Raw genomic sequence first — 57,671 nt, forward strand, 5'->3', positions numbered from 1 at the left:
TTTTTGTTGGTTGTAGCTAGTAGCAGGTAGCTCGTTGCACCTAGCACGTTTATGGTAGCACCTAGCACCTAGCACCTAGCACCTAGCACCTAGCACCTTCTATCATTTCCCCAATGCTTTATCTAGTTCTTCTCTAAGGCGTGGGCCTTTTAGGTTTTCAGCCATGATTTCGGCAACTTTTGCGTTGCTACTATTTTCAAGAGCGATAATGCGCTCTGCTAAATCACTGGCATAACTGTTGTTGCCGTCTCTTGTGGCACGGAAAAATTGGCCGATGAGGGCTGTGGCAGAAATATTGCGAACATAATCATTATCGTCAGTCTGTAACAGCTTTTGAAAATGCTCAGCGAGCTTAGGCGAGACGTTATTTTGGCGAGATAAATTCTCTAATGTACTGATACGAATCTTAGGGTCATTCGTGTATTCGCTAATGCTTATCATGGCATCGGTTACAGCATTTGCTTGGCTGTCGTCCAAGTCGCGTCTGAGCATGCTTAGGGTCATTTTTAGTTGTCCGTAAGCTGCTAAGCGCTCATTTTCGGACTTACTCAAATTGAGTAAGATAGCAAGTGCTTCATTTATTGAGCTGTCGGCATATTGTGGGTCTGCTTTGATGCGTTCTCGGTAGTCATCAGGTAAATTACTTAGCCAGCCAAGCGCTGGATTTCTCTTCTCAATTTCGGCACGTCGCTCGTTTTCTTGCTTTTCTATCGCTTGTTCAACCAATGTTGCTAGCAGTTCGGGATCAATGGCAGGCGCTTGATTTTCAAGCTCGTGAATGCGTGTTTCGAGATCTAAAATATAGCCATGTAAGGCGACTAGGTTTTCTCTATCTTGTTCTGGAATGGCCAGCTTTTTTAAGGTGGGTTTTGCCTGCTGAATCGCGACAGGCTTGTCCGTCGAGATTGATTTTGTGTGGCTATAAATAGATAAGCCTAGTGCAATGCTTGCAAATGCCAGCGCAGTATTCCCTTGCCAAGTTGACATATCACATCATCCAAGTTGTTTGTAATATCAGCAGATTAAAACAAGCCATTTGTATTATCAATTACTTATGATGATAAAAACAAAAAGCGCAGCTAGTTAGCTGCGCTTTTAAAGAGAGTTTATGTCGATTAATGGGCTTTTGCGTATGCTTCAGCTTGTTGCCATACACGGAGCATATTGCCACTTAAAATCTTTTTAATGTCTTTATCGCTATACCCACGGTCCATTAGACCTTGCACTAGGTTAGGATAGCTAGATACATCTTTTAAGCCAGTAGGTAGAGAGTCGCCGACACCATCGTAATCTGAGCCAATACCCACATAATCGATGCCAATTAGCTCAATGACATGATCAATGTGATCAAGTACTTGTTCTAAGCTTGCAAATGGAAACGGGTTTTTAGCGCGATAAGCAGCATCAAAATCTTTACTTAGTTTAGTACCGTCTTTCTTCTTTTCAGCCTTTGCTGATTTAAGTTGATCATACCAAGAGCCTGCTTGAGCTGTAACAAAGCTTGAACCGAAGTTAATTTGAATAACGCCACCATTCTTTTTAAGCGCTAACAGCATTTCGTCGTTCATATTACGCTCAAAGCCGGGGGTGTATTTACGCAGTGACGAGTGTGAAGCAATCACAGGTACTTTTGAAATTTCCATCACTTGATAAAACGCATCATCAGAAATATGCGATACATCAACCAGCATACCAATGTTATTCATTTCTTTTACCAGCTCTTTACCAAATGGGCTCAGGCCTTTCCACTTACGACGAATATCATAAGATGAATCAGAAATGTGGTTACTCTGCGAGTGGGCTAAAGTGATGTAACGTACGCCACGCTCATAAAAATGCTTAAGGTTCTTAATGTCGCCTTCGATAGGTGAGCCGTTTTCCATACCCATAGCAATCGACATTTTGCCTTGTTTAAACTGCGCTTTAATATCAGCAGTCGAGTCTGCAATAGCGAACTTATCTGGCGCGCGTTGCACAATCGCTTCCATCGAGTCGATCAGCTGATTTGCTAATTGGTAGCTTTTACCTTTGCCTTCAAATTCTAGGTTTGCAGGAATATAAATTGACATGAAAGGGGCATTCAAACCACCTTGCACAGCACGCGGGTAATCGAAATCACCGTCGCTTGTGGCTTTTGTTACGTCAGCCCACTTGTTATGAATACGATAAGGCACATCGATATGCGTATCGATTAAAATAGTGTCTTTTGCCAGTTTAATGGCTTTATCTGATGCAGTAACCTGATCTGCGCTTGCTTGGCCAATCAAGGCCAAAGACACAGCGGCAACCAATGAGCTTAGTTTTTTCATTTTTAATGGCTCTTTAAGTTAAAAAGCCATTGTGAAGGGATACGGTTTAACTTACAAGTTTAGTCGTTAAACGACGCTTGGTACTCTGGATCTGCCTGCAAGGCAATGAATTCAGCCTTTGAGATAATAGTCACTGATTCATGTAACTCAGAAAAAAACACCATGGCTTCACCACTTTTAAGCTGTTGATGAACCTGCGCTACTTTGCTTTCAATACTAAACTCTTGTTCGCCGTAATCAGTGCCTTCACGTAACACATAACTTTCGATTAAATTATACAGAGTCTCTTTATCGAGGCGGTCGTGAGGAATGATCATAGCTGCTCTTTTTTAACTAATTGTTGAAAATACTCAGGCACAATTCGTTCAAGCCAATACTCGGGTTTAAAAGGGTTTTTACCGCTAATAAAGCCGACATGGCCACCTTGTTCTGAGATGCGCAGCGTAACATGTTCACTGACATCTACGCTATCTGGCACGGCTTTTATTGATAACATTGGGTCATCTTTGGCGTGCACAATCAGTGTAGGTGTTGCAATGCTTTTTAAAAACGGCTTAGCACTCGCTTGTTGATAATAATCTTCAGCGCCCGCAAAGCCATGCAATGGTGCCGTGAGCATATTATCGAATTGCCATAAGTCATCAATCGCCATAAGTTTTTCTGGCGTTAGGCTAATTTGTTGTTCGATTTGTGGCAGCTTTCTTTGCATCGACTTTTTCATCCGGTCGAGCAAATATTTTTGATAAATTTTACCCAAGCTTTTACGAATAACTTCGCAAGATGAAGATAAATCAAACGGTGCAGATACAACGGCAGCACCTGTTAAGTTCGATTTAGCACCTTGCTCACCTAAATACTTTGCCAGCACATTACCACCTAATGAAAAGCCCACTGCAAATAACGGGCGTTTTGGAAACTTGATCTTAAGATGGTTGATGAAAAAACGCAGATCTTCAGTTTCACCGCTGTGATAAGCACGTGCCAAACGGTTAACTTCGCGAGAGCAGTTTCGAAAATGCATTAAGACCACAGCAAAGCCTTGCTGCTTAAGTTTTTTCATCATGCCTTTAGCATAAAAGCTATTTATGTTGCCTTCTAAGCCATGCAATACAATAGCGAGGGGGGCTTGTTCGTTATGAGGTGTTGCCCAAGCCAGTTCTAAAAAGTCACCATCAGGAGTATCGATTGTCGATAAGTCGTAGCGGGTATTATGAAAAGGGCGAAAAAAGCGCGGCATTATGGTTTGTAAATGGCGATTGCGCATCCACCACGCAGGCTTAAACTCAGGTAACATAGCTGACACTTTCGAAACAAAATAAGCGCCTATTGTAGCAAGTTTTTGCTTTTTGAGAACCGCTACAAGATTTTAGCTGAATGTAAATAAAAAGCCCCTAAACAATAAATTGGATAGGGGCTTTGTGCGTCGTGCTTAATTCTTATTTAGGAACTTCTGCGTCGTGAATTTTCTTAATAAAGAAACCAACGTAGAAAAGGCATAAAACGATAACAACTGCCAAAATGCCGAATGACATAAATAAAACTGGGTCGCTAAAAAAATCTCTGAAGAATACGTTCATGGTTGTGCCTCCTAATGTCTATGGGTTAATCATAGGCTGGCTTGAGGACGGCTGATATGATCCAGATCAAGCAATTTTCCTGATGCTAAATAAGCCGATTTAATAGTTGATTTGGATCAAGTTTATTAGGGCAGTTCAAATTTTTAAGCAGAGCGAGAGGGGGGTCTTGGTAAAAGTCAGTATTTAGCCTGCGCTAAGCGCTAACTCTTTTTGCTAAACATGTCATCTGTACTATCTTTTCTAAATCCAACTTGCAGGAGAGTAAGATGTATTTAGTTAGACTGATTTACACAAGTGAAATTAGCGATGGGTTTGGGCCTAATGACATCGAAGATATTCTTGAGAAAGCGAAAAAGAATAATGCTGAATGCAATGTAACAGGGTTGCTGTGTTTTAATAGCACACATTTTCTGCAGTGCTTAGAAGGATCTCGTAAAGCGGTCAATGAGACTTATCATCGTATTCTTAATGACACTCGCCATCGCAATATAATCATGCTTAATTACTGTGAAATTGTTGAGCGTGAATTTGAAAATTGGTCAATGGGCTATATACCTTATTCAAAACTTACAACCCCATTAAACTTAAAGTACTCTGGTAGCAGCGAATTTAATCCATTGGCCATGTCAGCTGGAAGCGCCCATAAACTTATGTTGGCTTTACGGGACTCGTTGCTCACACATACTATGTAATGCTTGCAAGTGTCACTACAGTGACACTTGCTCACCTTCATTCAATATGTAAAGGGGAACTTGGCTGTTCATCTGCTTTTGCATGTGCAGTAATCTCAATAATGCAGAGTGACTTGAATGGTCGCCCATTTGCCAGCTTGAGTTGCCGTAACCCCATGGGATCATCACTTTACAACTTAGCTCCTCAGCAGCGTTTAAAGTGTCTTCTGGCGTTGTGTGAACATAGCGATACCACTTACCATTTTCCTCATGGTAATAAGAAGCGATGGGCATTAAACATATATCAATCTCACCGTATTTTTGCTTAATATCCTGAAAATGTTTTGAATACCCAGTATCGCCAGCAAAATATAATGTTTTCCCATTTTGCTCAAGTAACCAGCCACTCCATAAATCTTTGTTGTGGTCGTCGTAGATGAAAGGCACCATGATGCGACTGCTAAAATGATGAGCTGGCACTGCATGAATCGTTAAATCATTAATCTGTGTACTTGCGTACCAGGCCATTTCTGAAATATCAAAGCCACCTGTTGGGAAGTTATCGGCAAATCCTAACGGCACTAGATAGCGTGGTTTGTTACCAATTTCTTCAATATCGGCTTTGTTAAAATGATCATAGTGAATATGTGAATACAGTACCGCATCTAAGTCATTAATTTCAGCTTGTGAGGGCCAAAAACCTGGCTTGCGATAAATACCCCCAGCGAGCTTAAAGGCCAAGTCTACGGGCGAATCAAATTGTTCTTTGACTGGGTCAAACAAGAGCTTTTCACCATTGGGTGATTGAATATAAAAACCAGCATGGCCTAGCCAGCGAACTGTAAACCCTGAGTTGATTTCTGGCACATGTTGCTCTGCTTGAAACTGGCATTGTGAGTTGCTGTCGTCGCAAATAAGCAGGTCTGATTCTGCATAGCAATTATCAGTGCAGGTTGTTGGGTATTCTTTATCCCCGGGGTAAAGGTTGTGGTAGCGACCTTCGTACTCCCCCTCGGTTTTTAATGGCGTGATGGTGCCTTCACCGGCAATAACATTGACCTTATTAGGGCTGCTACAGGCTGTTAAAAGTGCTGCTGCAATAAGTGTTGAGAGTGTTTTTAAATGCATATCATGCTTACTTTTTATTCTTTGCCGTGAGTTTAGCAAAATAAGATTTAAGATAAATCATTAAAAAGTAACAAGAGATTACACAAAAAAGCCTACGTTTAAGTAGGCTTAGTAAAAAATAGTGCGGGCTAATTAACCTGCTTTATTCATTTGCTCAATGAACTTATTAGAGTCTTCAATAGATTTGTTCATGTCGTCCATTAACACTTTAATATCGCGTTTAAGATTAGTGAACTCACCTTTGATGGCAGAAACTGCTTGCGCGTTTAAGTTGTGTTTTAAATACAGAACGTTGTCATGTAAAGACGATAACACGGGTTCCATCTTGCTTTCAGCGCTGCGCATTGAGCGTAGCAGTTGGTCAAACTGGCGTTTAGTTGCATTGAGCTTTTTGCTGCTTTCACGTTTTAGTGAAGCACTTTTATATTGCTCAAGCTCATCAGCCCACTCTTCAAATAACGCTTCGGCTACATCTTCAACTTTATTGATGTTGCTTGTTACGTCGTTTGCTGCCGCTAGGCTCGACTCGTAATCATCATTAAGTTGATTGTAGGCATCTTGTAGTTCACCACCATCAAAATTGATAAGCGTGGTTAATCTGTCTAATGCTGATTGAAACTCTTCTTGTGACTCTTGTTGTGCTTCTTTTGTTTCTTCTACGCGGTCCACTAAAATGTCGCGTTTATGCACACCGACAGACTCCATGGCTGAGTAATAAGCTGACTGACAGCCTGATAATGCCATTGTTACTGCAAATAGTGGTGCACTTAAAAGTGTCAGTTTTTTCATTGAGAATCCTTTTTAGGTACCTGTCATTTCAAATTATGTGGTGGATTGCTATGATTATCAAAACATTTTAGCAGAAATTAGATTCTATGGATGAGAAGCTCACTCGTTATAAGCTGCAAATAAGCATTTTCTTAAAGCAACAGCCTGCTTGGTGGATGCAGTATCTTAATCGTTGTATTGACGATCAAATCACTGTCAATGCGGGTTATTTGGCTTATGTAACCTTATTGTCAATTGTGCCTTTAGTGGCGGTAGGTGTGGCTATTTTTTCTGCTTTTCCGGGTTTCGAAAGCACCTTGGTAACCATAGAAAACTTTTTGTTTACTAATCTTGTGCCAACTTCGTCAGATGTCATTAAAGAGCATATTAGCGCCTTTGCCGGTAATGCGAATAAAATGACTGCCGTCGGTGTGGGCTTTTTAGCGGCGGTATCTTTGCTGCTTATTCGCAATGTCGATGCCACATTAAACCGGATTTGGCGCATTAAGAAAAAACGCCCAATGATGATTTCGTTTGCCGTTTATTGGATGGTACTAAGCTTAGGCCCTGTGCTATTAGGGGCAAGCATTGGTGTTACCTCATACATCGTGTCTTTAGTGTCATTTGCTGATCAAGGGATACCGGGATTTAGTGGCTTTTTATTGAAATTATTACCTTACATAATTTCAATGGTTGGCTTCATTATGCTCTATACTTTAGTTCCTAACACACGAGTTCCATTTAGAGCGGCAATTCCAGGCGCTTTGTTTGCAGCTATGTTGTTCGAGCTGACAAAGAAAGGCTTTGCTTTGTACATCAGCCACTTCCCATCATACGAAGTAATTTATGGTGCACTGGCAACGATCCCAATTTTGTTTGTATGGGTGTATTTGTCATGGGTTGTCGTGTTACTCGGTGCAGAATTTACTGTTTGTATCAGCCCTGAAAACATTGAAGACACGCCTGATATAGAAGTTTAAATATACTGCACCTAAGGAGAGCGAGGTGCAGTTACATCCACATTATATTGCCAACCGTGACTATCATTTGAGTGTTGGCGATGGTCATCAAATTCATGTGCAAGAGTATGGGGCCACGACAGGTATCGCTGTGGTGCTATGTCATGGCGGGCCCGGTGTGGGTTTGTGTCCTGAAAATTGCCGCTTTTTCGATTTAGAACGTTTTCGGGTGATCATGTTCAGCCAGCGTGGCTGTGGTCACTCAACTCCTCATGATATCTCTCAAAATACCACCTCAGAGTTAGTCGCCGATCTCGAGTTTTTACGCAATCAGTTGGGCATTGAAAAGTGGCTAGTGTGTGGTGAGTCTTGGGGGGCAACCTTAGCGCTCGTATATGCAATTAAGCACCGAGAACACATTTCGGGGCTTATTTTACGTGCCAGTTTTTTAGCTTGTAACAGTGATTTTGAATGGCTTTACACAACAAAAGGAGCCGGCGCGCATTTCTATCCTGAATGCTTTAATGAATTTGCACATGATTACACTGATTGGCATGCCTTACTCGACTTTTATCAGCAACAACTAAACAGTGATGATCAAATTAAAGCCAGTAAATTTGCCAAGCTGTGGTGTCATTGGGAGCAGGTGTTATGTCATGGTGAGCCCCTAACAAACTGGGGGTTACAAGAGCCTCATGTTGGGCTAAATCAAGCAAGGTTAATGGTGCATTATTTTCGTCATCACTGTTTTATTGAAGAGGGCTATATCGCAGAAAATGCGCATGTCTTAACGCATCTACCCATGTGGTTTATTCATGGCCGTGCCGATTTGATCTGTCGCTATAGTGCCGTACAGCAGCTTGCTGAACAGTTAAATGCGCAATTATTGATTTTAGATGGCATTGGGCACAGTAGCGATAATCAGGTATATTTGGCGGCAATGCGACGTGCCGCAGATTTAATGTATATCAAGTTATCGAGGGATCAATGCAAGGCTTAATTCAAAGAGTAAAACAGGCAAAAGTAGAAGTGGCAGGCGCAGTAGTCGGTGAAATTTCACAAGGTATTTTGCTGCTATTAGGTGTTGAAAAACAGGATACCGAGCAAAGCGCTCAAAAGCTTTTACACAAAGTCAGTAATTACCGTATTTTCACCGATGAACAAGGAAAGATGAATTTAAGTTTGAATGATATCAAAGGTGAGCTTTTAGTGGTTTCGCAGTTTACGTTAGCAGCCGACACTAAAAAGGGCATGCGTCCGAGCTTTTCAAGTGCTGGCACGCCAGAACAAGCTAATACGCTCTATGAGTATTTTATCGCAGAAGCTAAAAAAGCAGGCTTAACAGTGGCTACAGGGCAATTTGGTGCTGATATGCAAGTAAGCCTATGTAACGATGGTCCCGTTACTTTTAATTTATCTGTGTAACAGACAGCTACTTTTTTATCATCACGATGTGGTTCACGTAGTCGGGGATTTTTACAATGCTTGGCCGTTTACCGAATTCAGTGATCAGTAGGTGTTCAAGTTGTTTTAGCTGCGATGGGTGATTAGATAAAAAATTAATGAACAACAAGCCATCTTTGGCCATCGCTGCTCTTAGTTTGGTGTAAAACTGGTGTTTGTATAAAAATAATGGCGCATCTACCTCACTGAATAAATCTAGGATAATCCAATTGTATTCGTTGTTTTGCTCTAACACTTGCTGAGCATCAAAACAGTGTAGGTTATTAGCGTGATCGCCCCCAAAATAGCGTTTATAGCAGTGAATTATGTCGGGGTTTTTATCTACTGATGTCAGTTGGCTATCAGGGTAGGTGTGCTGTAAGTAATTACGAATAGCACCACCACCTAGCCCTAGTTCTAAAATCTTTTGAGGTTCGTCTAGGTCTTGCCAAAGTTTTGCAAGGTATTGTAAGTGTGGGAAAAGTAATCTAGCAGGGCGGCGTTTTTCGATAACGGATTGCAGGGTTTCGTTGATCAGTAACCAACGTAATTGGTTCATTTGCCTAACTTGAATACTGTAATTGCCTTGCTTATGCCAATAAATGAGTTGCCCTAATCGGTGACAGTCCTCAATAAAACTATGTTTTACTGCGCCACTGGGTTCAAGAAAATGTTCCATATTTCGGGCCTTTAGCAATATCATTATAAAAATAAGACAATTATTTCAGCATAGACCAGTAGGCATAAAGTGCAATTGTGCATTAGTTTTTACAGCTAAGAATAATAATTTAGGCTGGGTCACCAAAGTATTATTCCAACTTGTTAGAAGATAGCGTATCGTAATTCGCATTCCAAAGGCCATGAGAAAAACAACAGACAGTGGCTGAATTATCACAGGAGTTTTTATGTTTAAAGTGACCACCCCACAAAGCAGCGAAGATTGGCAAGCGTATTATTCATTACGTTGGCAGGTTTTAAGAGCACCTTGGGGCGAGCCGCGCGGTTCTGAGCAAGATGACTTGGAGCAAGACGCAGAGCACCGCTTTATCAAAAATAATAACGGCGACGTATTAGGCGTAGCTCGCCTGCATTTTAATAATCACAAGCAAGCGCAAGTTCGATATATGGCGGTCGCTGAAGGTAATCGCAACCAGCATATTGGTAGCCGTTTATTACATGAATTAGAAAAAATAGCATGGACTCAAGATGCCGACGAGCTGGTATTGTTTGCTCGTGAGCGAGCTCTTGATTTCTATAAGCGCCATGGCTACGAAGTAAAAGAAAAAGCGCACCTTGCTTATGATGATGTTCAGCACTGGAAAATGGTAAAACAAAAGCCGTCTGAGCCGGGGTGGTTCCGTCATCCAAACTGGACACAAGTGCTGCAAAATACGTGGCGTGAGTCGATCCCAATCAGTGATGCGATGGGCATTAAAGTAGAAAGCTATACCGATTGGCAGTTTACTACTCGCGCTGACTTAGATGCGAACTTAAACCTTCATAACACCATGTTTGCTGGCTCGATTTATAGTTTAGCGACTTTAACAGGGTGGGGCGCAACTTACCTTGCACTAAAAGAAGCAGGGCTTGAAGGGAATATCGTGTTAGCTGATGCCAACATTAAATACCTTAAACCACTGAATAACGACCCTCGTGGTAGTGTTGAGCTGGCTGGTTGTAAAGGCAAGTTAGCGGAGTTAGAAGACAGTGGTAAAGCAAGCTACCATGTGCCAGTGAATGTATACGATGGTGATGTGTTAGTGGCAGAATTTGAAGGTCACTTCATCGTTAAAAAATAACGACTATTTAGAGCGAGCTAACTAAAGCTCGCTCTTTATCAGTTAAAGTAAGTCAGTTAATAGAATACCCACACCAAAACGTTCAATATCGGCGTTGTAATCAATTAAGCTTTCGCCATAACCATTAAAGTATTGTGCGTAACCACGTAATCGGCCCCAAAGAGGGAAAGACCAATCTAATTGGATTGCACCGCGGTTATCTGAATTTAAGTTATTACGGGTCATAAAGCTAAATTCATGCTCGTTGTAACGGTATGCACCCGAGAACTCAAAGTAACCCATGTATTTGTAGATATCTGGATTATCATCGCCACGGGCTTCGATCTCATCGTCTTTTTTGTCTTCAGGAATGCGGTACCAAGGCTTAAAGCTAAATACAAAGCCATCTTTTTCCCATAAGAAATCCGCATAAATACGGTTCCATGAACGTGAATTTGGCTGGCTGCGGCCATTCGATTGATGTGAGGCACCAATTGCAATTGCCATTTCATCGCCCCAAAGCACATGCTCAGGGTCGAGGTAGTTCACCCAGAATATCTCAGGTTCATAATTCGTTTCACGAAACGGTGATGAAATATCTTTGTTATAAAACTGCCAAAACGATTGCATGGTAAATGCAAAAAATACGCCTTGGTCTTTATCTGAGAAGCCTTCGAAGATAGGCACTTTGATTGATAGTTGATATTTTACTTCAAGATTATCAAGTGGCTCGCCATCGACTTCTTCAGCGAGGTCTTTTAGGCCATCAAAAGGGCGCTCATTAGGATTGGATACGTAAGACAGCGGCAATATATAGTTACGCTTATGTGGGGTGATCACATTACGGTTTTTCTTACTTACTTCTTCACGGGCTTTACGTTTTTCAAGAGCGGTGAGCTTTTTGCTCTCGTCTAAGTCAGAACATTTTTTACGAAGTTCTTCGAGTGTTTGTTTACCGTCACCGCCAATAGCTTCGTTCAAAATACACTGCTTTACGAGTTCTAGCGCGTCATCTTGTTCGTTAGTTTGTGGTTGTTCAGTTTGAGCAAATACAGGTACAGAAAATAAGCCAGCGGCTGCCAGCCAAATGCGCCATCCCATTGCAGTTCCCTTTCAGTAGACTTGTAAGTAGGTATAATTATAACGATTTTTACATAAGTAACCGTGAACTTGTACTGAATTGTTGAAATTTTAGGTAAATAGAGAGCCCCAAGCTAAGCTTGGAGCCCTGCTGTAACGGCCTAAGGGCATAAGCCGTCGACTCTCACGCAATGAGAAGGAATGAGCTTATAGCTCAAATACGTTGGTAAAAAACTTATAAAGTTCAGTACCTTGATTCACGCTTGCTGAAGCAAAATGCAAAATAGCGATGGCGTCTTTATCAAAACTTAATGTTTGTAGGGGCTGCTCAGAAAGGTAGCGCTCCATTCTTAAAATACGGGCGATAGGCTCACCTGCTTTAATATGGCCACCCAGTGGGGCAAGGTATTCAACCATGCCACCCATAGGGGCGTAGTAAGCTATATAATCTTCAAGCATACAGGCATAGCGTGTCATCGCTTTTGGTTGGTACGCAGCATCAACTAATACCTGTTTGTGATTGAGGTAACTTAAAATGCTATTTGCATCATCAAGTGCTGCACTTAAATCGATTTTTTCTTGGCTACCTAGCTCAACGGTGAATGCTTCGACTTGAACAGCGAATTCACGGCCTTGCTTGCCAAGCTCTTCAGATAGTGACCACCATGGACAGAAACTCGCTTCATCCATCGCGCCATCAAAATCACTTGGGATCAATAGCACATGTTCGATGTTAAAGTAGCTCGCGCTGTCTTTGGCGTATTCAGGACAGTATAAGTGCTGACTTGAGATAGGCCCGGTGTGAAGATCTAAAACAATATCAGCCTGATGAGCAAGCTTTTGCAAGTTAAGGGCAATACGCTTACCCGTTGGTAGGCTGTAATCTGGGCCCGTTAATTGACTGTCGATGTCAGCAACGAGTGCCTGTTTAAACGCCGCTTTAAGGGTCGCATCATCACTGTCTTTATACTGTTCAGCAATCTGTGACGGTAACGCTTTATTAAAGCGGTACATACGGTTCCAGTTGGTGCCAGTAATTGGATCGAAGCGACCTAAAGTAAACTCACCTGATTTTTGGTTGCAGCCAATAGGGTTGGCATAAGGCACTAGGGTAATATCGCCACGCAGCTTGAGTGATTTTAGCTGCTCAAGCAATTGATAAATTACGGCGTTACCTTGTACTTCAGCGCCGTGCATATTGGCTTGTATATACACGTCTGGCCCCGTGCCATCGCCTTTTAAGCGATACACTGGGATTGTTAGAGGTAGGCCGTTTGCAATCTCGCCAACAACAATATTCTCTTGGCTGATTAATTCTTTACTCATGGTGATTACCTTAAATAATAGCTGGCATCTTCAGCGCTACGGATGCACTCAATATTGCCTTGTTCAAGGATGTATTCAGCCGCTAATTCGTGGCATAGAAAGTACGGCATACTTTCGGTAAAGCCATACGCGCCACATTGGCTGAATACCAACCAGTCTTGCTCATTTAAATCGCTCGCTAATTGGTGCTCACCTAAGCAATCAAGGGCGGTGCAAAGTGGCCCGTATAAAGTCATTGCTGCAGGCTCAGCCGTCGATTCGCGTAGTAACGATGCAGGAAAATCTTGGCTTGTCACAGCTGGGCGAAGTAAATGGTTAATACCGCCTGATAAAATGACCTGCTGTTGATTGTAATTTACTTTACGCTCAACAACTGGCGTTGCGTAATGGCCGCATTCGCCCACCGCATAGCGGCCAAGTTCCATCCAAAGCTCATTAACACCGGCATCTGCTTTTATGCTCGCTAGGGTCTCGATAAGTGCAGACCAATCAAGTCGGTTAGCATCTTGAGTATAAGGAATGCCTAAGCCACCCCCTAAGTCGAGAATATTAAGATTAATGTTTAATGAGCGTGCTAGCTGTTGCAGTGGCGCAATCATCGCGCGCCATAGCTCGGCGAGCTTGTCAGTGCTCAGCATATTGCCCCATTGGAAAATATGCAGACCATCAAAGCTAAGAGCAGGGTAATCACTTGCAGTGAGTGCTTGCCACTCATCACAGCCCAAACCAAAAGGGGTAAGGCTATCACCACCAAGTGGGTTCTTTTCGCTGTCTGGCCAACGAAGTTGTACACGCAATAGAACTTGCAGCTGACAATTTGTTTTTGTTGCTTGTTCGTTTAACCAGCGAACTTGGTTAATGCTCTCGGCCACAAAAGTACGTACGCCGCGAGCAATAAAATGTGAAATTTGTGCAGGGCTTTTTGCAGGCCCTGTGTTGAGCACGCGCTTGCTATCGATGCCTTGGGCAAGTACTTGCTCAAGTTCACCTTTACTTGCAACATCAAAGTTAAACCCTGCGCTGTCTAAACATTGAATAATGCGAGACAGTGGGTTGGCCTTAACGGCATACCAAAGTTTTACATCGGTTTGTGCAGTCAGTTGATTTAAATGTGCAGTTAATTTATCTAAATCATAGATAAAAAATGGCGTATCAAGATGCGTTGAAACTTGTTCAACCGCTTGCTTGATAGGCGTGCTCAAAAAGCTCATTAACGTAAAACCTCTTCTAACAGTAATGATGCATCGCTTTGTTCGTCACGGTATTTCACGATCAATGCACACGACATGCTTAGACCTTGTTCACGACCCCATGCATTTGAAGCTGGACGAGAGCCTGGGATCACAATCGCGTTTTCTGGAATTGCTTCACCTTTGTCTAGCTGGCGCTCGTTAACGCAATCGTAGACAGGAATGGTTGCCGATAAGCGAACACCCGGCGCAAGTACAGCACCTTTTTTCACAACCACACCTTCAACAATAACGCAGCCTGCACCGATGAATGCGCCATCTTCAATAACCACAGGGCTGGCACCAATTGGCTCAAGTACGCCACCTAATTGTACTGCCGCACTTAGGTGAACATTTTTACCCACTTGTGCACATGAACCCACTAATGCGTGGCTGTCGACCATTGTGCCTTCGTCGATGAATGCGCCAATATTTACATACGCTGGTGGCATGATAATGGTGCCTTTGGCAACGTGTGCGCCACGACGAACACTGCTACCACCTGGTACCATACGCACGCCTGCATCTGCTGCAAAGCCTTGTGGTGCTAAGTTGTGCTTATCAACAAAACCACCCGGGAACTCGGTATTTGTACCATTCTTAAAGGCTTCTAAAATGCCTTGTTTAACTTCAACATTGGCGTGCCAGTTGCCGTTCTCGTCTTGTGTTGCTGCGCGAACTGCGCCTGATTCTAAGTTGTTTAATAATTCTAACCAGCTCATGATAAAACCTGTTTTTAGTTCCAAGATAAAATTGTGTTGTTTGCGTGGGTGATGCTGTCTGTTTGCTCAAGCTCTAAATGTGTAAGCGGCGGACGTAAATGCGGGGTATTTATTTTACCTTGCAGGTGCATCAGTACTTTTACGGGGATTGGATTTGCTACAGCGAATAAACTTTGGATTGCTTGCGACCAATCGGTGAATAGATTTGGGTATTGACCACTTAAACTGCGTTTAACAAACTCATGGGTTTGAATCGGCCAAGCATTCGCGGCAACCGAAACTAAACCTTTGGCACCAGCTTGAGCAAAATACGGCATAAGTGCATCATCGCCACTGAAAATGGCTAATGTTGGTGATGCCGTTCTAAAGCCTTCAAATTTGCTAATGTCGCCACTGGCCTCTTTTAAAGCCCAAAGGTTTTTGTGTTCAGCAAGGTTTTTGATCACCTGCGGTGAGATCTCAACTGCGCTACGTCCTGGTACGTTATACAACATACAAGGGTGATGGCTTGCGTTGAGTAGGCTTTCAAACCAATGTGTTTGGCCAACAACCCCAGGTTTTGCATACAGAGGTGAGCCCAATAGATAGCCATGAATAGGTAGTTGGTTGCAGTATTCAACCCAAGCAACTTGTTGCTTGAGGTTCATGCCGCCCACAGCAACCATGAGTGGTACAGTCGGTGCTAATTGGCAAACATGCTCAACAATGGCTTGTTGCTCTTTGAGTGAAAGCGCCAGTCCTTCACCGGTACTGCCAAGCAATAAAATGCCGTTATTTGCATCTTGCTGCTCAGCGACCAGTTGTTCAAGGGCCGTGTAATCGACCTCGCCAGATTCAGAAAATGGCGTGACAAGCGCTGTCCATAATGGATAGTCGTTTAAATCAAAATTGTTGATCATCTCTCACGAACTTATAAGGTATTCGAAGAGTTTATGCGGGAGCAATTGAATGGAGCCGCATGTCGTCATTCGAACAAGGTATAATTCGAAGAGCGAATGGGCTTAAAATAATAAAGACGCAACGGCCTTATTATACTAAGACCAGAAGCTCTCCACCAAACTAATCAATAGCGTTTTGCTATTGTTGGTGACAGTCGCTGGGATTCAGCCCAGTCGCCCGAAATAAGCACCTCACAAACGGTGTTACTTCTCGGCGTTAATTCCCCTCACGTATGATCATCAGAGTCTGTGCTCTTCCCATACGCTACCTGAATAACGCACCTCTTCCAGCCCTTTATGCTCGCTTTAAAGGTTAAAGCCAACATAGTTAAATAGGGTATTGGCGGCGATTAAAGCATTTTAGCCATCTAGGTGTCAAGGCGAAGGATTTGTTTTTTAGTGACCGATTTTGCAACATGGTTACGTATAACCGTGTTTTTACGTACACTTAGCGTTAACCAAATAAATTGGAAAAATGATGGAAAAATTCAACGATATTTATCAACGAGCCGTATCTCGAAAGGGCAGTGAAGAAATGCTGCATGCGCTGTTATCAAACCCGCTCGATGATACTGATATTGCCAAAATGAATGACGATTTATGGTTAGAAGAGTTTACGCGTAAAGTATTTCAAAGCGGCTTTTATTGGTCTGTAATCAATAATAAATGGGCTGGTTTTCGTGATGTGTTTTGGGATTTCAGCGTAGAAAAATTATTGATGATGCCACCGGATATGCTTGAGCAAAAGGCCAGTGACGAACGTATCATCCGAAATTTCAAAAAAGTACAAACGATCCCTGAAAATGCGTACATGATCCACGAAGTTGCTGAGAAACATGGCAGCTTCAGTCAATTTATCGCAGATTGGCCAACTGACAATATTATTGGTCTGTGGGCTTATCTTAAAAAACATGGCGCTCGATTAGGAGGCAACACTGGCCCTTACGCTTTGCGAGCGCTTGGTAAAGATACCTTTTTGCTTTCTCGCGATGTAGAAGCCTACTTGCGTGCCCATGAGTTGATTGATGGCGGCTTACAAACTAAAAAGTCATTACAAGCGGCGCAAGACTTCTTCAATGAATTACAACAGCAAAGTGGCTACAGCCTGCAGGCACTTAGTCAGCTCGTGGCTTATGGTGTAGGTGATAACCGCGTAGGTGTCGCAACACGTTAAGGACAGTTATGAAACTGCAAACTCGATACACAGATATTAGTGAACTACTTGCGATTAAAGATATGCCTAGCGCCGTTGCTGAGCCGCAATTGCTGCTCTTCAATGACAAGCTCGCTGATAATTTTGCGATTAATCACGACAGCGAATTTTTAGCTAAATTGTTATCTGGTTCAACGATAGATAACGATGTTGCACCAGTTGCACTTGGTTACTCAGGTCATCAATTTGGTCATTTTTCACCGCGTCTTGGTGATGGCCGAGCACATTTGCTTGGCGCTATTGCAGATAAAGATGGCACATTGTGGGACTTGCAGCTAAAAGGCGCTGGAGCAACAGTATTCTCGCGCGGTGGTGATGGTCGCTGCGCCATAGGCCCAGCAGTACGAGAGTACATCATGAGTGAGGCGCTTTATGCGCTTGGCATCGCAACTACACGCTGTTTAGCTGTGGTTACAACTGGTGAAACGGTATATCGTCAGCCACCTCGCCCGGGTGCAGTTGTTACTCGCCTAGCTAAAAGCCATATCCGTGTTGGCTCATTTCAATACTTAGCCACACAAGGGGATATCGAAGGGCTAGAAAAGCTCGTTGATTACGCAATTAATTGTCATTTTCCTGACATTAGCAGTACGGGTGAAAAACGCTACATTGAATTTTTAACTGCCGTACTCGATAAGCAAATTGAGCTGGTTATCAGCTGGATGCGAATTGGCTTTATACATGGCGTGATGAATACCGATAATACCTTGATTAGTGGTGAAACGATTGACTATGGTCCTTGTGCGATGATGAATCAGTTTGACCTAGACACGGTGTTCAGTTCAATTGACCATCAAGGACGTTATGCATTTGGTAATCAACCCAATATTGCCAATTGGAATATTGCACGTTTGGCTGAAAGCTTAATTCCGTTATTTGCTGATCAAGAGAGTGCCGTCGAAAAACTCTCGCCGGTAGTGAATGGCTTTGCAGCTAAATTCAATGATGCATTTAATACTATGTGGCAGCAGAAATTAGGATTAGCAGGTCAGCAAGAAGGCGATCATGCTTTAGTTTCAGAATTGCTGAGTTTAATGAAACAACATCAGCTTGATTATACCAATACTTTCAATGCGCTTACTGAATCTTTAGTGAGAGACTTTGCCATTGATTCTCAACTTAAAGGGTGGGTTTCAAAATGGAAGTTAAGAACATCTCCTGAAAGTTACAGCACAATGCGAGCTGTTAATCCTGCAGTCATTCCACGCAATCATAATATTGAAATGATCTTGGCTGAGTATGAACAAACAGCTCAAAGCGTTTCACTTGATGAGTTTATGAAAGTCATCAAAGCTCCATATAAGTATGAGGAACAATTTGCTGCATGGTATCAACCTCCGAAGGAAGGTGATTGTAATTACCAAACTTTTTGTGGTACTTAAGGGTTAATCTTTATGGTTGATAACAATTGTAAATGCTCATTTTTTAAAATCTAAGTGTTCGTTGATTGAGCAAGCTAGCCGCCAGTGTTATGATTTATATCAATAAAATAGCACTAAAGTTTTGCTTTTTAACGAAAATTTACAAATAAAGTTGCTTTCAACTTGTTGATTTAAAAATAACCAATATAATAATGTAATTGGGAATGGACTTTTATCGGTTTTGAAGTCAGTAGATTGGGCTGAAAAGCGGCTTTCACCTAATCATAACAAAGCGATCTAAAGGCATTGTTATGCAAAGTTATTTAGATAACCTATTATTGGGTAATTGACTGAAATTACTCGGCAAGATTTTTGTTCTGTACCGAGTTCGTTAAGTTTTGATTAACTATTAGTCGACTACTCTGTTTAAACTGATTGAGCTGGTTCAACTTAGCTACAATTTTAATTGTGAAAATGGGAAGGAAACAATGAAATTAAAATCACTTACTATTGCTTTAGCACTTGCTGCAACTAGTGCTTCAAGCTTCGCTGCCGAAAAGCAAGGTTTCTACATCGGCGCATTTGGCGACTACTATGACGCATCTTGGGAAGACGTTCGTGACTTTTCAGCTGGCGGCCTAAATGTAGATGATTCTACAGGTTGGGGCTTAGAGCTTGGTTATCGTTTCAGTGATTACTGGAGCGCTCGTTTAGAATACGCTGATATGGATTTCGACTACAGCGTAGATTTAAACGATGGCACTACAATGAGTGGTTCTGAAAGCGGCAAGCGTTACGGTATCGACGCTTTATATCACTTAGGTGGTGGTCCATTCTACGGTATTTTCGGTCTTAAAAATCTTGATGCGGTTGACGAAGATCTAATGTTCGCAAACGTGGGTGCTGGTTACCAACACTACTTCACAGATAATTTCGCATTTAACGCTGAAACATCTTTATACCAAGGTCTTGACCGTGGTTACACAGATGTTGGCGCTAAATTAGGCCTAAGCTACATCTTTGGCGCACAAAGCTCTGCTTCAGAGCCAGTTGAACCTGCTCCAACAGTTGTTCCTGTTGCAGTTGAGCCAGTTGATAGCGATGGCGATAACATCCCTGATGCTGATGACCAATGTGCAAACACGCCAATGACTGACGCTGTTGATGGCACTGGTTGTACATTATATGAAGATCGTGAAGTAACTAAGAGCTTACTAATCACGTTCCCTAACAACACTTCTAAAGTATCTCAACAATACTTAGATGATATTGACCGCGCTGCTAAGTTCTTAAAAGAGCACCCAGGTACTGACGTAGTACTTGAAGGTCACACTTCATCAGTAGGTAAAGCTGACTACAACAAGTGGTTATCTAAGAAACGTGCTGATGCCGTTGCTAAGAAACTAATCGAAGACGGTATTGACCCAATGCGTCTTACTACTGTTGGTTTAGGTGAAGAACGCCTTAAAAACCCTGCAAATACGCCAGAAGCTCACGCTGAAAACCGTCGTGTTGAAGCGAAAGTAACTGTAATTGAGCGTGTTAAAGTAGAGCGTTAATCTAACCCTTTACGAAAATTTTAAAAACCCAGCCTAGTGCTGGGTTTTTTTATTTCTAAGACTTAAAGTAAGTAGATAGGAATGATTCTTAATAAATATTCATTTGAATAGCGTTTTTTTCTAGTACTATTCATGGTATTTATAGTGAATATAAAGTGCCTAACCACAGCATGGATTTTCATCTATACTTAAAAGCTTTATAATTAACCGTCAGAATACTATAAGTACTGGGTCTTAATTGGTATTTAGCTTAATACTACCGAGTACTTTCACGTCACCAAGAGGGCAATATTGTGCTACAAGAATATCGTAAACACGTAGAAGAACGTGCCGCGTTAGGTATCGTACCAGCGCCACTAGATGCTCAGCAAACGGCTGATCTTATTGAATTAATCAAAAATCCACCGGCAGGCGAAGAAGAGTTCATCGTTGATCTTCTAGTTAACCGTGTACCACCGGGTGTTGATGATGCGGCTTATATTAAAGCTGGTTTTTTAGCTGCAGTTGCAAAAGGTGAAGCGAGCTCTCCACTTGTATCAAAAGAAAAAGCAGCTGAGCTACTTGGTACTATGTTAGGTGGTTACAACATCGCACCTATGATCGAGCTTTTAGATGACGAAGCGTTAGCACCAATCGTTGTTAAAGGTCTTTCAAACACATTATTAATGTTCGACGCTTTCTACGATGTAGAAGAAAAAGCGAAAGCAGGTAACGAATTTGCTAAGCAAGTGATCGCGTCTTGGGCAAATGCAGAATGGTTTGTAAACAAGCCTGCAGTTGCTGAAAAAATCTCAGTTACAGTGTTCAAAGTAACTGGTGAAACAAATACTGATGACCTTTCACCTGCTCCAGATGCTTGGTCACGTCCAGATATTCCATTACACGCTTTAGCTATGCTGAAGAACGAACGTGATGGCATCAACCCTGAAAAACCAGGTGAAGTTGGTCCAATCTCACAACTAGAAGAGCTTAAAACTAAAGGTTTACCTCTTGCATACGTGGGTGATGTAGTTGGTACGGGTTCATCTCGTAAATCTGCAACTAACTCAGTACTTTGGTTCATGGGTGATGATATTCCTTTCGTACCAAACAAGCGCGTTGGTGGTGTATGTTTAGGTGGCAAAATTGCTCCTATCTTCTTCAACACAATGGAAGACTCTGGTGCATTGCCAATCGAACTACCTGTTGATGAGCTAAACATGGGTGACCAAATCGATATCTTCCCTTACGAAGGTGTTGTAAAGCGTCACGGTACTGATGAAGTAATCTCTACTTTCTCTCTTAAATCAGACGTAATTCTTGATGAAGTGCGTGCTGGTGGTCGTATCCCACTAATCATCGGTCGTGGTTTAACTGACAAAGCGCGTAAATCTCTAGGTTTAGAAGCAGAAGATATCTTCCGTAAGCCAGCTCTAGTTGAAGATTCTGGTAAAGGCTTCACATTAGCGCAGAAGATGGTTGGTAAAGCATGTAACATGCCTGGCGTACGTCCTGGTCAATACTGTGAGCCGAAAATGACAACTGTTGGTTCGCAAGATACAACAGGTCCTATGACGCGTGACGAACTTAAAGACCTTGCGTGTTTAGGTTTCTCTGCAGATTTAACAATGCAGTCTTTCTGTCATACATCAGCTTATCCTAAGCCAATTGACGTAAACACTCACCACACACTTCCTGATTTCATCATGAACCGTGGCGGTGTATCACTACGTCCTGGTGACGGTGTAATCCACTCATGGTTAAACCGTATGTTATTACCAGATACAGTAGGTACTGGTGGTGACTCACATACTCGTTTCCCTCTAGGTATTTCATTCCCAGCGGGTTCAGGTGCGGTAGCATTCGCAGCAGCAACAGGTGTAATGCCTCTTGATATGCCTGAGTCAATCTTAGTACGTTTCAAAGGCGAAATGCAGCCAGGTATCACATTACGTGACCTAGTACATGCGATCCCTTACTACGGTATCAAAGAAGGTCTTCTTACAGTTGAGAAGAAAGGTAAGATCAACGAATTCTCTGGTCGTGTACTAGAAATCGAAGGTGTTGAGCATCTAACAGTTGAGCAAGCTTTCGAGCTTTCTGATGCATCAGCTGAGCGTTCAGCTGCAGGTTGTACAGTTAAACTTTCTAAAGAGTCTATCGCTGAATACCTTGAGTCAAACATCGTAATGCTTAAGTGGATGATCTCTGAAGGTTACGGCGATGTTCGTACTATTGAGCGTCGTATCACAGCAATGCAAGAGTGGTTAGCTAACCCAGAGCTTATGGAAGCTGATGCAGATGCAGAGTACAAACACGTACTTGAAATCGATCTTGCAGACATCAAAGAGCCAATCCTTTGTGCACCAAATGACCCAGATGATGCGCGTCTTCTTTCAGACGTTACTGGCGAGACAATCGACGAAGTATTTATCGGTTCGTGTATGACTAACATTGGTCACTTCCGTGCTGCAGGTAAACTACTAGATGGTTACAGTGGCCGTATCCCAACTCAACTTTGGGTTGCACCACCAACGAAGATGGATAAAGACCAACTTACTGACGAAGGTTACTATGGTATCTTTGGTCGTGTAGGTGCACGCATCGAAACTCCAGGATGTTCACTGTGTATGGGTAACCAAGCGCGTGTTGCTGATAAAGCAACTGTTGTGTCTACTTCTACGCGTAACTTCCCTAACCGTCTAGGTACTGGCGCAAACGTATTCTTAGCATCTGCAGAACTTGCAGCAGTAGCAGCAATCCTAGGTAAATTACCTACACCTGCTGAGTACCAAGAGTATGCAGCTAAGATCAATGCAACTGCAGCTGATACGTATCGCTACCTGAACTTCCACCGTATGCCTCAATACACTAAAAAGGCAGACCAAGTAATCGTTCAGCAAGCCGTATAATTAGTAATAATTTAATTTACTAGTATAAAAGCCCGCATTTAGCGGGCTTTTTTATTAAGTTTTTGTTCAGTTTGGTTTGTAAAATTAATACATTTGTCTACACTGATTGTTGTGAAAAGTTAACAGTTGTAACTTTGTGTTTAATGTTGTAACCAAGGAAGGTAAGCATCATTTCTTGGCTGCATAGATTTTGCAAATCAAGGAATTGAACAATGAAAGCACTTCTTCTTTTACTCCCTCTCAGCGGTTCGGCTCTTGCTGTTAACCCCTCTTTTAGCGAAGTTCGACTCGGTTTTGAAACGATTAGCTACAGTGAAACACTCAATGATGTAGCGGGATTTGGAAAGCTGAGTCAATCAATTGATGTTACTAACCCCGCAATACGACAGAAATCATATACAGGGATTGATGATATATGGGGCTTTTATATTGAAAGCGCAGCAACAATTTCGACTGAAATTGAAACTGAAACTTGGCACTTGGCTGAGTTTGGCGATATTCAAGAAAATGCATTTAAAACGAAAGCGAATGAGATTGGTTTTAAAGGCGCATATAACTTTTCAAAAGCGATACAATTCACCCTAGGTACCAAGTTTTTTACGTCGAGTTTTACACGTTCAAATTTTGCCTTTGTGCAGCCTGGTGCAGCGGCATTTGATGAGGCACTTATTGCTATCTCAGCGGATCCCGATAACCCAGCACGTTTTACCTTGCCGGGTATGAACAATGCAAACAATATAGGTGACCAACAAGACTACAATTCTCAGCTTCGACCTGTGGTCTCTGTGTCAGAAGATCAAATGGGTATCTTGCTTACTTTAGGTGCTCGTTACGATAGCCGTTTGAAAGACAGTTTTAATAAATACAGTTGGTATGCCGAAGCTGAGCTGAGTACGCCAATGTACTCAGAAATTCAAAACACCCAATTTGAAACAACCACGCTTACCGACAGCTTTAATGGCTGGGGAGTGTTGGGGAGAGTGGGACTGCGTTATCAAATAATGTCGCATATTGCGTTAATGGGCGGTATTGATGCGCAATACAAGTCTCGCGATATTGTGACCAAGAATCTTGAAAATGGTCAACGTCTGCGCGTGCCTGAAGTTGAATATAGTAATGTGTCATTTGCCGTTGGTTTACAGTGGAGCTATTAATGAACAAGTTAGTCATTGTTAGCTCGTTATTCATTTGTGCTTTATCTGGATGTAAAACTATTGATTCTGTACAGCAAGATTTAGGTTCTCTAGCTAGTAGTATTACCGGCGAAGAAGCAACACCTGAGCAAATACGTGCAGCATTTGATAAAGCCCAAAGTGTCTTCCAAGAAGCCCTTAGTGCTTATAATCAAATAGATGCAGATAACCTAGCGCAATTTGATGAGGAGCGTGTAACTAAGGCTCGCAAAGTATGGGCGGTGCTAGAACCTGAATTTAATGAACTACGGTTAGCTCCTGAATATGCGCTAAAAAGCGCGTCACTATTTTCATCGGATACAGTTTCAGATGAAATCATGTCTCAAAGTCAGGAAGTCATTTCGTTGGTTGCTGAAGCGCAGCTTGCTAAGCAAAGGATCACTTCTGTTTTACAGCCAATAAGAGATGAGTTTGCAATTTTAGATCAATTGGATGCGGAAACCTCTTATGAGAAGCGTTATCGAGAGCTAGATAAGCAACATCAGCAATTAAAGGAAATGCTCATCGATGGACAAGAGCAACAAGTTGCTGAATATGTACCTAAGCTATTAGGACAACTCATTGATTTAGAAAAAGACGCCGTTGTGCAGTTTTATTTTTCTCAGTATATCGAAAAAATTTATGCACTAGCTAATTCCAAAAAAGTCGATATTTTTCCGACTGTTTATCAGGACGTTCGCAAGCAATTAGAACAAGGCGAAGCATACAGCAAAGCGAACTATCGTGAGTACGAGCAAATTAAACAACAAGCAGCATTATTGTCACTGCAAATAGATCGTATTGATAGCCTCTATGCTGAGTACTTGGAGCAAAAAGCGGCTATTGATAAAGACACCGTTGAAGCACACATGCTGAGTCTAGAAAGTGAAATTTATGCACTGACTATGGCAGCAGGCTTAGGCGACCTTAGAGGCCTGCCATTCCAAGAGCAGCTTCAGCAAGTAAGAAAAGCAATTAATTGAGTAAACCAAGAGCCACAGTTCGCTGTGGCTTTTTATCAACGTTAAGGGATTTAGCGTTTAAATAGCTAAGAGTTTCCCTGCTATAAGCGAATGTAATGGAGTATAGATATGTTAATTCAAAAGCGGCTGTTAGCCGCGGTTTTTGGTACCTTATTTTTAGTTGGATGCGGGGGAGGTGGAAGTAGTGACTCTGGAACTAAACCAGATCCTGTAGACCCCGTTAATCAAAGTCCAACAGTTTCTATTAGTGCTGACTCAGAGGGCACAGAGCAAACCTCATTTAAATTAAGCGCCGTAGCTGGTGATAGCGACGGTAGCATTGCTTCTTATAGTTGGACATCTGATGCTAGTTTTGATTTTGCACAAAGCGGTGGCTTAACAAGCGCAGAAGCTACTTTTCAAACACCTGATATAGATGCTGATACAACTGTTAACTTCACTGTCACTGTAACAGATAACGATGGGGCAACAGCTTCAGCAAAGCATAGCGTTATATTTAAACGAAATGTATCAACAGTGACAATTACCGGGATAGTAACGGATCAACCAATTGCTAATGCAGAGTTAGAGATTAATGTCGGTAGTGATGTCTTTTCGGTCAATGCAGATCCAACCGGGCGCTATACAATAGAGCTTGTTGTGGACGAATCTGCAAGTGAAAAGCTTGTGCTGGTTAAAGCAAAAGGTCTTGATAGCACCAATCCTGGGGTTGTTTTCGTTTCACAGTTAAGCTCAATTCAAGCGTTATTGGAACAGGCTGGTGAGGATAATACGCTTGATAGTGAAGACAACTTTGGCGTCAACATCACGAATGTGACGACCGCAGAGTATGCGCTTTTAACGCGTAATAATGAAGAACCTCAATCTGTCGAAGAGCTAAACGCAGCGTTACTAAATGTTGATGCTGATGAAAAAATCCTATTGGCAACTCTTATCAAAATCATCGTGGATAATGCTAACTATGTTCTTCCTGAAGGCGTAGAAAATACACTCGATCTTGTCAGTGACGAAGATACCGCTAAGAGTTTTGAAGATGAAGTAAATGAGAAAGATCCTGATCTCATTGAAGAGACGAAAGAAGAAATTAAAAAAGATGAAAACTTAGTTTCTGATAGCGATGAGCCTATTGTTGGTGATTTTATCGTTAACTCACCTCGTTATTATAACAATGATGCATATCACCTTGTCCTGGCAAGTGACGGTACGGGTGAACTTAATGCAAATACAAGCTCAACACTGACAATGAGTAAAGAATCAGGAGTGTATACTTTAGCATTGGCAAATAGTGTAGTGACTTACACTGATGAATATAACGATGGCAATGAATCTTATATTGCGCAAACAAAATTAACAGATATTAGTTTTCAAGTTTTAGCAGAAAACGAGGTTTTCAGAACGATTGAAGTAACTCAAACCACACTGCGAACATTGGACTACCAAAATGGTAGTGAACCCGTTGTGGAGCCTTCAAGTACTCGAACCTATACAACAAACCTGATTGATAAAACTAAAACAATAGCACTAAACACTGCTGAGTTAACAGAAAACACATGGATTTTAGACCTCAGAGACAATGATTACGATTCTGCGTCATCTGATGATGAACCTGAAACTTTACGCTTTTATGCCGATGGTACAGGAGATGTAACGGGTGAAAGTAGTGAGGTATTTAGTTGGGTACTCAATGATACTAAGTTATCTATTAGTTATGATGAAAATGGTGAAACTGGGCTAATTGAGTTTTGGTTCACGAAAGCCCTCTCTGCGGGCTATCAAGTTGTAGCATTAGACACTAGTTTTGATGAGCCAAGTAATACATTAACAGGCTTAATGATTAAAAAAGCGAATGTAACAACAACCGATGAGGATATTATTGGTCGTTGGCATGGTTTTGTTGGTACTTCTCAATCTTATGATTTGAATATTTACCCTGATGGTAGTGTTGCTATTGGTTTAGGTTATTCAAGTTTCCAAGGTCATATTGAAGATGGCAATTTCTCTAGAAAACGCTTTTATTCAGAAACATATGGTCTTGTTTCAAGCTGTGATGGCTTTGCTGATGACTGTTACCTTGAAAGTGAAATGCAACATGAATTCATTAACATTGTTGGTAGCACCTATTACATTATCAGAACGCTAACTTATTACACTATGGCTGGTGAGGCATATGATGAAGTTAAATCGGTATTCATTTATGAATACAGTAAAGACTTGTCATACTCAGCCTTTACTGAAGAGCTATTAGAGGGTTCTATTTTATTTTATAAAGATGATAGCTCTTCAGATGCGATTTACATGCAATATAATGACTTAGGTGAAGTAGAGTATGTTGTCAGTTTTGATGGTGTTGAGCATATAGCAACGTTCAATGATGGCGTATTAAGCTATCAAGTTGATGGTAATACGTGGTTTGTTGAACTGGTTTCTGCGGATGAAAATGCTGTTACTATTTGCCGATACCAACAAGGAAGTAGTTGTTCAGTTGATACGCAAATTAGTTACTTACCTAAGCGCCCTAAAGTAACCTTAACTGTGAATCCATCTCAGAACGGTAACCTCTCACCTACCAGTCAAACTTCGTATTGGTACCAATATGCATCTTTCGTAATTAGCCCTGATGAAGGGTATGTTATTGACGAAATTACAGGATGCGAAGGATATATTGAAGGAGGCTATTATCTTGTCTATACCACAGGTGCTGATTGCGATATTACCGCAACGTTTAAACCTGCATTATTAGCTTCTGGCGAGTATATTTTAAATAACAGTGATTTATATAATGCACCAGCCTTGGGCTTATTACTAAATGCGGATAACACTGGCGCTGTAACTCTCAACGGTAGTTCAAATATCAACTGGTATGAAGTTGATGATCACATTGAGTTATCACCTATCGATAGTATCGTTGTAGAAGAATATATCTCTTTCCCTGATGGTATGACTGAGGTTCAGTATCGAACTGAGATCAGTTACGCTGAGTTAATGCCAATGGCAGAAAAAGGGCTTAATTGGCATTGGCTAACAGTTGAATATAGCTATTACGAGAATGACGTTTTAGTGAATACCAGCTCTGAAAGTTCCAATGTTTATGCTTTTGCTGATGGCGATGAAATTGCTGTTGCTAGTGATGATGTCGTAGGGCAATGGGCAGTAAGCGCAGAACAAGGAGGAGTGCTATTAAATATGCAGATCAATGCTGACGGAACGGGCTCTTACATAGATATTTTGAATGATGAGCAAGATACGTTTAGTTGGCAGATCATTGATAGCAACTTAGTACTTAATCACAACAGTGATAATTCAACAGATACTCTCTACTTCATTAAAAATATCAACGTTGGTTACCAATTCTTAGACCAGGGTAATGATAGTGAGGGGGATTATGTAGATGCAGGCATGTTTGTTAAACGCAATGAAGTAGCCATTAATACAGGTAATTTTTCTGGTCGTCATCGATTTAGAGAGGGCCATGAAATTGATTCGCATTGGAGTGAAATCCAAATTTATGACGATGGTGAAATCTTCTTTACCTTTAGTACAAGTTCATTTCAGGGAAGCTTTGTTAATAACCGCTATATTAGAAGGCTTTATGTAGATACTAGCTCTGGAGGTTGGGAAACAACTGACTTCTGTGATACTAGCTTAGATACATGTTTCCTTTATGGTGAGTTTGTTTACAAGCTAATTGCTATTGATGGAGCCCGATATTTTGTCGAGCGTACTGTGGCGTTCGATGATAATGGCACTGGGGTGCTAGAAAAATTCTCTGCCAATCTATATGTACATGATTATGCTAGTTCAACAGCAGTTGATAAATTCTACGACTACAACTTATATAGCTTCACTTTATATGAGAGCGATGGCACAACATGGTCATTAAGTGAGCAGGATTATAATGAAGATAGTCAGTCTTACGATTACTCACTGACGATTGGAGATCAAAGTATCACGGGTGTTCAATTGGTTGATGGTAAATTGTCATTTATTGAAAATGGCCAAGACACGCTGCTTGAGCTTATCAGTAACAATCGTACCGAACTCGTTTTCTGTAAGTATTTAGCAGGTAATAGTTGTCAGTCACAAGATCAAGTTTCCCTTTCTATGAGCAATTAAACGTGTAGTAAATTGTGCAATCTAAAACAGCCACATTTGTGGCTGTTTTTATTTTTTAGATTAAATATTCTAAAAGCCAAGTGTAACGATCTTAAAATTATGCATTATGCTTTGCTGGTTTACATAAAAACGCAAAAATTCCCCGCTAATTGAATTAAAATCCTCGCCAATATTCTCAACGTAATAAGGCGAGATCGAAATGACTACATTAAACAACCAGAACCTTTTACAACTTCGTTTTGTAAGCCAAGCGCATATTGATGCAGTAAAGCCTTCGTTTGCTAACCTACCTGCTAATCCATACGCAGATGGTGAATTTCGTAAGCGTCGTTATTCAGTCATTAAAGTTGTTGATGGTGAATTAAAACTACAACCAACAAAAGCATTCGTGCAAGATGACTCAATCAATACCTTTCAGGGTAATGTAGAGCGCACGTATGAGAACCTTGAAGATAGCTTATTAGCGACGGATGGCATGAAGCAAATCGTTAATCAGTTCCGCGATATGACAGGTATTAGCGATGATCGCGATATAGAAATTCATCAATTTAGAATGCTTGCGATCGACAGCGACACACCTGCTGCGCCAGAAGGTGTTCACCAAGATGGTTTTGATCACGTATGTGTATGTGGTGTATCACACGAAAACCTAGAAGGTGGTGAGCTACTTGTTTACGAACACCAACAAGCTGAACCATGTTTCAAGATGGAAATTAAAGACGGCATGTTCGCACTGATTAATGACCGTGAAGTATGGCACAACGCAACGCCAATGAATAAAGTAGACGCAAGCAAAGAAGGTTACCTTGATTGCTTCGTACTCACTGCTTAAGGGTAACTCATGAACTTAACGCAATTACGTCGCCAATTCCCTGCACTTATGCAACAAGTTGCAGGACAGTCACCTATTTTCCTTGATGGCCCGGGTGGCTCTCAAGTGCCACAGTCAGTCTTAAGCGCTATGACTGCTTACTTGGGTTACTACAATTCAAACTTAGGTGGTGCATTTTTCTCAAGTGACAAAACAGTCGAGTTAATGGCAAATGCTCGCCAAGCTGCAGCTGATTTATTAAATGCCCCATCTAAAGAGCAAATCGTGTTTGGTGCAAACATGACAAGCTTAACGTTCAGCTTTAGCCGCGCTATCTCGCGTGATTGGACTAATGATGATGAAATCATCGTTACCAATGCAGATCACTTCTCAAACGTATCATCTTGGCAGCAAGCTGCTGAAGATAAAGGCGCGACAGTAAAAACGGCTCTTATCAACGAAGCTGATTGCAGCTTAGATATGGCACATTTTGAAAGCCTTTTATCAAGCAAAACAAAGCTTGTTGCAGTGACGTATGCGTCGAACACGACGGGTTCAATTAATGATATTAAACGCATTGTTGAGCTTGCTCATGCGGCTGGTGCGTTAGTTTATGTTGATGCCGTTCATTACGCACCTCATGAGCTGGTTGATGTACAAGCGCTTGATTGTGACTTTTTAGCGTGCTCTGCATACAAGTTCTTTGGTCCTCACCTTGGTATTGTTTATGGTAAACGTGAACACCTTGAAGGTTTCACACCATACAAAGTTGAGCCGGCAAAAGATGTTGCGCCAGGTCGCTGGGAAACGGGTACGCAAAGTTTTGAAGCGCTGGCTGGCTTAATTGCAGCTGTTGATTACATTGCTGCAATTAGTGAACTTGACGAAAGCCATTCACGCCGAGAAAAACTTGCGGCTGCATTTGCTATTACTAAACAACATGAAATGGCATTAAGTAAGCATTTCTTAACGCGTTTAGCTAATTATCCGCGTATAAAGTTATTCGGTATTGATGATTTAGATCGTTTAACTGAGCGTACACCGACTTTTGCCCTCACATTTGAAGGCATTGAGCCACGTATTGTGTCTGAGTTTTTAGGTAAGCAACATATTTGCGTGTGGGATGGTAATTTCTACGCTCAAGGCTTATGTAAGCAGCTCGGTGTATTAGAAACCGGCGGCGTAGTACGCATTGGTTGCATGCACTACAACACGATTGAAGAGCTTGATAAGGTTTTTGATTTATTTGATCAATTACTGGCAGGTTAAATCTGAGTTGTTAGTTTTAGTTAAGCTATAAGTTTTAAGCAGCCTGAGTGGGCTGCTTTTTTATTGCCATAAAAAAGCGCAACATCAAACGTTGCACTCCTTCTACTAATAGCTTTAGCTTAGCTTATTACCGCTTAGCATTAGGATTGCGGTTGGCCATAAATTTGTTCCGCGCGGTTGAATAAGACCCACGAGGTTAAAATATACTTATCATTTGAAATTGGCTTATTACCACGGTGCGTGTGAGTAAAGTAGCCTGGCGCTACGACCATAGTGCCTTGTTTAGGTGATATTTTTCGTTGTTGATAGTAAAACTCAGTTTCACCACCTTCTTCTACATCATTTAAATAGAACATAAATAACAGCACGCGATGCAGAGCTTCGTTGTGGCCAGCTTGCGGGTATACCTCGCTATGCCAATAAGGGTAGCCACCTTTATTGATATCGTATTTCTGTGCTTGAATAGGACCCATGCGGAAAATTTGCTGCACGAGCAACGGCAATTGTGGTTTGCCGACTTCTTCAAAGTTATCTTGTGTTAGGTCAACAGGTTTGCCTGTTTGCGGATGGTAAACTTTTAAACCAAAGGCACCAATCATCATAAAAATATGCTCTTCAAGGTACTTGAAGATGTAACCCGCAGTCGTTTGTTGAACGTGTTTAAGTTGCTCAGCGTATTCAGGATGATTATTAAGGTATAAATCGCGGCTGTCTTTTTTCGCTAGATCCACTCCGCCTGAGGTAATGCCTTGTTTTAAATGCGGGCTTTGTTCAAATACCGTGATAAAGTTGTCGCAAAATTCTTTGCTGAGGGCGTTTTCGTATACGCGAATAAAGTCCGTCATGAGCTACCTTTAGTTTATATTTTTTATAGGGTTACTATGTTTACTGAAACTATCACACCACGCTTTAGCGAAACAGATGTGCTAGGGCACATCAACAATACCGTACTCCCTGTATGGTTTGAAGCCGCCCGAGCGCCTATTTTCAGGTTTTTTACGCCCGATTTAAACCCTTATGAGTGGAAACTGATCATTGCTAAAGTTGAAGTAAGCTTTGTCGGTGAGTTGTTTTATGGTCACGATGTCACAGTGAAAACCAGTGTTGAGCACATCGGCTCTAGTTCATTTGTACTGCGCCAAGAGGCTTGGCAGCAAGATAACTGCTGTGCCGTTGGTAAAACTGTACTAGTACGTTACGACTTTGCAAATAAATGCTCGCAAAAACTTGATGAGCAAGAAAGGGCTGACCTCACAGCACATTTAATCGCTGAGGAATAACCCATTTTTTGCCGACATTTATGTGTGCTTGGGGTAAAATGCGCCTTCATTATTTTGACTGAGTAATTTTGGGTTACACGCAATGCTGTTAATGATCGACAATTATGATTCGTTTACATACAACCTAGTGCAGTATTTTCAGCGCTTGGATCAAGATGTATTAGTTAAACGAAACGATGAGATCAGTATCGCAGAGATTAAACAACTTAACCCAGAGCACATCGTACTTTCACCTGGGCCATGTTCACCAAACGAAGCAGGCATTTCTTTGCAAGTGGTTGAACAATTAAAAGGCCAGTTACCTATTCTTGGTATTTGCTTAGGTCACCAAACCATTGCACAGGCACTCGGTGCTGATGTGATCCGTGCAAAGCAAGTGATGCATGGTAAAACTTCATTAGTTAAACATACCAATCAAGGTGTGTTTAAAGGTTTGGCAAACCCGCTGACTGTGTGTCGTTACCACTCTCTTGTGGTTGATAAACAAAGTTTACCCGATGAATTTACTATTACCGCATGGACAGAACAAAATTCTGATTTTGATGAAATTATGGGTATCATGCATAATGATTTAGCACTGGAAGGGGTGCAGTTTCATCCAGAAGCTATTTTGACCCAACAAGGGCTTGAATTACTTGCTAACTTTTTAACTCGCTTCTAATCTTAGGCTAGTGAATTAACAAATATGACCGACAATACGCCTGTGCAAATGACCGAAGAAAACCGACAACAAAGGACTGCGATGGTGCTTAATGAGCGCGCGCACGATCTTTTGCTTGGCCACAGTTTTGCACAGCGTCAAATTGGCTATATTCATACCCTCGAAATTGATTATGGCGAGTCAATGGAGCAGCGTACTCTATTAGAAGTAGAAGTTGCTGCCGAGAAAAAACGTCAAAAGAGCAGCACTGCTCATCATAAGTATCGCGCCCAAGCGAGTAAGCAATTGCACCAAGTAATTGAAGCTGCCATGCATAAGCAGCTTGAAGACATTGATGCCGTGATTCACGAAACAATCGGTATCCAAGATAGCGTCCCTGCTATTTTAGATATTTTAGCTGTGCGTTCAGCCTCAGTGGGTCGACTCGAGCCCTTAGTTAAAGACTTAAGTTGGTTAGGCCGTGAGCTTGTCGCGTTTGTGAATTTACCTTTTTACCGTCAACAGCGAAATAAACACACCTCAGTTAAAGTTGATAATCCTCTTTTAGCGCTGCGCTATATTGGTTTAGATAACTTAAAATTTGTGGTGCCAACCTTTGCGGTACGCCATTGGATGCCGCACAGTACAGAACCATTCCCGCTGTTAAAACGTCGACTTCGTGATAATTCAATGGCATGTGCTATCGCAGCTCAAGAGATTGCGAAGCTTAATGGTGTAAATGAGGTGCACGCGTTTACCTTAGGTATGCTACTCGATGTGGGTAAAATAGCGCTAGTTCGCATATATCTTCGTATTTTCGAGTTAGTTTGGCAACGCCAAGTAACAAAAGCCCGTGATGAGCAAAAGAAAGACTTGCACACAGCTTTATTAGAACTAAAACCTGACCCTTTGTTTTTAAGCACCTTGCTAAACAAGCAGTCGATGAAGGTAACAGCGACCGTAATTGAGAAAATGGCCTTTAGGTATTTACCATTTAATGCGGTCATGCAGCAGTTAACGACGCCACTGGCTAAAAACGATGAGTATTTGCCACTTACCAAGGTGATTTTAAAAGCCCGTTGTTATGCCCAGTATTTAAGTTTAAGTGAGCATCAACTGGTCGAAAGTGACGAAACTGAGCGTTGGTTTGCGCACTTCGATTTCAGCAAAGAAGAGCTTGATCAGCTAGCAAAATGCAATTTTGATCGCTTTCATATCCAAATTAATTAAAAAAATTGTTAATTTTTTTGCGACTATTCATTCACTGTTTATCAATCCGCAGCAACAAATTTTTTCTCTTTAGCCTCTGCTTGGCTCACTAGCGGCACGCCTTTTTGTTCTATTTTGAGTGAAAAACAACCTTCAAATAGTTATTCACTATCCATGAAAAAATATCTCAAGCCCTTTATTTTCAAGGGCTACATGAAAGTTTTCTAAGAGACATGACGAAAATTTTCTGAAATAATGGATGAATGAAAATTGAACCAAAGAGTAATTTTGGTGATTTTGCGCTAAGCTCAATCGGCTAAGTAAAATGGCTTAGTTTAGCTTTAGAGCGCCACCTTACTCTGTGTGTGCTTACAATTATGAGGATATAAAATGACAGTCAATCGCGAATTATTTGATCAAGTAATGGTTCCTAACTATGCACCATCAAGTGTTATTCCAGTTCGAGGCGAAGGCTCTCGCGTATGGGACCAAGAAGGTCGCGAATTTATCGATTTTGCTGGTGGTATTGCTGTTAACTGTCTTGGCCATTGTCACCCGGCTCTTGTAAGTGCATTAAAAGAGCAAGGCGAAAAAATTTGGCACTTATCAAATGTAATGACGAATGAGCCAGCACTTCGTTTAGCTAAAAAGCTAACTGATGCAACGTTTGCAGAGAAAGTATATTTTGCAAACTCAGGTGCAGAAGCAAACGAAGCGGCACTTAAGCTAGCACGTCGTTTTGCACTGGATAATTACGGTGAGCAAAAGTCACAAATAATCTCATTCAATAAAGGCTTCCACGGCCGTACATTCTTCACTGTAACAGTAGGCGGTCAAGCTGCATACTCTGATGGTTTTGGTCCAAAACCAGGTGATATCGTGCACTGTGATTACAACGATTTAGCGGCTTTCGAAGCGCTTATCTCAGACAATACGTGTGCGGTAATGATGGAGCCTCTGCAAGGTGAAGGCGGTATTATTTCTCCAACTGCTGAGTTTGTTGAAGGTGTTCGTGCGCTATGTACTAAACACAATGCACTACTTATCTTTGATGAAGTGCAAACAGGTGTTGGTCGTACTGGTGAGCTTTATGCTTACCAAGGTCTTAATGTAACTCCAGATATCTTAACAACGGCAAAAGCGTTAGGTGGCGGTTTCCCAATCGGTGCGATGATCACGACAACTGATATTGCTAAGCACTTAAAAGTCGGTACTCATGGTTCTACTTACGGCGGTAACCCACTTGCGTGTGCAGTAGCGGAAGCTGCATTCGACACAGTAAATACGCCAGAAGTACTTAACGGTGTTAAAGAAAAGTCAGCATTATTCCGTGAGTTACTAACTGCGATTAACGAAAAGTACAATGTATTCACTGAAATCCGTGGTGAAGGTCTTTTAATTGGTGCAGTGGTGACTGAGCAATTCAAAGGTCGAGCAAAAGAATTCCTAGTTGCCGGTACTGAAGAAGGTGTTATGTCTTTAGTTGCTGGTGCTGATGTTGTTCGTTTCACACCGTCACTTGTTATTCCAGAAGCTGATATCCGCGAAGGTATGGCTCGTTTCGAAAAAGCAGTTGCAAAAGTCGTAAACGGCTAAGCGAAACTGTCATTTCAGGGCAAGCTAGGCTTGCCCTCATTTCTTAATTTACCGTTATTTATAAGGGAGCAAGCGGACTTATGATGATCCTTCGCCCAATCCAGCAAAGCGATTACCAAGCCTTAGTAAAGATTGCTGATGAATCAGGACATGGCTTTACGTCTTTGCCTAATAATGAAGAGTTATTACAAAAGAAAATCGATCACTCTGTCAGCTCATTCGCAAAAACAGCGCAGCAGCCAGGTGATGAAGGTTACTTGTTTGTTCTTGAAGATAGCGAAACGGGAGAAGTTGTAGGGACTTCAGGTATTGAAGCTGCCGTAGGTTTAGATGATGCTTTTTATCATTATCATTTAAGCAAAGCGATTCACTCATCTCGTACGCTAAACGTGTATAAAGCCGTTGATATTTTAACGCTGTGTAATGATTACACAGGTGCAACTGAGCTGTGCACTTTATTCTTAAAAGACGGCTACCGTAAAAACAATAACGGTAAATTGCTTTCAAAAGCGCGTTTTATGTTCATTAACCAACATAAAGAGCGTTTTGCTGAAACAGTGATTGCAGAAATGCGTGGTGTTTCAGATGAAAATGGCGAAAGCCCATTCTGGCAATGGCTCGAAGAGCACTTTTTCTCGATGGACTTTCCGACGGCAGACTATTTAACGGGTATTGGTCAGAAAGTATTTATCGCTGAGTTAATGCCTAAATACCCAATTTACGTCAACTTACTAAGCAAAGACGCGCAAGCTGTGATTGGTCAAGTACATGACAATACACGCCCAGCGATTGAACTATTAAAGAGTGAAGGTTTTACTTTTAATGGTTATGTAGACATTTTTGATGCGGGTCCAACTGTTGAAGCTAAGGTCGATAATATCGCCACAGTGCGTAACGCAAGAACAGTAAAAGTTGAGATTGGTGAAAGCCAAGGCGACACCACGGTATTGTTAGCAAACGACAAGCTTGCTGATTTTAGAGCAACCGTGACTGAAGTGAGCCTTACGTGTGATGCCGATACCATCACAATTTCAAGTGAACTTGCCAAGGCGCTTCACCTAGAAGCTGGCGATTCAGTTTCACTTGCAACACTATAAAATTCAGGAGACATATTAATGACTCATGCAGCGCAATTTATTAATGGTCAATGGCAAGCGGGCCTTGGGCATGATTTTCAATCTGTAAATCCAGCAAATAACGATGTAATCTGGCAAGCAAACACAGCAACCGCTGAGCAAGTAGACAGCGCCGTTGCTGCTGCACGTGAAGCGTTCTACAGCTGGGCTGATAAAACATTTGCAGAGCGTTTAGCGATTGTAAAAACATTCGCAGAAACGCTTAAAGAACACAGCGAAGAATTAGCGATTGCTATCGCACAAGAAACCGGTAAACCACTTTGGGAAACTCGCACTGAAGCAGGTGCGATGGTGGGTAAAATTGCTATCTCTGAAAAAGCATTTTTAGAACGCACAGGTGATGTTGAAAACCCAATGCCACAAGGTCGTGCGATGATCCGTCACAAGCCTCATGGCGTTGTCGCTGTGTTTGGTCCGTATAACTTCCCTGGTCACTTACCAAACGGCCACATTGTACCTGCACTTTTAGCTGGTAATACCGTGGTATTTAAACCGTCTGAGCTAACGCCAGCAGTTGCTGAGTTAACGTTAAAGTTATGGCAAAAGGCTGGTCTACCTGCGGGTGTTATCAACCTTGTGCAAGGTGAAGTTGAAACAGGTAAAGCGCTTGCATCTCACAAAGGTATCGACGGCTTATTCTTTACGGGTTCTTCTCGTACGGGTCATATTTTACATGAACAGTTTGCAGGTCAACCGGGTAAAATTTTAGCGTTGGAAATGGGCGGTAATAACCCGTTAATCGTTACTGATGTTGCTGATACTAAAGCGGCTATCCACGATATTATCCAATCAGCGTTTATTTCTACTGGTCAACGTTGTACGTGTGCGCGTAAGTTGTTTTTACCAAAAGGTGAGCAAGGTGATGCCATCTTAGCGGGTCTTATTAAAGCAACTAAAGCAATTAAAGTGGGCGACTACGACGCAGAAGATCAACCTTTCATGGGGTCGATGATTTCTGCTACAGCGGCTGCAGGTATGGTTGCTGCACAAAAGCAACTTGTTGAGCTAGGTGCAGACGTACTTGTTGAGCTAACTCACAAAGAAAATACCGGCTTTGTAACACCGGGTGTTTTAGAGTGTACAAACGTTGCTAACTTCCCAGATGAAGAGCACTTTGGACCACTGCTTAAAGTATTCCGTTTTACTGATTTTGATGCTGCTATTGATAAAGCAAATGACACAAGCTTTGGCTTGTCAGCAGGTTTATTAAGCGACAGCGCCGCTGATTACGATCACTTCTTACGTCGTATTCGCGCAGGTATCGTGAACTGGAACCGTCCTATCACGGGTGCATCAAGTGCTGCACCATTTGGTGGTATTGGCGCATCAGGTAACCACAGAGCAAGTGCCTACTATGCAGCTGACTATTGTGCATACCCAGTCGCTTCAGTTGAGCTTGAAAAAGTAGCGATGCCAGCGACATTGAGTCCAGGCTTAAAAATCGATTAATAATCGTAAATCATTACAAAAAGCAGCTTAGGCTGCTTTTTTTGTATGAGATGTCTAGCAAAGGTAGCAATTAAAAGCGCTTTCTGCTTAAATCTAAAGAGATAGTTTTTTATTAGGTGTGCAGTCGTATGGTTTTAGATAGGCAAGGGTACGATGATCTTGTCATGTATCTCACTCAAAATTTAGCGCTTTTTGAGAAGCCAGGTCAAATTAAACCAGGAGCTCCAACAGTGTTAGAGCTGATTGAAGACGTGATAGCAGAAAACGTCATGTTACTTTGCGAGCAACATACAGAGCTTAATACTGAACAACGTAGTCAAATAGTCCGCGAAGTCGACGGTATTGTTTACGACCTACAAGAAGTTCTTAGTAGTGTCACGAATCACACTGTAACCGTTGAACAGCATGCTTTTATCGATGAGTTTGCCGGATTGGTGAAAAACTTATTCGACAGTGCTGTTGTAGAAAACGCCTAGTTTATAAAGCACCACACAATCTCTCGTCTTCAGCGAGTAGCTTAAAATAAGTGACTCGCTTTCCTCTAAAGCTCACCTCTTATCCCTTGCATCTGTGTGTGACTTGCTTACAATCAAGCAAAATAACTTTAAGAGATAAAACACATGCAAGCGAATGTAAAATGGGTAGAAGGTGATACGTTTATTGGCCTTTCAAATTCAGGTCACAATGTAGTTTTTGATGCAGGTAGCGATAGTGCAGCACCAAGCCCAATGGAAATGGTGTTAATGTCAGCAGGCTGTTGTTCATCTGTTGATGTTGTTAGCATTTTGAAAAAAGCGAAGCAGTCGTTTTCTGACGTACAAGTTAAGCTAACTGCTGAACGTGCAGAATCAGCGCCTCGCGTGTTTACTAAGATTAACCTACACTTTGTGGTTACCGGTAACGATGTCTCTGAAAAGCACCTTGCTCGCGCTGTTCAACTGTCAGCTGAAAAGTATTGTTCTGTTGCCTTAATGCTTGATAAAACAGTAGAAATTACGCATAGTCATGAAGTTGTGCAAGAACAGGTAAAATAACGCTTTTTCCGAGCACAAATTTCGTATAAAATCCGCGAACTTTTATTTCTGCTGGTGCAGGTTTCACTCGTTTAAAGGTTGGTTTAGCATGAATAAACCCTTCGATAAAATTAAGCTTCATGGCTTTAATAACTTAACTAAGAGCTTAAGCTTTAGTATTTACGATATTTGTTACGCAAAGACTGAACAACAGCGTAAAGAATATATTGAATATATCGACGAACAGTATAGTGCTGATCGCCTTACCGATATTTTAGGTGAAGTTGTGGATATTATTGGTGCAAACATCTTGAATGTTTCTCGCCAAGATTATGATCCGCAAGGTGCCAGTGTAACAATCTTGATCTCAGAAGAGCCGATTGAGCAACAAACAACGTATGACGTTGATGAAGCGCCAGGTCCTCTTCCTGAAACAGTTGTAGCGCACTTAGATAAGAGCCACATCTGTGTTCACACATACCCAGAAGCACACCCTGATGATGGTATTTGTACATTCCGTGCTGATATCGAAGTATCAACGTGTGGCATTATCTCGCCATTAAAAGCGTTAAACTTCTTAATTCACAGCCTTGAGTCTGATGTTGTAACAATTGACTATCGCGTACGTGGTTTCACCCGTGATGTTGATGGTGTTAAGCACTATATCGACCATGCAATTAACTCAATTCAGAACTACATGACTGAAGATACTAAAGAAGCGTACCAAATGATGGACGTGAACGTGTATCAAGAGAACTTGTTCCACACGAAGATGATGTTAAAAGAAACTGACTTGAATACTTATTTATTCGGTGTTTCTACCGCGGATCTTTCTGAAGACGAAGAAGAAGAAATTCGTTCTAAGCTAACTCGTGAGATGCAAGAGATCTTCTACGGTCGTAACTTACCAGACACAGAGTAAGTTATTATAGCTTCAGAAAAACGGCGCGTAATGTAAGTTACGCGCCGTTTTTTTATGCCTCATTGACTGCATTCAGCTGTACTTATATGCTGATTAAAAGGCCAATTTAAGGATTGATATGTCAGTACCTCTCTCGCAGTCGGTATTTTTAGCAGAGCAAGTTCGTGAAAATGAAGGACCCGCTGCCAAGCACTGTGGTATCAGTATGTATGAGCTTATGGAGCGAGCAGGGCAGGCTACTTACCAACAAGCTATTAATCACTTTGCTGATGCAAATGTATTCGTTGTGTTAGCGGGGGTTGGTAATAATGCAGGTGATGGTTATGTTGTTGCTCGCTTAGCGAAACAAGCGGGGAAGCAGGTTAGAGTTATTGCTGCCATGCCCGACAAACCGCTCAAAGGGGATGCCCTTAGTGCTCAGCAAGCTTGGCTCGACGCAGGAGGAGCAATAACAGCGGATATAAGCGTTATTGAGCAAGCAGACATCATTATTGATGGCTTACTTGGTACAGGTATTCAAAGCAAGGTGCGCGAGCCTTTTTCAACCTTAATTAAAGCTGCCAACGAAAGCCAAGTGCCGATAGTTGCTATCGACCTACCCTCAGGTATTCATGCAGACACAGGTGTCGAACAGGGAGTCGCAATTAAAGCTGCACTCACTGTGACTTTTGTGGGGATTAAACAAGGTTTAGTGACAGGGCAAGGGCGAGCACATGCAGGTAACATAGAGTTTGCTGATTTAGGTATTGAAGATGCCTTTTTAAAACTGACATCACCCGCTGCAGAGCTTATCAACTATCAGACGCAGCCGAGGCTTCCTGAGCGCAATAATAACAGCCACAAAACCAGTCATGGAAAATTATTGTGTGTTGGTGGTAATGCTGGCACCGCCGGCGCAATTCGTTTAACTGCAGAGGCCGCTCTTCGCACTGGTGCGGGCATGGTCAAAGTGTATACCCATAGCAGTTCTATTTTGCCAGTGAGCATCGGGCGTCCTGAACTTATGGTTACCGATACAAATTTAATTAGTGCGCTAGAGTGGGCGAGTTGTATTGCTATTGGCCCAGGGCTTGGTCAGGACGATTGGTCCGAAACAACCTTTGAAACTGTCATGCAGTATTGTTTCACTAATAACAAGCCACTGATTATTGATGCCGACGCACTTAATTTAATAGCTCAGCATGCTTCGTCATTCCCATTAGCGAATACAGTAATCACACCGCACCCCGGTGAGGCTGCAAGATTACTGAATTGCCGCACGGTTGATATTGAAGAAAATCGCTTTCATGCAGTAAAACAGCTTGCGCGCAGCTATACCACTACTTGTGTACTCAAAGGCGCTGGTAGTTTAATTGCTGATAATAACCAAACATGGGTGTGTAGAGATGGAAATCCTGCACTTGCGGTTGGCGGCAGTGGTGATGTATTAACAGGTATCATAGCGGCACTGATCGCACAGGGGCTTACTCCTCAGCAAGCAGCATGTTTGGGTGTAACATTACATGCAAAAGCCGGGGATATTGCCTCAGAGCGTGAAGGCGAAAGAGGCATGTTGCCGAGTGATTTGTTTGCGATAGTGAGGGAGTTGGTTAATGGCAGCTTTAAGCTGTAAGTTTTAAGCTGTAAGTTTTTAAGCTGTAAGTTTTAAGCCGCAAGTATAAAAACATCATAACTACTACTATTTTGTTGGTTTTTAAGCTTTTTGGTGAATTCATGCTAGTATTATTACCTTAGTTCAAATGTAATAGGGAAGTTTGTTTTGAATAAGGTTAAGGTATTATTAGCAGTCGCTCTTTTGGTAAGTTCAGGTCTCAGTGCGCATTCGGGGCGTACTAACGCATCAGGCTGTCATACAAACCATTCCAATGGTAGCTATCACTGCCATAATAAAAAGCGAGCTGATAAGCAAACATATTGCCACATACTTAAAGGTGAAAAGCGTTGTGGATATGCCTATTCAACATGCCAATCGTTGAAAAAGAAGTATGGCGGGGCTTGTGAACTTAGCTATTAGCTTATTGTTCTGTTAAATGGTACAAATAATCTAGACAAAGTAACTTGGACTCGCATGCTATCTTAAATTCTTACTTCTCGAATCCTGTCGATTATTAAGGTGTTGATTTTCATTGCTTTTATTTCTATCCTGTTTTTTGGTTTTAAATTTAAATCTTCGCGGTAACACCAGTAAATTTTTTGTAAATTACTGCTGGTTGTAAATTGACTTTTTTGGGATTGTCTACAAATATTAAGCCGCAGTTTCAGAAAAGCTCGTTTCGCCATGTCTCGGGAATGTTTTATACACCTTATAAAATTGCCTCATACTGCTTCGCTAAACTTCTGGGTGATGTTTGGAATGCACATTCCAACCCTACCAAATTTAAGGATATAAATATGAATAAGCACTTACTTATTTCAGGAGTGGCCTCGTGTTTTGTGTCTGCAGTGGCATTTGCAGATGTGACAGCTATGACTGGAACTATTCACTTACAACCCACAAATGGCAGTATTAATGGTTCGACAATCTCAGTATCGTCTGAGCAGGTTGTATCTGCTGGAACGTTTGGAACTTACACTACGCAGCAAATGTATGATGATGGTTTTCGGACTGAAGATGGAAAATTTGCAATGCAAATGTTCAACTATGGCTCAGGCATAGGCGCATTTGATATTCAACCAAGACCGAGCAGTTATACAATCCTTAATGATGGTGGAGCATCATATGATGTGTATTGGGGATGGCAATATTGGCTAATTTACACAAATGATGCAATGCACGGTACTATTTTGGCTGTATGGGATCAGATGCCAACTTCATTAACTTATTCATGTGATGATTACTGTCTTGTTTCAACTATCAGTGACCCGATAGGTATCGTTGATGAAGATATGGATCAAGACGGTATACCTGATGCTGTGGACAATTGCCCTGAAGTTGCAAACCCTGATCAGCTAGATTTTGATCAGGATGGTCAAGGCGATGTATGTGATGCCGATGTTGACGGCGATGGTGTGAATAATGATCTTGATTATTGCCCTAATACCCCAGCTTCAGAAGCGGTAACTTATGAAGGATGTTCTGTTGAGCAACATATGGCTGCACAATGTGGAGAATCATCAGAGTTTGCTAACCATGGTAAATACGTCAGTTGTGTTGCAAAAGCGGCAGAAGAGCTTTTAGATCAAGCTTTAATCACCGAAGAGCAAAAAGACATGATTGTCAGTGAGGCTGCTAAATCAGATAAAGGTAAACCAAAGAAAGGTAAGTAGCTAAGAGCAGCTCTAATTAAATAGAGTTTAGCAATTTTAAATCAGACTGTGTTTCTATAATCGTAAAAAAGCCCCTAAAAACATTTGTTTATAGGGGCTTTCTTTTGAAGGGGAGGTACCTTCGGGTAATATCTTTAAATAAAGATTTTTACCAGGGGGATGATTACATCATGCCGCCCATACCACCCATGCCGCCCATGCCGCCCATATCAGGAGCACCCGCGTCATCTTTAGGGATTTCAGCAACCATTGCTTCAGTTGTGATCATAAGACCCGCGATTGAAGCAGCGTACTGTAGTGCAGAACGCGTTACTTTAGTTGGGTCTAAGATACCCATTTCGATCATGTCGTTGTACTCGCCAGATGCTGCGTTGTAACCGTAGTTACCTTCACCACCTTTTACTGAGTTAACAACAACTGATGCTTCGTCACCTGCGTTCGTTACGATTTGACGAAGTGGTGCTTCCATCGCACGAAGTGCAACTTTAATACCGTGGCTTTGGTCTTCGTTGTCGCCAATAAGCTCAGCAAGTTTGCTAGCTACGCGAACTAATGCAACACCACCACCCGGTACAACACCTTCTTCAACCGCTGCGCGAGTTGCGTGTAGCGCATCTTCAACGCGGTCTTTTTTCTCTTTCATTTCGATTTCAGTTGCTGCGCCAACTTTGATTACTGCAACACCGCCAGCTAGTTTAGCCATACGCTCTTGTAGTTTCTCTTTATCGTAGTCAGACGTTGCTTCTTCGATTTGTGCTTTGATTTGTGCAACACGGCCGTTGATGCCCTCTTCTTCACCTGCACCGTCGATGATTGTTGTGTCATCTTTAGTGATTACAACGCGCTTAGCTGTACCTAGGTCTTCAACTGTTGCTTTTTCTAGCTCTAAACCGATTTCTTCAGAAATAACGGTACCGCCAGTTAATACGGCGATGTCTTGTAGCATCGCTTTACGACGGTCACCAAAACCTGGCGCTTTAACTGCAGATACTTTAACGATGCCGCGCATGTTGTTTACTACAAGCGTTGCAAGCGCTTCGCCTTCAAGGTCTTCAGCAATGATAAGTAGAGGCTTGCTAGCTTTAGCTACGGCTTCTAATGTAGGTAGTAACTCACGAATGTTAGATACTTTTTTGTCTACAAGTAGAATGAATGGGTTGTCTAGCTCTACTGCGCCTTTTTCAGCGTTGTTGATGAAGTAAGGAGACAGATAACCACGGTCAAACTGCATACCTTCAACTACGTCTAGTTCGTTTTCTAACGACTGACCTTCTTCAACTGTGATTACGCCTGAATCACGGCCTACTTTTTCCATTGCTTCAGCAATGATGTTACCGATTTCGCTATCAGAGTTAGCAGAAATAGTACCTACTTGTGCAATTGCTTTAGCATCGGCACAAGGAACAGAAAGTGCTTTAAGTTCTTGAACAGCAGCGGCAACAGCTTTATCGATACCACGCTTAAGGTCCATTGGGTTCATACCCGCTGCAACTGCTTTTAAGCCTTCGTTTACGATAGCTTGCGCTAATACAGTTGCAGTTGTTGTACCGTCACCTGCAGCGTCATTCGCTTTCGACGCTACTTCTTTAACCATTTGTGCGCCCATGTTTTCGAACTTGTCTTCAAGCTCGATTTCTTTTGCTACAGATACACCGTCTTTAGTGATCACTGGAGCGCCGAATGATTTGTCTAATACAACGTTACGGCCTTTAGGACCTAAAGTTACTTTTACTGCGTTTGCTAAAATGTTTACGCCAGTTAGCATTTTGCCACGTGCGTCACCTGCAAAAAGTACTTCTTTTGCTGCCATGATTTAATTCCTCTTAAATTCTGTAAACGGGTTGCTAAATGAAAAGTAGGATTAGCCTACAATGCCTAGAATGTTATCTTCACGCATGATCAGGTACTCTTGACCTTCGATCTTTTCAACTTTTTCAACATAAGAGCCGAACAGCACAGTGTCACCGGCTTTTACTTCTAATGCTCTTACTTCACCGTTGTCTAAAACGCGGCCATTACCAACAGCGATAACTTCTCCGCGAGTTGATTTTTCAGCTGCAGAGCCAGTTAATACAATACCGCCAGCAGACTTAGTTTCTTCTTCTAGACGCTTAACGATGACGCGATCATGTAAAGGACGAATGTTCATTTATTTAGTTCTCCTAACAGTTTCTGAACAGTACAGAAAAAATCTTATGTTATTGCAGGGGAGTGCTAAGCCACCCGTTGCGTTTCATTGCCTTCATTAATGGGGGTGGCTTAAAAAAATCCAAGTACAAAAATTAAAAAATTTTAATCTTTTCGCTCAAATTCACCATCAATAGTTGTAGGTTGATGGTTTGGCTCTTCATGAGCGGCTGCTTTGCTATGATATTGGAAGTGTGCAGAGCCTTGATTTGCTTGCGTACTCATACGCACTGTCGCTTGGCTGGCAAGGCCTGCAGCTAGTTTGTTGCGGATTGCTGGCGTGAGTAATAAAAAGCCAAAAAAGTCAGTCATAATGCCAGGTGTCATTAATAAAACGCCGGCGATAATCACACATAAACCAGTAAATAATTCTTTTGCAGGCATTTGCCCTTGTGCCATTTGTAATTGCACGTTTTGAATCGCGCCCATGCCTTGCTGCTTCACTAATTTCGCACCGACAATCGCGGTCACAATCACAAGCGCTATGGTGGCAAAGCCGCCGATTACTTCACTCACTTGAATGAGTAACGCAATCTCCACAATCGGCACTAAAATAAATAACAAAAACAAAAATCTAAACATAACGCTCTCTAAAAAATGTCATTCTCTTTCGAGTCAGTGAAATATAAATAGGGGTGAGCAGGTCATTTTTCAAGGTGGAACCTAGGATCACCTTGCTCGCTACACATTATAGTTACTATCGGCTACTATGGTGCGACTCACGTAATCAAACAAAGGTTCCTTATGACTACGCATTTTCGACTTATTTTTACTACTTGTGCGAATGAGGCTGAAGCCCGTCAGTTGGCACAACATCTAGTTAAAGAAAAGCTAGCGGCTTGTGTGAACATTATGCCTACAATCGAATCTATTTACATGTGGGATGGCGAGATAACTCAAGCTACAGAAAGTAAGTTACTGATCAAAACAAAGTCAGAAAAAATGAATGAAGTGATCCAAACTATCAAGAAATTACATAGTTATGAGATACCAGAAATTCAGGTCGTTGATGTAGCAACAGGCAATTTAGCCTATTTTAATTGGATGGATGAGGTACTTAATTAATGCGATCGTTCCTTTTATTACTGTGCGCACTGTGGCTTGTGCCGGCCAGTGCAAGTAATAACAATTTACTTGGAAATCTATTACAACCTGCTGAGCAAACATTTCTGCCAGTTGATCAGGCCTTTGTTTTTGATTTTGACCAGCAAGGCAAAACCTTATTTATTGGCTGGGATATAGCGCCTGATTATTACCTCTATAAAAAGAAAGTCGAAATAATTGCTAAAGGCGCTGATATTGAAATCCCAGATCTTGGCAAAGGGCAAATCATAGAGGATGAGTTTTTTGGCAAAACCGAGGTCTTCTTTAACTCATTGAGTGTGGTAACTAAGCTCAGTAATGTTACGGAAGGGGCGGTTGTTAAAGTGCGTTTTCAAGGCTGTGCTGAAGCTGGACTTTGTTATCCGCCAGAAGTTAGAACCATTCCTTTATCTGTCATTGCTGGCGAGCAAGTTTCACAAACCGCGTCAGCGGGGAATGCGCTGGCGGCATTAACACAAGCAGCTGATACCAATGAGGCATCAACAAACGTTTCTCAAGAAGTAGCAAAACCAGCTGGTGAGCAGTCATATACCGATAAACTGGCATCGCAGGGCTTATTGACCAACCTAGTAATCTTCTTTTTAGTGGGTATTGGTCTGGCTTTTACGCCTTGCGTATTTCCAATGTTTCCGATTTTGTCGAGCCTTATAGCGGGTCAGCAGAACTTATCGACTAAAAAAGCGTTTTCGCTGTCGTTTGTTTATGTGCAAGGGATGGCCGTTACCTATGCTGCACTGGGCTTAGTGGTTGCATCATTAGGTGGTCAAGTACAAGGGTACTTGCAGCACCCAACGGTGTTAATTAGCTTTAGTATTTTGTTTGTATTGCTGGCGATGTCGATGTTCGGCTGGTACGAAATTAAGCTGCCTAGCGGCATGATGAATAAGCTTACTCAGGTAAGTAACCAGCAAAAAGGCGGTAACTATGTTGGCGTATTTATGATGGGTGTGTTGTCTGGTTTGATTGCGTCACCTTGTACAACAGCGCCATTGTCTGCTGCTTTACTCTATGTAGCGCAAAGTGGTGACTACCTGGTCGGTGGTTTAACACTTTATGTACTCAGTTTAGGCATGGGCTTACCGCTATTATTACTGGGGACTTCTGGCGGTAAATTACTACCCAAAGCCGGTGGTTGGATGGAGCAAGTGAAAACGTTATTTGGCTTCATCATGCTGGTCGTTCCGCTAATTCTGCTTGAGCGTATTGTTGATATTGAAATCATTTGGTTAATGGCGGGTTTATTAGCACTTGCGACCGCACTTTATTTACACCATTGGCAAAGTGCGCAATCACAAGGCAAGCTAAAAACAGCACTCTGGTTTGCTGCAACTTTACTGGTTGTGACGGGGGCGAGCCTAACGAAAAATTATTTTTGGCCGAGTAAAGCGGTAGTTGCCGAAGCCGCAGCACAAACACATGGTTTTAAACAAGTTGCTAATTTAAGTGAATTGAAAGACGAAATTGCAGCTGCAAGTAGCGAAGGGCGCTTAGTGATGGTCGACTTATACGCAGACTGGTGCGTCGCGTGTAAAGAGTTTGAACACTACACGTTTCCTGATACGAATGTTCAAGCACAGTTTGCTCACTTTGAGTTAATCCAAATCGATTTAACCGAAAGTGATGCAAAAACAATTGAGCTAATGGAAGAGTTCACAGTCTTTGGTTTACCGAGCATTCTGTTCTTTGATACTCAAGGTAATGAGCTTTTAGAGCAACGCGTAACTGGCTTTTTAAATGCCAAAGACTTTGCTGAGCATTTAGCAAAAGTACGAAATAGCGCTAAATAAACGCAAACGTGCAAGAAAATAGCGAAACGCCACTCATCTGAGTGGCGTTTTTGTTTCTGTCTCGTAAAAAATGGTGGTTTTCAATGAAAAGTCGTAATTTCACTTGGTGAAGTTCAATTTATCAGCAGGAAAATGCTCAGAATGACCTTGTTGTGTGCCTTGCTGTGCCTGCCTTTGCCGCGAATAGGTAGTGATTAGACCAGTATTTTGCTGCTATTTACGTCGAAATATCTATAATAGGTGGTTAACGTGAGAAATAGTTGCTATTTTACATCAACACGCTTAGGTTAAGCGTGGGTTTATGGTGAATATGGTTAAACTGCTTACTTATAGGATATATCGCGTATTATGGCTGCAAAATTCAAACTTTTAGTTCTAAATGGGCCAAATTTAAACATGCTTGGCAAGCGTGAACCAGAAAAGTACGGTACTCAATCTCTTGATGAGATTATAGCTGAACTTAGTCAGGTTGCTGCCGGTCACAATGTTGAATTAACGCATTTCCAAAGTAACAGTGAAGCAGCATTAATAGAACGTATTCACGATGCATGGCAAGTGGTTGATGCAATTATTATTAACCCTGCTGCATTTACGCATACTAGCGTAGCCTTACGGGATGCATTGCTTAGTGTAAACATTCCCTTTTACGAGGTGCATTTAACTAATGTGCATGCTCGCGAAGCATTCCGCCATCATTCGTATTTTTCGGATGTGGCACAAGGCGTCATTATTGGATTAGGAGCAATGGGTTATAAGGTGGCACTTGAAGCTGCTGTTAGCCGGTTGCAAAACACACATTAATTTTTAAATAACTAACAGGCGGGTCGATCAATGGATATTCGCAAGATCAAAAAACTTATCGAACTAGTAGAAGAATCTGGTATTGCTGAATTAGAAATCACTGAAGGTGAAGAATCAGTACGCATCAATCGTAGCAACATGGCTGCAGCACCTGCAATGCAGTATGCGCCGCAACATTTTGCAGCACCTGCTCCAGCGGCGGCACCAGCTCCAGTAGCTGAAGCACCAGCAGCAGACGCAGCGCCAGCAGCACCAACAGGTCACCAAGTTAAATCACCTATGGTTGGTTCATTCTACTCAGCAGCTTCTCCTGAAGCAGCGCCTTATGTAGAAGTAGGTTCAAAAGTAAATGTTGGCGACACGTTATGTATCGTTGAAGCAATGAAGATGATGAACCAAATCGAATCTGATAAAGCAGGCACAGTAAAAGCTATCTTAGTTGAAAATGGCGAGCCAGTAGAATTCGATCAACCTTTATTCATCATTGAATAATAGCGCAACAAAAGGCCAACTCTATGTTAGATAAAGTAGTCATTGCAAACCGAGGTGAAATTGCACTTCGCGTACTGCGCGCCTGCAAAGAGCTTGGGATCAAAACTGTTGCTGTGCATTCAACGGCAGACCGTGATCTTAAGCACGTGTTACTGGCAGATGAAACAATTTGTATTGGTAAACCAGCTGCAAGCGAAAGTTACCTAGATATCCCGCGCATTATTGCAGCGGCAGAAGTAACAGACGCGGTTGCTATTCACCCAGGTTATGGTTTCCTTTCGGAAAATGCAGACTTTGCTGATCAAGTTGAGCAAAGTGGCTTTGTATTTATCGGCCCTAAAGGCGACACGATTCGTCTAATGGGTGACAAAGTTTCTGCAATCGAAGCGATGCGTAAAGCGGGTGTACCATGTGTACCAGGTTCTGACGGCCCATTAACCGCAGACAACGAGCGCAATATTCAAATCGCTAAGCGTATTGGTTACCCTGTAATCATTAAAGCAGCAGGCGGCGGCGGTGGTCGTGGTATGCGTGTTGTGCGCAGCGAAAAAGAATTAGTAGATTCAATTGCACTAACGCAACAAGAAGCGAAGCAATTCTTCGGTAACGGTATGGTTTACATGGAAAAATTCCTTGAAAACCCACGTCATATCGAAGTTCAAGTACTTGCTGACGGTCAAGGCAATGCAGTTCACTTAGGTGAGCGTGATTGTTCTATGCAACGTCGTCACCAAAAAGTAGTTGAAGAAGCACCAGCACCAGGTATTACAGCTGAAATGCGTAAGTTTATCGGTGACCGTTGTACACGTGCGTGTATCGAAATCGGTTATCGCGGTGCAGGTACGTTCGAATTCTTATACGAAAACGGCGAGTTCTATTTCATCGAAATGAATACCCGTATTCAGGTTGAGCACCCAGTAACAGAAATGGTCACTGGCGTTGACTTAATCAAAGAACAGCTAAAAATTGCTGCTGGCCAGCCATTATCATTCACACAAGAAGATGTGGTTATTCGTGGTCATGCAATTGAGTGCCGTATTAATGCGGAAGACCCAGAAACATTCATTCCTTCACCAGGTAAAATCACGCGATTCCACCCTGCTGGCGGTTTAGGTATTCGTTGGGACAGCCACATCTATGCAGATTACACAGTACCACCTCATTACGATTCAATGATTGGTAAGCTGATCTGTTACGGTGAGAACCGTGATGTAGCGATTGCTCGTTCACGCAATGCGTTAAATGAATTAGTCATTGATGGCATCAAGACCAATACACCACTGCACAAGAAAATCTTGGCAGATGAGAACTTCCAAAACGGTGGTACAAACATCCACTACCTTGAGAAGAAACTAGGTCTGTAAACAAAATTCTGTTTAAGCTAAAAAGCCGGCAACTTTGCCGGCTTTTTTATGTCCAATTAGGCATAAGAGCGATTCTCGCCTTACAAAAATATTCTGGTATGATTAACAAAGTAATGTTTTTTCGTTTTTCATGAGGTAATAATGACCGACAGTGTTGGTTTTCCACTCGCTGATGAAGCAGCAACGGTTAATATGGGTAAGCAACTTGCCGCATTAATGGAGCAAGGAGCTGTTATTTATTTACACGGTGACTTAGGTGCCGGTAAAACAACATTAACCCGTGGTATCGTGCAAGGTTTCGGTCATCAAGGTAAGGTTAAGAGTCCAACTTATACACTGGTTGAGCCTTACCAATTAGCTAAAGCTGATGTCTATCACTTTGATTTGTATCGCTTAGGTGATCCTGAAGAACTTGAATATATGGGAATTCGCGACTATTTTTCACCACAGGCTATTTGTGTTGTGGAATGGCCAGAAAAAGGCGGCGAATTTATCCCAACACCGGATCTTGATATCACCCTACGCTATGAAGGCGAGGCGCGTGCGATTACTATTAACAGCTTAACTGACCGCGGTCAGGCAATTGTTAAGCAACTTAAGAGCGCGCAAGAATAAACAAATAAAAATAAAGGTGTACGAGTAAAAATGGGTCGTTGTACGTTTAAACTATTAACTATTTTAATGTTTTTGGTTGTGAGCCAGATTGCGCTTGCACAAAATACGATTAATAGCGTACGTGTTTGGCCCTCACCAGATAGCACCCGTGTGGTATTTGATCTAAATGACAAGCCAGATTACAGCTATTTCATGCTGAAGAACCCAGCCCGTTTAGTGATTGACTTAAAAGATACTGATAAGCTTGATAGCTTGCCTGATATCCCTAAAAAGCATCAGATACTCTCAAAACTGCGTTACTCAAAACCAAAAGATAGTAAAAGTGTACGGTTTGTTTTTGAATTAGCGCGAGCCACTAAACCAGTGGTGTTTGCCTTATTGCCTACCGATCCTTACAAACACCGTTTAGTCGTTGACCTTGTAGACAAAACACCGAAAGCTGAGCCTGTGGCTGCAACGAATACCAGCGTTAAAAAGCGTGAGCTACAGCAAGAGCGTGATATCGTTATTGCGATTGATGCGGGTCACGGTGGTGAAGATCCTGGCTCAATTGGGCCATCGGGCACTTACGAAAAAGATATCACGCTACAAATAGCCAAGCGCTTAGAGCGAATGATAGATGCTGAAAAGGGCATGATTTCGCGTATGGTGCGCCGCAGTGATTACTTTGTAAATTTAAATACGCGCACCAGTATTGCGAGAGAGAAAAAAGCAGACTTTTTTGTCTCGATCCATGCAGATGCGTTTACCAGCCCGCAGCCAAACGGGGCCTCTGTGTGGGTGTTATCGCTTCGTCGTGCTAACTCAGAAATCGGTAAATGGATCGAGGATAAAGAAAAGCACTCCGAGCTTTTAGGTGGTGCAGCTGGGGTATTAAAAGATACTGCGAGTGAAAAATATTTAGCTCAAGCGCTATTAGATATGTCGATGGACCACTCAATGAAAACGGGCTTTAGTGTCGCAGAAGAAGTGGTGAGTGAATTAAAGAAAGTAGCCAAACTACATAAAAAAGTGCCGCAGGCGGCCAGTCTTGCTGTATTAAAATCGCCAGATATCCCGTCTATTTTGGTCGAAACCGGGTTTATTTCGAATCCACGTGAAGAGCGATTATTAAAAACAGCACAGCATCAAGAGCGCTTAGCTAAAGCAATTTTCACATCAATTAAAAGTTATTATCTGCAAAATCCACCGGATGATTCATTATTTGCGAAATTAAAATCGCAATTTCCGACTAAACACAAAGTTCGTCCGGGCGAGTCGTTAAGTATTTTGGCAAACAGATACAACACCTCGGTTAGTAAATTAAAAACTGCTAACAACTTAAAATCGAATACTCTGTTTATTGGTCAAGAGCTTGATATCCCCCAAAGCTAGTCAATTTTCGTGTTAGGAACACTATGAGCATAGAAATACTACCCGCGCGATTGGCGAACCAAATTGCTGCCGGTGAAGTGGTTGAACGTCCTGCTTCCGTTGTTAAAGAACTCGTTGAAAACAGTTTAGATGCAGGCGCTACGCGTATTCAAATTGATATTGAACGTGGTGGCCATAAGCTAATTCGTATTCGCGATAATGGATCAGGGATTAATAAAGATGAACTGACCTTAGCGTTATCGCGCCATGCGACGAGCAAACTAAAATCTCTTGATGACTTAGAGAACATTTGCTCGCTGGGTTTTCGTGGTGAAGCGTTAGCATCAATTAGTTCTGTATCTCGCTTAACCTTGAGCTCAAAACCACAACAACAAGAAGCGGCATGGCAAGCATTTGCAGAAGGCCGTGACATGGCGGTACAAGTTAAGCCAACCGCACACCCTGATGGCACCACCATTGAGGTGAAAGACTTATTCTTTAATACCCCTGCGCGCCGTAAATTTCTTCGCACCGAGAAAACCGAGTTTTCACATATTGATGAGCTTATTAAGCGTATTGCGCTGAGTCGCTTTGATGTGTCTATAACGCTTACCCATAACGGTAAGGTCGTGCGTCAATACCGTGCTAAGCCAAACCCTGAGCAAGCGATAAGCCGTGTTGCACAAGTGGCGGGTAAAGCATTTAGTGAACAGGGGCTGCATATTCAATCAGGTGAGGCCGGTTTGATGCTGCGAGGTTGGGTATTACCCGTGGGCTCAGCAAATAGCACACAATATACCTACGTGAATAATCGCATGATGCGCGATAAACTTATTTTGCATGCAATTCGCCAAGCCTTTGAAGAAGTCGCAGGCTCAGAAGAGCTGCCCGGTTTTGTTATTTATATTGATATTGACCCTCGTCAGGTCGATGTAAACGTGCACCCGGCTAAACATGAAGTGCGTTTTCATCAAGGCCGTTTAGTGCATGACTTTATTTTGCAGGCAATAAAACAAGTTGTGGTACCGCTTCAGCATGAGGCCAGTTTTGCCGAGCACAATGACACTGCTTTTCAGCATGTTCCGCTGAATGAGCCACACCTCAGCAGCACGCAGCCAAGTTTTATTCAATCAGCGCCAACAGAGCAGTATGATTATCCGAAATCTGAATTACAGCCAACACGTTCAGCGAGTTATTCAGGGGCAACAGGAGCAGGGCGCTCTGGCAGTGGGTTTAGTGGCGACAGCCAAGGCCGCAGTAAAACATCGCATCAAGATGTAAATGCTTTTTATCAAGGGATCAGTGAGCAACATGCTGCGCATTTTGACCAAGTACGCCCAGAGCCAAGCATTGCAGCCCCTGTTGTTGAGCAAGCTAAGCTTGCCAAACTCATCCACGTACGTGAAGGCGAGTGCGTATTTAGCGAAGACAATCAACTCTTTGCAGCGCACTTTAAGCATGCATTAGCACTCGACTGGCAAGCGCAAGTAGAACAAGCGGGCAGCCTTGATGGCAAAGCTCTATTGTTACCCGTGCGAGTAAATGCAAGCGCTGATGATATTAGCGCGCTAAATACTCAGCAGTCTTGGTTTACCTTACTTGGTTTTGATTTAGTAATAGAAAAACAGTTTGTGATGGTGAAGAAGCTTCCGCCTTGCGTGTATTTACTTGATGTAAGTGATGCTATTGAGCGGCTTATTACTGGCTGTAAAGCTTCTCCAAGTTCACTCGATGAATGGCTAGCTTGGTTAGCTCAGCAAATACCTACACGTTATTACGCAAGTCAGGCCTTTATGGAGCAAGTGGCTCGGTTAGAAAATAATCCACAAACTATGCAACGTTTACGTCAAAAAGCGGTTAAAATAGAACTATCTCAGTTTTTAAATTAAGCAAGGTATTTAGGCTTGAATAACTTACCCGTCATTTTTTTAATGGGACCAACCGCTGCAGGGAAAACAGACTTAGCAATTTCGCTGTGTGAGCATTTAAACACAGAAATAATCAGTGTTGATTCAGCATTAGTCTATAAAGATATGGACATCGGCACGGCAAAACCAAATGCCGAAGAGCTTGCTCGTGCGCCGCATCACTTGATTGATATTATTGACCCAGCAGAAAGTTATTCAGTGGCGGATTTTCGCCGTGATGCAATTGAAAAGATTGATCTATTTCATAAGCAAGGTAAAGTACCTGTATTGGTTGGCGGTACAATGATGTATTTTAAGTCGCTTATTGATGGCTTATCACCGCTACCTGAGGCATCACCTGAAGTCCGTGCTGAACTCGAAAAGGAAGCAAAGCAGTTTGGCTGGCCACATTTGCATAAAGAACTTGTGAAAATCGATCCAGATGCAGCGAAAAAAATGAGCGAAAATGATTCGCAACGTATTAATCGCGCATTAGAAGTGTATCGTATAACAGGTAAAACAATGACTGAGCTGCAAAAACAAAAGCAGCCTGAGCTTCCTTATACTTTCTATCAATTTGCCATTGCGCCTGATGATCGCAGTGAATTACATCAGCGAATTGAAAAAAGGTTTAAAATAATGCTCGATCAGGGGTTTGAAAATGAAGTTTCATCCCTATATAAACGTAAGGATTTACACCCTGACCTACCTTCGATTCGTTGTGTGGGTTATAGACAAATGTGGGATTACATTGCTGGCGAAATTGACTATGATGAGATGGTCTTTCGTGGTATTGCAGCCACACGGCAGTTAGCCAAGCGACAATTGACTTGGTTAAGAGGTTGGCCTGAAGTAACTTGGTTGACCACGGGTGATGAAGAAAACTTGCAACGTGTAGTAAGTTCGCTAAGCTAGTAGTAGCTGGAAGTTTTTTAGCTTTGTTAAATTAGTTCAGCTACTTAATTATAATAACACCTAGAACGAAGGAAAATAACATGGCAAAAGGCCAGTCGTTACAAGACCCATTTTTAAATGCGTTACGTCGTGAGCGCATTCCAGTATCAATCTTTTTGGTTAATGGCATTAAATTACAGGGTAAAATCCAGTCATTTGACCAATTTGTTATTTTACTTGAAAACACCGTGAATCAAATGGTGTATAAACACGCTATTTCAACTGTTGTTCCAGCGCGTTCTGTTAACTTCCAAGGCGTTCAAGGAAGTGATGATTCAGAAGAGCAAGAATCTGGAAATTTTTAAACTTAGGAGCGTAATGCTTGTTTGACCGTTATGAAGCCGGCGAACAGGCAGTTTTAGTTCATATCGACTTACCTAAAGAGGGGGATCGCGAAGATCTTCACGAATTAGAGTTGTTGGTATCTTCTGCTGGTGTTAGTAGTTTGGCGATTGTGCAAGGCAGTCGTCAAGCACCGCATCCGAAACTTTTCGTCGGTACCGGAAAAGCAGAAGAAATCGCTGAAACTGTCAAAATCCACAATGCAGATGTCATCATTTTCAACCATCAACTTAGCCCGTCACAGGAACGCAATTTAGAGCGCGTTTGTCAGTGCCGTGTTCTTGATCGTACGAGTTTGATCCTTGATATTTTTGCGCAGCGAGCGCGTACTCACGAAGGTAAGCTTCAGGTTGAGTTAGCTCAGTTACGCCATATTTCTACTCGCCTGATCCGTGGTTGGACCCACCTTGAAAGACAAAAAGGGGGGATAGGTTTACGTGGTCCGGGTGAAACCCAGCTCGAAACCGATAGACGATTGCTACGTGCAAGAATTAAAAATATTCGTGCTCGTTTAGATAAAGTTGCTGTTCAACGTGAGCAGGGACGACGTGCGCGTACGCGAAATGAAATACCCACTGTGTCACTGGTTGGTTATACCAATGCGGGTAAATCAACGTTATTTAACCGTATTACAGATTCTGATGTGTACGCAGCAGATCAGTTATTCGCAACACTTGATCCAACCTTACGTAAGTTGGATATAGGTGATATTGGGCCAGTTATTTTAGCTGACACGGTAGGCTTTATTCGCCATTTACCTCATGACCTTGTTGCAGCATTTAAAGCGACCTTAACGGAAACCCGCGAAGCGGATTTACAGTTACACGTTATCGATGTGGCAGATCCACGTCGAAAAGAAAATATTGAGCAAGTACAGTCTGTTTTAAAAGAGATAGAAGCAGATGAAGTGCCGCAATTATTGGTTTATAACAAAATTGATGCGCTCGATGACG

Annotated in this window: 54 protein-coding genes and 1 riboswitch (1 of these 55 running past the window's edge); of the genes, 37 read left to right on the forward strand and 17 right to left on the reverse strand. The window is 42.1% G+C overall.

Going from position 1 to position 57,671, the window contains the following annotated elements:
• Nucleotides 1-102: 102 nt before the first annotated feature.
• The 5 genes from CWC28_RS15625 to CWC28_RS15645 form a co-directional block, all read right to left on the reverse strand.
• The gene (locus tag CWC28_RS15625) at nt 103-987 is read right to left on the reverse strand and encodes a hypothetical protein (RefSeq protein WP_105175089.1); all 885 of its coding nucleotides are present in this window, start codon (nt 985-987) and stop codon (nt 103-105) included.
• Nucleotides 988-1,115: 128 nt separating this feature from the next.
• Nucleotides 1,116-2,309 (reverse strand): dipeptidase, encoded by a 1,194-nt coding sequence (locus CWC28_RS15630; RefSeq protein WP_105175088.1) that lies wholly within the window; start codon nt 2,307-2,309, stop codon nt 1,116-1,118.
• A gap of 59 nt (nt 2,310-2,368) precedes the next feature.
• Entirely contained in the window at nt 2,369-2,626 is a 258-nt protein-coding gene (locus tag CWC28_RS15635; RefSeq protein WP_063701522.1) for a YheU family protein, read from the reverse strand.
• Nucleotides 2,623-3,603: a hydrolase gene (locus tag CWC28_RS15640; protein WP_105175087.1), complete on the reverse strand. Its 981-nt coding sequence runs from the start codon at nt 3,601-3,603 to the stop codon at nt 2,623-2,625. The genes CWC28_RS15635 and CWC28_RS15640 overlap by 4 nt, the downstream gene beginning before the upstream one ends.
• A gap of 142 nt (nt 3,604-3,745) precedes the next feature.
• Complete coding sequence (locus tag CWC28_RS15645; protein WP_119852677.1) at nt 3,746-3,886, reverse strand: DUF3149 domain-containing protein; 141 nt, start codon at nt 3,884-3,886, stop codon at nt 3,746-3,748.
• A 266-nt stretch (nt 3,887-4,152) separates the two neighbouring features.
• On the opposite strand from CWC28_RS15645, the gene CWC28_RS15650 reads away from it, so the two are divergent.
• Nucleotides 4,153-4,578, forward strand: coding sequence for a BLUF domain-containing protein (locus tag CWC28_RS15650; protein ID WP_063701526.1), 426 nt, complete (start codon nt 4,153-4,155; stop codon nt 4,576-4,578).
• A gap of 15 nt (nt 4,579-4,593) precedes the next feature.
• Here the strand turns inward: CWC28_RS15650 and CWC28_RS15655 are convergent, their stop codons facing one another.
• Nucleotides 4,594-5,685 (reverse strand): MBL fold metallo-hydrolase, encoded by a 1,092-nt coding sequence (locus CWC28_RS15655; RefSeq protein WP_105175085.1) that lies wholly within the window; start codon nt 5,683-5,685, stop codon nt 4,594-4,596.
• Nucleotides 5,686-5,817: 132 nt separating this feature from the next.
• The gene (locus CWC28_RS15660) at nt 5,818-6,474 is read right to left on the reverse strand and encodes a DUF2959 domain-containing protein (protein ID WP_063701530.1); all 657 of its coding nucleotides are present in this window, start codon (nt 6,472-6,474) and stop codon (nt 5,818-5,820) included.
• 86 nt (nt 6,475-6,560) lie between these two features.
• On the opposite strand from CWC28_RS15660, the gene CWC28_RS15665 reads away from it, so the two are divergent.
• Genes CWC28_RS15665 through dtd form a run of 3 tightly spaced genes read left to right on the forward strand, consistent with a single transcriptional unit; the run spans nt 6,561 to nt 8,837 of the window.
• Nucleotides 6,561-7,433 (forward strand): virulence factor BrkB family protein, encoded by an 873-nt coding sequence (locus tag CWC28_RS15665; RefSeq protein ID WP_063701532.1) that lies wholly within the window; start codon nt 6,561-6,563, stop codon nt 7,431-7,433.
• 25 nt (nt 7,434-7,458) lie between these two features.
• Complete coding sequence (locus tag CWC28_RS15670) at nt 7,459-8,412, forward strand: alpha/beta fold hydrolase (RefSeq protein ID WP_063701535.1); 954 nt, start codon at nt 7,459-7,461, stop codon at nt 8,410-8,412.
• A complete protein-coding gene (dtd, locus tag CWC28_RS15675) occupies nt 8,400-8,837 on the forward strand; it encodes a D-aminoacyl-tRNA deacylase (protein ID WP_063701537.1) in 438 nt (145 codons plus the stop codon). The genes CWC28_RS15670 and dtd overlap by 13 nt, the downstream gene beginning before the upstream one ends.
• Nucleotides 8,838-8,844: 7 nt before the next feature.
• On the opposite strand, the gene CWC28_RS15680 is transcribed toward dtd, so the two are convergent.
• On the reverse strand, nt 8,845-9,534 hold the full coding sequence (locus tag CWC28_RS15680; RefSeq protein WP_105175083.1) for a spermidine synthase: 690 nt from the start codon (nt 9,532-9,534) through the stop codon (nt 8,845-8,847).
• Nucleotides 9,535-9,760: 226 nt separating this feature from the next.
• Here CWC28_RS15680 and CWC28_RS15685 point away from each other — a divergent pair, with 226 nt between their 5' ends.
• Nucleotides 9,761-10,654, forward strand: a complete 894-nt coding sequence (locus CWC28_RS15685) for a bifunctional GNAT family N-acetyltransferase/hotdog fold thioesterase (RefSeq protein ID WP_063701541.1) — start codon at nt 9,761-9,763, stop codon at nt 10,652-10,654.
• A gap of 42 nt (nt 10,655-10,696) precedes the next feature.
• Here CWC28_RS15685 and CWC28_RS15690 read toward each other — a convergent pair whose 3' ends face one another.
• From CWC28_RS15690 to dapA, 5 genes are all read right to left on the reverse strand, one after another.
• Complete coding sequence (locus tag CWC28_RS15690; RefSeq protein WP_063701543.1) at nt 10,697-11,734, reverse strand: phospholipase A; 1,038 nt, start codon at nt 11,732-11,734, stop codon at nt 10,697-10,699.
• A 186-nt stretch (nt 11,735-11,920) separates the two neighbouring features.
• Nucleotides 11,921-13,039 (reverse strand): succinylglutamate desuccinylase/aspartoacylase family protein, encoded by a 1,119-nt coding sequence (locus CWC28_RS15695; RefSeq protein ID WP_138625399.1) that lies wholly within the window; start codon nt 13,037-13,039, stop codon nt 11,921-11,923.
• A 5-nt stretch (nt 13,040-13,044) separates the two neighbouring features.
• A complete protein-coding gene (locus CWC28_RS15700; RefSeq protein ID WP_063701548.1) occupies nt 13,045-14,250 on the reverse strand; it encodes a PLP-dependent decarboxylase in 1,206 nt (401 codons plus the stop codon).
• On the reverse strand, nt 14,250-14,990 hold the full coding sequence (locus CWC28_RS15705) for a 2,3,4,5-tetrahydropyridine-2,6-dicarboxylate N-succinyltransferase (protein WP_105180687.1): 741 nt from the start codon (nt 14,988-14,990) through the stop codon (nt 14,250-14,252). Before CWC28_RS15705 ends, CWC28_RS15700 begins: the two co-directional genes overlap by 1 nt.
• 14 nt (nt 14,991-15,004) lie before the next feature.
• Nucleotides 15,005-15,889: a 4-hydroxy-tetrahydrodipicolinate synthase gene (gene dapA / locus CWC28_RS15710; protein ID WP_063701553.1), complete on the reverse strand. Its 885-nt coding sequence runs from the start codon at nt 15,887-15,889 to the stop codon at nt 15,005-15,007.
• Between the two features lie 137 nt (nt 15,890-16,026).
• Nucleotides 16,027-16,223, reverse strand: a riboswitch (Lysine riboswitch).
• A 183-nt stretch (nt 16,224-16,406) separates the two neighbouring features.
• Here dapA and CWC28_RS15715 point away from each other — a divergent pair.
• From CWC28_RS15715 to CWC28_RS15755, 9 genes are all read left to right on the forward strand, one after another.
• Nucleotides 16,407-17,102, forward strand: a complete 696-nt coding sequence (locus CWC28_RS15715) for a DNA-3-methyladenine glycosylase I (RefSeq protein WP_105175080.1) — start codon at nt 16,407-16,409, stop codon at nt 17,100-17,102.
• Nucleotides 17,103-17,110: 8 nt separating this feature from the next.
• On the forward strand, nt 17,111-18,523 hold the full coding sequence (locus tag CWC28_RS15720) for a protein adenylyltransferase SelO (protein WP_105175079.1): 1,413 nt from the start codon (nt 17,111-17,113) through the stop codon (nt 18,521-18,523).
• A gap of 467 nt (nt 18,524-18,990) precedes the next feature.
• A complete protein-coding gene (locus CWC28_RS15725) occupies nt 18,991-20,061 on the forward strand; it encodes an OmpA family protein (protein ID WP_063701559.1) in 1,071 nt (356 codons plus the stop codon).
• Between the two features lie 293 nt (nt 20,062-20,354).
• Nucleotides 20,355-22,952, forward strand: a complete 2,598-nt coding sequence (acnB, locus tag CWC28_RS15730) for a bifunctional aconitate hydratase 2/2-methylisocitrate dehydratase (RefSeq protein ID WP_063701561.1) — start codon at nt 20,355-20,357, stop codon at nt 22,950-22,952.
• Between the two features lie 212 nt (nt 22,953-23,164).
• Nucleotides 23,165-24,106 (forward strand): autotransporter outer membrane beta-barrel domain-containing protein, encoded by a 942-nt coding sequence (locus tag CWC28_RS15735; RefSeq protein ID WP_138625400.1) that lies wholly within the window; start codon nt 23,165-23,167, stop codon nt 24,104-24,106.
• Nucleotides 24,106-25,107 carry a hypothetical protein gene (locus tag CWC28_RS15740; protein WP_138625401.1) on the forward strand — a complete coding sequence of 334 codons (1,002 nt, stop codon included), beginning with the start codon at nt 24,106-24,108 and terminating at the stop codon, nt 25,105-25,107. The genes CWC28_RS15735 and CWC28_RS15740 overlap by 1 nt, the downstream gene beginning before the upstream one ends.
• Before the next feature lie 108 nt (nt 25,108-25,215).
• Nucleotides 25,216-29,220, forward strand: coding sequence for a PKD domain-containing protein (locus CWC28_RS15745; RefSeq protein ID WP_138625402.1), 4,005 nt, complete (start codon nt 25,216-25,218; stop codon nt 29,218-29,220).
• A 199-nt stretch (nt 29,221-29,419) separates the two neighbouring features.
• Nucleotides 29,420-30,052, forward strand: a complete 633-nt coding sequence (locus tag CWC28_RS15750) for a 2OG-Fe dioxygenase family protein (RefSeq protein ID WP_063701569.1) — start codon at nt 29,420-29,422, stop codon at nt 30,050-30,052.
• 9 nt (nt 30,053-30,061) lie between these two features.
• Complete coding sequence (locus CWC28_RS15755; protein ID WP_138625403.1) at nt 30,062-31,300, forward strand: cysteine desulfurase-like protein; 1,239 nt, start codon at nt 30,062-30,064, stop codon at nt 31,298-31,300.
• Nucleotides 31,301-31,440: 140 nt separating this feature from the next.
• On the opposite strand, the gene CWC28_RS15760 is transcribed toward CWC28_RS15755, so the two are convergent.
• Nucleotides 31,441-32,145, reverse strand: coding sequence for a 2OG-Fe(II) oxygenase (locus tag CWC28_RS15760; RefSeq protein ID WP_119852649.1), 705 nt, complete (start codon nt 32,143-32,145; stop codon nt 31,441-31,443).
• A 36-nt stretch (nt 32,146-32,181) separates the two neighbouring features.
• Between CWC28_RS15760 and CWC28_RS15765 the strand changes: the two genes are divergently transcribed.
• The 12 genes from CWC28_RS15765 to CWC28_RS15820 all read left to right on the forward strand — a co-directional run bounded on the left by CWC28_RS15765 (nt 32,182) and on the right by CWC28_RS15820 (nt 43,812).
• Complete coding sequence (locus CWC28_RS15765; RefSeq protein ID WP_063701575.1) at nt 32,182-32,580, forward strand: acyl-CoA thioesterase; 399 nt, start codon at nt 32,182-32,184, stop codon at nt 32,578-32,580.
• A gap of 82 nt (nt 32,581-32,662) precedes the next feature.
• Entirely contained in the window at nt 32,663-33,241 is a 579-nt protein-coding gene (locus CWC28_RS15770) for an anthranilate synthase component II (protein WP_105175073.1), read from the forward strand.
• Between the two features lie 48 nt (nt 33,242-33,289).
• Nucleotides 33,290-34,450, forward strand: coding sequence for an HDOD domain-containing protein (locus tag CWC28_RS15775; protein WP_138625416.1), 1,161 nt, complete (start codon nt 33,290-33,292; stop codon nt 34,448-34,450).
• Between the two features lie 369 nt (nt 34,451-34,819).
• Complete coding sequence (locus tag CWC28_RS15780; protein ID WP_119852647.1) at nt 34,820-36,025, forward strand: aspartate aminotransferase family protein; 1,206 nt, start codon at nt 34,820-34,822, stop codon at nt 36,023-36,025.
• An 80-nt stretch (nt 36,026-36,105) separates the two neighbouring features.
• Nucleotides 36,106-37,122, forward strand: a complete 1,017-nt coding sequence (gene astA, locus CWC28_RS15785; protein ID WP_105175072.1) for an arginine N-succinyltransferase — start codon at nt 36,106-36,108, stop codon at nt 37,120-37,122.
• An 18-nt stretch (nt 37,123-37,140) separates the two neighbouring features.
• Complete coding sequence (astD, locus tag CWC28_RS15790; protein ID WP_138625404.1) at nt 37,141-38,610, forward strand: succinylglutamate-semialdehyde dehydrogenase; 1,470 nt, start codon at nt 37,141-37,143, stop codon at nt 38,608-38,610.
• Nucleotides 38,611-38,738: 128 nt separating this feature from the next.
• Nucleotides 38,739-39,086 carry a DUF3802 family protein gene (locus tag CWC28_RS15795; protein ID WP_063701586.1) on the forward strand — a complete coding sequence of 116 codons (348 nt, stop codon included), beginning with the start codon at nt 38,739-38,741 and terminating at the stop codon, nt 39,084-39,086.
• Between the two features lie 144 nt (nt 39,087-39,230).
• Entirely contained in the window at nt 39,231-39,644 is a 414-nt protein-coding gene (locus CWC28_RS15800) for an OsmC family protein (RefSeq protein ID WP_063701588.1), read from the forward strand.
• 88 nt (nt 39,645-39,732) lie between these two features.
• The gene (speD, locus tag CWC28_RS15805) at nt 39,733-40,545 is read left to right on the forward strand and encodes an adenosylmethionine decarboxylase (RefSeq protein ID WP_063701590.1); all 813 of its coding nucleotides are present in this window, start codon (nt 39,733-39,735) and stop codon (nt 40,543-40,545) included.
• A 118-nt stretch (nt 40,546-40,663) separates the two neighbouring features.
• A complete protein-coding gene (locus CWC28_RS15810) occupies nt 40,664-42,157 on the forward strand; it encodes an NAD(P)H-hydrate dehydratase (RefSeq protein WP_105180679.1) in 1,494 nt (497 codons plus the stop codon).
• Nucleotides 42,158-42,340: 183 nt separating this feature from the next.
• On the forward strand, nt 42,341-42,559 hold the full coding sequence (locus CWC28_RS22665) for a YHYH domain-containing protein (protein ID WP_283206559.1): 219 nt from the start codon (nt 42,341-42,343) through the stop codon (nt 42,557-42,559).
• A gap of 377 nt (nt 42,560-42,936) precedes the next feature.
• A complete protein-coding gene (locus CWC28_RS15820; RefSeq protein ID WP_212746798.1) occupies nt 42,937-43,812 on the forward strand; it encodes a thrombospondin type 3 repeat-containing protein in 876 nt (291 codons plus the stop codon).
• Nucleotides 43,813-43,975: 163 nt separating this feature from the next.
• On the opposite strand, the gene groL is transcribed toward CWC28_RS15820, so the two are convergent.
• From groL to CWC28_RS15835, 3 genes are all read right to left on the reverse strand, one after another.
• On the reverse strand, nt 43,976-45,622 hold the full coding sequence (groL, locus tag CWC28_RS15825; protein WP_105180678.1) for a chaperonin GroEL: 1,647 nt from the start codon (nt 45,620-45,622) through the stop codon (nt 43,976-43,978).
• A 51-nt stretch (nt 45,623-45,673) separates the two neighbouring features.
• Nucleotides 45,674-45,961: a co-chaperone GroES gene (locus CWC28_RS15830; protein WP_063701599.1), complete on the reverse strand. Its 288-nt coding sequence runs from the start codon at nt 45,959-45,961 to the stop codon at nt 45,674-45,676.
• 143 nt (nt 45,962-46,104) lie between these two features.
• Nucleotides 46,105-46,581 carry an FxsA family protein gene (locus CWC28_RS15835; RefSeq protein ID WP_063701602.1) on the reverse strand — a complete coding sequence of 159 codons (477 nt, stop codon included), beginning with the start codon at nt 46,579-46,581 and terminating at the stop codon, nt 46,105-46,107.
• Nucleotides 46,582-46,743: 162 nt separating this feature from the next.
• On the opposite strand from CWC28_RS15835, the gene cutA reads away from it, so the two are divergent.
• The 11 genes from cutA to hflX form a co-directional block, all read left to right on the forward strand.
• The gene (cutA, locus tag CWC28_RS15840) at nt 46,744-47,064 is read left to right on the forward strand and encodes a divalent-cation tolerance protein CutA (RefSeq protein WP_063701604.1); all 321 of its coding nucleotides are present in this window, start codon (nt 46,744-46,746) and stop codon (nt 47,062-47,064) included.
• A complete protein-coding gene (locus tag CWC28_RS15845; RefSeq protein ID WP_105175066.1) occupies nt 47,064-48,890 on the forward strand; it encodes a protein-disulfide reductase DsbD in 1,827 nt (608 codons plus the stop codon). The genes cutA and CWC28_RS15845 overlap by 1 nt, the downstream gene beginning before the upstream one ends.
• A gap of 348 nt (nt 48,891-49,238) precedes the next feature.
• On the forward strand, nt 49,239-49,691 hold the full coding sequence (gene aroQ / locus CWC28_RS15850) for a type II 3-dehydroquinate dehydratase (protein WP_105175065.1): 453 nt from the start codon (nt 49,239-49,241) through the stop codon (nt 49,689-49,691).
• A 30-nt stretch (nt 49,692-49,721) separates the two neighbouring features.
• Nucleotides 49,722-50,183 (forward strand): acetyl-CoA carboxylase biotin carboxyl carrier protein, encoded by a 462-nt coding sequence (gene accB / locus CWC28_RS15855; RefSeq protein WP_063701610.1) that lies wholly within the window; start codon nt 49,722-49,724, stop codon nt 50,181-50,183.
• 23 nt (nt 50,184-50,206) lie between these two features.
• Nucleotides 50,207-51,547 carry an acetyl-CoA carboxylase biotin carboxylase subunit gene (gene accC, locus CWC28_RS15860; protein WP_063701612.1) on the forward strand — a complete coding sequence of 447 codons (1,341 nt, stop codon included), beginning with the start codon at nt 50,207-50,209 and terminating at the stop codon, nt 51,545-51,547.
• A gap of 141 nt (nt 51,548-51,688) precedes the next feature.
• Nucleotides 51,689-52,162, forward strand: a complete 474-nt coding sequence (gene tsaE, locus CWC28_RS15865) for a tRNA (adenosine(37)-N6)-threonylcarbamoyltransferase complex ATPase subunit type 1 TsaE (RefSeq protein ID WP_063701614.1) — start codon at nt 51,689-51,691, stop codon at nt 52,160-52,162.
• A 66-nt stretch (nt 52,163-52,228) separates the two neighbouring features.
• Nucleotides 52,229-53,536 carry an N-acetylmuramoyl-L-alanine amidase gene (locus tag CWC28_RS15870; RefSeq protein ID WP_233999260.1) on the forward strand — a complete coding sequence of 436 codons (1,308 nt, stop codon included), beginning with the start codon at nt 52,229-52,231 and terminating at the stop codon, nt 53,534-53,536.
• A 23-nt stretch (nt 53,537-53,559) separates the two neighbouring features.
• A complete protein-coding gene (gene mutL / locus CWC28_RS15875; RefSeq protein ID WP_138625406.1) occupies nt 53,560-55,404 on the forward strand; it encodes a DNA mismatch repair endonuclease MutL in 1,845 nt (614 codons plus the stop codon).
• A 15-nt stretch (nt 55,405-55,419) separates the two neighbouring features.
• Entirely contained in the window at nt 55,420-56,337 is a 918-nt protein-coding gene (gene miaA, locus CWC28_RS15880; protein ID WP_082873991.1) for a tRNA (adenosine(37)-N6)-dimethylallyltransferase MiaA, read from the forward strand.
• 80 nt (nt 56,338-56,417) lie between these two features.
• Nucleotides 56,418-56,681 carry an RNA chaperone Hfq gene (gene hfq, locus CWC28_RS15885; protein ID WP_054552435.1) on the forward strand — a complete coding sequence of 88 codons (264 nt, stop codon included), beginning with the start codon at nt 56,418-56,420 and terminating at the stop codon, nt 56,679-56,681.
• 17 nt (nt 56,682-56,698) lie between these two features.
• Nucleotides 56,699-57,671, forward strand: partial view of a ribosome rescue GTPase HflX gene (gene hflX, locus CWC28_RS15890; protein ID WP_063701622.1) — the 5' portion only. Its footprint extends 317 nt past the window's final position; only the first 973 of its 1,290 coding nucleotides appear in the window; its start codon is at nt 56,699-56,701; the stop codon falls past the right edge of the window.

Origin of the sequence: Pseudoalteromonas sp. S4492 (assembly GCF_005886115.1) — a bacterium.
GTDB lineage: Bacteria > Pseudomonadota > Gammaproteobacteria > Enterobacterales > Alteromonadaceae > Pseudoalteromonas > Pseudoalteromonas gelatinilytica.

What these genes read in the sequence shown, in the direction of transcription:
- CWC28_RS15625 (WP_105175089.1), bottom strand. Translation starts at nt 987, where the DNA reads ATGTCAACTTGGCAAGGGAATACTGCGCTGGCATTTGCAAGCATTGCA.
- CWC28_RS15630 (WP_105175088.1), bottom strand. Translation starts at nt 2,309, where the DNA reads ATGAAAAAACTAAGCTCATTGGTTGCCGCTGTGTCTTTGGCCTTGATT.
- CWC28_RS15635 (WP_063701522.1), bottom strand. Translation starts at nt 2,626, where the DNA reads ATGATCATTCCTCACGACCGCCTCGATAAAGAGACTCTGTATAATTTA.
- CWC28_RS15640 (WP_105175087.1), bottom strand. Translation starts at nt 3,603, where the DNA reads ATGTTACCTGAGTTTAAGCCTGCGTGGTGGATGCGCAATCGCCATTTA.
- CWC28_RS15645 (WP_119852677.1), bottom strand. Translation starts at nt 3,886, where the DNA reads ATGAACGTATTCTTCAGAGATTTTTTTAGCGACCCAGTTTTATTTATG.
- CWC28_RS15650 (WP_063701526.1), top strand. Translation starts at nt 4,153, where the DNA reads ATGTATTTAGTTAGACTGATTTACACAAGTGAAATTAGCGATGGGTTT.
- CWC28_RS15655 (WP_105175085.1), bottom strand. Translation starts at nt 5,685, where the DNA reads ATGCATTTAAAAACACTCTCAACACTTATTGCAGCAGCACTTTTAACA.
- CWC28_RS15660 (WP_063701530.1), bottom strand. Translation starts at nt 6,474, where the DNA reads ATGAAAAAACTGACACTTTTAAGTGCACCACTATTTGCAGTAACAATG.
- CWC28_RS15665 (WP_063701532.1), top strand. Translation starts at nt 6,561, where the DNA reads ATGGATGAGAAGCTCACTCGTTATAAGCTGCAAATAAGCATTTTCTTA.
- dtd (WP_063701537.1), top strand. Translation starts at nt 8,400, where the DNA reads ATGCAAGGCTTAATTCAAAGAGTAAAACAGGCAAAAGTAGAAGTGGCA.
- CWC28_RS15680 (WP_105175083.1), bottom strand. Translation starts at nt 9,534, where the DNA reads ATGGAACATTTTCTTGAACCCAGTGGCGCAGTAAAACATAGTTTTATT.
- CWC28_RS15685 (WP_063701541.1), top strand. Translation starts at nt 9,761, where the DNA reads ATGTTTAAAGTGACCACCCCACAAAGCAGCGAAGATTGGCAAGCGTAT.
- CWC28_RS15690 (WP_063701543.1), bottom strand. Translation starts at nt 11,734, where the DNA reads ATGGGATGGCGCATTTGGCTGGCAGCCGCTGGCTTATTTTCTGTACCT.
- CWC28_RS15695 (WP_138625399.1), bottom strand. Translation starts at nt 13,039, where the DNA reads ATGAGTAAAGAATTAATCAGCCAAGAGAATATTGTTGTTGGCGAGATT.
- CWC28_RS15700 (WP_063701548.1), bottom strand. Translation starts at nt 14,250, where the DNA reads ATGAGCTTTTTGAGCACGCCTATCAAGCAAGCGGTTGAACAAGTTTCA.
- CWC28_RS15705 (WP_105180687.1), bottom strand. Translation starts at nt 14,990, where the DNA reads ATGAGCTGGTTAGAATTATTAAACAACTTAGAATCAGGCGCAGTTCGC.
- dapA (WP_063701553.1), bottom strand. Translation starts at nt 15,889, where the DNA reads ATGATCAACAATTTTGATTTAAACGACTATCCATTATGGACAGCGCTT.
- CWC28_RS15715 (WP_105175080.1), top strand. Translation starts at nt 16,407, where the DNA reads ATGGAAAAATTCAACGATATTTATCAACGAGCCGTATCTCGAAAGGGC.
- CWC28_RS15720 (WP_105175079.1), top strand. Translation starts at nt 17,111, where the DNA reads ATGAAACTGCAAACTCGATACACAGATATTAGTGAACTACTTGCGATT.
- CWC28_RS15725 (WP_063701559.1), top strand. Translation starts at nt 18,991, where the DNA reads ATGAAATTAAAATCACTTACTATTGCTTTAGCACTTGCTGCAACTAGT.
- CWC28_RS15735 (WP_138625400.1), top strand. Translation starts at nt 23,165, where the DNA reads ATGAAAGCACTTCTTCTTTTACTCCCTCTCAGCGGTTCGGCTCTTGCT.
- CWC28_RS15740 (WP_138625401.1), top strand. Translation starts at nt 24,106, where the DNA reads ATGAACAAGTTAGTCATTGTTAGCTCGTTATTCATTTGTGCTTTATCT.
- CWC28_RS15745 (WP_138625402.1), top strand. Translation starts at nt 25,216, where the DNA reads ATGTTAATTCAAAAGCGGCTGTTAGCCGCGGTTTTTGGTACCTTATTT.
- CWC28_RS15750 (WP_063701569.1), top strand. Translation starts at nt 29,420, where the DNA reads ATGACTACATTAAACAACCAGAACCTTTTACAACTTCGTTTTGTAAGC.
- CWC28_RS15755 (WP_138625403.1), top strand. Translation starts at nt 30,062, where the DNA reads ATGAACTTAACGCAATTACGTCGCCAATTCCCTGCACTTATGCAACAA.
- CWC28_RS15760 (WP_119852649.1), bottom strand. Translation starts at nt 32,145, where the DNA reads ATGACGGACTTTATTCGCGTATACGAAAACGCCCTCAGCAAAGAATTT.
- CWC28_RS15765 (WP_063701575.1), top strand. Translation starts at nt 32,182, where the DNA reads ATGTTTACTGAAACTATCACACCACGCTTTAGCGAAACAGATGTGCTA.
- CWC28_RS15770 (WP_105175073.1), top strand. Translation starts at nt 32,663, where the DNA reads ATGCTGTTAATGATCGACAATTATGATTCGTTTACATACAACCTAGTG.
- CWC28_RS15775 (WP_138625416.1), top strand. Translation starts at nt 33,290, where the DNA reads ATGACCGAAGAAAACCGACAACAAAGGACTGCGATGGTGCTTAATGAG.
- CWC28_RS15780 (WP_119852647.1), top strand. Translation starts at nt 34,820, where the DNA reads ATGACAGTCAATCGCGAATTATTTGATCAAGTAATGGTTCCTAACTAT.
- astA (WP_105175072.1), top strand. Translation starts at nt 36,106, where the DNA reads ATGATGATCCTTCGCCCAATCCAGCAAAGCGATTACCAAGCCTTAGTA.
- astD (WP_138625404.1), top strand. Translation starts at nt 37,141, where the DNA reads ATGACTCATGCAGCGCAATTTATTAATGGTCAATGGCAAGCGGGCCTT.
- CWC28_RS15795 (WP_063701586.1), top strand. Translation starts at nt 38,739, where the DNA reads ATGGTTTTAGATAGGCAAGGGTACGATGATCTTGTCATGTATCTCACT.
- CWC28_RS15800 (WP_063701588.1), top strand. Translation starts at nt 39,231, where the DNA reads ATGCAAGCGAATGTAAAATGGGTAGAAGGTGATACGTTTATTGGCCTT.
- speD (WP_063701590.1), top strand. Translation starts at nt 39,733, where the DNA reads ATGAATAAACCCTTCGATAAAATTAAGCTTCATGGCTTTAATAACTTA.
- CWC28_RS15810 (WP_105180679.1), top strand. Translation starts at nt 40,664, where the DNA reads ATGTCAGTACCTCTCTCGCAGTCGGTATTTTTAGCAGAGCAAGTTCGT.
- CWC28_RS15820 (WP_212746798.1), top strand. Translation starts at nt 42,937, where the DNA reads ATGAATAAGCACTTACTTATTTCAGGAGTGGCCTCGTGTTTTGTGTCT.
- groL (WP_105180678.1), bottom strand. Translation starts at nt 45,622, where the DNA reads ATGGCAGCAAAAGAAGTACTTTTTGCAGGTGACGCACGTGGCAAAATG.
- CWC28_RS15830 (WP_063701599.1), bottom strand. Translation starts at nt 45,961, where the DNA reads ATGAACATTCGTCCTTTACATGATCGCGTCATCGTTAAGCGTCTAGAA.
- CWC28_RS15835 (WP_063701602.1), bottom strand. Translation starts at nt 46,581, where the DNA reads ATGTTTAGATTTTTGTTTTTGTTATTTATTTTAGTGCCGATTGTGGAG.
- cutA (WP_063701604.1), top strand. Translation starts at nt 46,744, where the DNA reads ATGACTACGCATTTTCGACTTATTTTTACTACTTGTGCGAATGAGGCT.
- CWC28_RS15845 (WP_105175066.1), top strand. Translation starts at nt 47,064, where the DNA reads ATGCGATCGTTCCTTTTATTACTGTGCGCACTGTGGCTTGTGCCGGCC.
- aroQ (WP_105175065.1), top strand. Translation starts at nt 49,239, where the DNA reads ATGGCTGCAAAATTCAAACTTTTAGTTCTAAATGGGCCAAATTTAAAC.
- accB (WP_063701610.1), top strand. Translation starts at nt 49,722, where the DNA reads ATGGATATTCGCAAGATCAAAAAACTTATCGAACTAGTAGAAGAATCT.
- accC (WP_063701612.1), top strand. Translation starts at nt 50,207, where the DNA reads ATGTTAGATAAAGTAGTCATTGCAAACCGAGGTGAAATTGCACTTCGC.
- tsaE (WP_063701614.1), top strand. Translation starts at nt 51,689, where the DNA reads ATGACCGACAGTGTTGGTTTTCCACTCGCTGATGAAGCAGCAACGGTT.
- CWC28_RS15870 (WP_233999260.1), top strand. Translation starts at nt 52,229, where the DNA reads ATGTTTTTGGTTGTGAGCCAGATTGCGCTTGCACAAAATACGATTAAT.
- mutL (WP_138625406.1), top strand. Translation starts at nt 53,560, where the DNA reads ATGAGCATAGAAATACTACCCGCGCGATTGGCGAACCAAATTGCTGCC.
- hfq (WP_054552435.1), top strand. Translation starts at nt 56,418, where the DNA reads ATGGCAAAAGGCCAGTCGTTACAAGACCCATTTTTAAATGCGTTACGT.